This is a genomic window from Agathobaculum ammoniilyticum (assembly GCF_025567315.1).
Lineage (GTDB): Bacteria > Bacillota > Clostridia > Oscillospirales > Butyricicoccaceae > Agathobaculum > Agathobaculum ammoniilyticum.
Window position 1 is genome coordinate 1 of record NZ_JAOQJE010000009.1, and the last position, 50,691, is coordinate 50,691.

Here is a 50,691-nt window from a genome sequence, read left to right on the forward strand (position 1 = left end):
CGGCTGGAGGCGCGTGTGGAGGGCATCGTGGTGGACACGTTCGGGGACACGATCGATCGGGAGATGCTCTCAGAGGAGCTTTCCGCCGAGCTGGACGCGAAAGCGACCCAGGCCGCGCTGACCAGTGAAACCACCGCGCTGAAAAACCGTGTCAGCAGCCTGGAACAGGCGATGCCAAAAAGGGCGCAGGTCATTTACGGCACCTATACCGGCGACGGGACGGAAAACCGGTTGATTTCCCTTGGTTTTAAGCCGTATCTGGTCATACTTGCGCCAACGATAGGCAATTTTGAAATGCTGGAAACGATAACGGTATGTCACAGGCTCTGCGGTGGCTCCCCTCCGGAACTTTCCGAGTCCCACCTGACGGAAAACGGCTTCCGCGTCTCCGAATCGGACAGTATGAGCATCAACCGCAGCAACAACCCCAACGAATCCGGAAAAACCTACGGTTACATCGCCTTTGGGCTGTAAAAAGGGAAAACCCCTCTCATTCGAGAGGGGTTTTTTTATTGCCTTACAGGGCAGCGGTCAGAGTAGCAACTACAGTAGCGGTCGTACCATCCTGAGACGGAGTGACTACTACATTATAATCACTGATCGTTACAGATGCAGAGAAACCAGTGAAGCTGTAGCCTTCCTTCGCAGTCAGAGTAGCGGTAGCGCGATACCACTTGCCAGTTGCTGCGTTGCCATTGTCAGACGCCCAGCCGCTCTGGCCATCATCGCTCTTCTCCCAGGTAGTGGCACCGACATCATAGCCTGTGCCGCTATTGTTAGAGAACGATACACCAGACAGCGGGTTGCTGTCAGTCGGCTTGTTCAGGTTCAGCTTTACATCCGGAGTAGCAGTAACAACCTTGATCGCCTGCTCGGTCTTCTGATCGCCCAGGGTAACAACGATCTTGTAATCGCCAACCTTGGTGGTGGCCTTGGTCGCTACCGTAAAGGTCTTCGCCGCAGCGTTGTTGTCAGTGATCAGAGAGAGGTTGCTCTTGGTCACAGTGAAGTCAGCAGACTTGTCAGTGCCCTGACCGTCAACAACCTTTACGTCCGGGGTGAGCATCCAGGCGTTCTGGTAGCCAACCGTACCGGTGTAGGTCGTAACGCTGCCGAAAGTAGCGTCGGCCGTGGTGTCGTAGCTGGTCTTCAGGACAACGTTGCTCGCTTCCTTGTTGATGGTGAAGTTCCTGTCAACAGTCTTGCCGTCAACCGTTACCTTCAGCGTAGCGGTGCCTTCCTTCTTCGGGGTGCCCTTGATGGTCACAACGGACTCGCCGTCGCTGTCGATATCGGTAGCCGAAGCGGTCAGGCCGTCAGCGTTGCTCAGGGAAACGCGGACAGAGGTGCCCTTGTTGATGTTCTTGGTCGTAACGGTCACGTCCATATCAACGGACTCGCCAACTGCCACGTCATTGATGGAGCCGATCTTGACGTCAGAAGCGTTCGCATCCTCGCCGTCAACAACGCCACCGGTGGTGTCAACCGTGTAAACGTCGTTGTCCAGATACTCGCCCTGATCGATGATCAGCAGCTCGATCTCGTCGTCGTTGCCGATTACCAGAGCGTTCGCCAGGTAGTCGCCGTCAACCTTCTGCGCTTCCTTGATCTCGCCGTCCTCTACGCCGATCTCCAGATCCTTGTCAGCATCGGTGTCGATGTAGAATACGTCGCTACTGCTTACCTTGTCCAGCTCATGGTTGCCGTTTGCGCCGACCGGATCCTTCGCAAAGATCGCGGTATCCTTCTTGTCGTTTACGCTGGTTACAGCAGTGAACGTAATGTCAGAAGCGGTCAGATGATCCACGTCGTCAATTACCTTTACGCCGTCCTTCTCGGTGAGCGTATCGTAGCCGATAACGGTGCCCTTCGCGCGGTCGGAAGTGCTGTTCTTGTCCTCCTGAACCGTTACATTCTCAGAACCGTTCCAGAAGGTGTACTCGATCGTGCTGTTGTCTACCTTGTAGGGCTTGGTAACAATGTAGCCGTAGTTGCTCCAGGTCTTGACGATGCCGTCCAGGCTGTTGACTGCAACAGCCATAGCGCCGACGCGGTCAATGCCGCTCATGCTGCCGTAGAAGCCATAGATCTCAGAAGAGTTAATGATCTTGCCGTTAGCCAGAGCCTTGAACTGCTTGCCGGAGATCTTCTTGGAATCGTTGCCGGAAGCATCGTCGCCAATGTTGGTGGTGCGCTTCGGCAGGAACAGCAGGACTTCTGCGTCGTCGTCAATGGTGTACTTGCCCAGAGAGTTGAATGCGTTCGTGCCGGAGGTCTGCTGCGAGCCCATGTAGGTCATGTCGCCGTAGTACTCCTCGTACTTGCTGTCAGCAACGCCATCCTTCAGGGCCTCGAAGCTGTACTCGTCGCCGGATACGTCGTAGCCGTAAACGGTGCCGGTCTTCAGGTTATCCCACTTGATCGTGCTGTCGCTGTCGACCTCAACCGTCTTGGTGGTGCCGTCGAAGAACGCCAGCTTGACTTCGTTGTCGATGCCAGTGGTGCCCTTGTTGACGATCATCGCAACTTCGTCAACCTTACCGTCCGCCTTGCCGGAAACGCGCTTGACATAGAACATGATGTTGTTGACAACAACATACTCTACCTCGTTGCCAGCCTTAACGGTGTTCAGGTCGGATTCGCTTGCGGTGGACTGAACCTTCGCAGCGCCCTTGAACCAGTCGTCGCCCACGCGGTACTCGTTGTAGGTTACCTTGCTCGTGGAAACGTCGCCGCCGTCAAAGAAGATGTTAGCAGACTGGTTGTCGCGCAGGCCGTTCAGGGTGCCGGTGGACATGTCAGCCTTAACAATATCCTTGTTGTCGTTGTACAGGTTCTCGGTGATAACGACCCAGTCGTCCTTGGCGATACCGTCCGCGATGTTCTCATCCGCGGTCTTGTAGGTCTTGCCGCTGGCAATGATCTTGTCGGAAGAAGCGTAGGATACCTTGGCAACGTTGTAGGTGGTAACGTTCAGGGTATCAATCTTGCCGTTGCCGTCGGTATCGACGAACGTGTACATGTTCGGGTTCAGCTTGTTGTTGTCCAGCTCGTCGAGCGTGGTGCCTTCAGCAACCTGGCCGTCGATGTAGGTAGCGATCGCGTCGCCCTTGTTGGAGTCGTAGATGGTCTTGTTGTCCGCGTCGCCGTAGAACTCAACAGAGTAGGAGGAGCCGCCGAACTTGACCTTGTCGCCGTCCTTCTCGGTGCCGTTTGCAGCAACCGTGTAGGAGGTGTTGTCAGAGATCGCGTAGATGCCGAGGACGTTGTTGGTCTTGCCGTCCTTGAACATGACCTTGACCTTCTGGCCGAGCAGCTTGGAGTAATCCGAGCCTACCTTGGTGAAGGAAACGGTCTTGTAATCCTTGGACTGGTGGTAGTTGTCGGAATCATAGCTGCCGTCGATCTTGATGGTCAGGGAGTCCTTGCTCATCTCGGTCATGGTGCCTACGTCGTAGGACAGGCCCATGTAAGCGGAGCCGACAGTCTCCTTGATGCCGCCGTTGAGGACGTCGTCAAAGGACTGGGAATCGTCGGACCACTTCACGCGGTTGGCTTCCAGCGTGTTGTAGATCATCTGCGCGGCGTACTGACGCGGCAGGCCCTGCTCCAGGCCGGAGTTGACGTCGTCCAGCAGGCCGGCGGAGCCAGCATACTTCAGGGTGTTGGTGGACCAGTTGTGGCCTACCAGACCAGCCTTGTTTGCGTCATAACCGGTCAGAACGAGCAGCATCTTCGCAGCTTCCACGCCGGTTACGGTCGCGTCGGGCTTGAAGGTGTTGTCGCCGTAGCCGGCGATGATGCCCTGGGACTCGCAGAACTTGATGTAGCCCTTGGCCCAGTGGCTGTTGATGTCGGTCATCTTCGAAGAGTTGTTCGCGTAGGCCGAATCATCAATGGAGTTGTTGCGGACAACGAAGATCATCTTCGCCATTTCCGCACGGGTAACGGTTGCGTCCGGACGGAAGGAGCCATCGGGGTCGCCCTCGATAACGCCCAGCGCCGTCAGCATGTTCACGGCATCCTTGGCCTTTATATCGGCCTCATCCGTGAACGCCGCACCGGCAAACATGGTGAACGCGCATGCGAACGCCAGCACCAGTGCGAGAACCTTTTTCTGATGGCGCGATACTGCACATAATATAGAGGAAATTGCCGGAATGCGGTCAAAAATACCCTCTAAAATAAACATTTTATAAAAATGGAAAATTGAAGCATATTTTCCTTATATGCAGGAAAGGCAATGAATAACCATAGATGCCAAATAAATTTTTCCCTGATTTTTGTTTTGTTTGTAAAACCTTACTGCAATGAAACAATATACACAAAAATGCATATTTATATTTGTATATAAGTGCCGGAGTATCAGGTGCTTTTCACGAATTCGCACAAAAGCCCTTGCATTGACAGATAGATATTGTATAATTTATATAGTGGCTTTGGCCAAATTACAGGATGAGGTGATACCAATGGACTATATTGCAGAATACAAACGTTGGCTGGAGAATCCGGCGCTTACTGAGAACGAGCGCGCGGAGCTTCAGTCCGTTCAGGAAAATAAGGAAGAGATCGAAAGCCGCTTTTTTGCCCCGCTGTCCTTTGGAACAGCCGGCCTGCGCGGCGTGCTTGGCGTAGGCCTCAACCGCATGAACCGTTTTACCGTGGGACAGGCCGCTCAGGGCTTGGCCAACCTGATCGTATCCAACGGAAAAGCCGCCATGGACCGCGGTGTTGCGATCGCGTACGACAGCCGCCATTTTTCGCCTGAATTTGCCAAACAGTCGGCCTGCATCCTTGCGGCGAGCGGCATCAAGACCCTGCTGTTCGACGAGCTTCGTCCGACCCCAGAGCTTTCTTTTGCGATCCGCCATTACGGCTGCATCGCGGGCATCAATATCACCGCATCCCACAATCCTAAGGAATACAACGGTTATAAGGTGTATTGGGAGGATGGCGCGCAGCTGCCCCCCGCGGAGGCCGACGTGGTCGCCAAGGAAATGGCGGCGACCGATATTTTCAGCGGCGTGCGCACGGGCGACTACGGCGCATTTGTGGAAAGCGGCATGATCCGCATTCTGGGCAGGGAAACGGACGAGGCATATCTCAACGAGGTGCTCAAGGTCGCAGTCAATCCGGACTGTGTAAAGCAGGTCGCGGATGAGTTTAAGCTGGTCTACACCCCGTTCCACGGCGCGGGCTACCGCCTGGTGCCGGAGATCCTGCGCCGGCTGGGCTATAAGCATATCATCTGCGAGCCGGAGCAGATGAAGATCGACGGGGACTTCCCGACGGTTAAAAACCCCAATCCGGAATACAAGGAAGGCTTCAACCTGGCGATCGAGCTGGCGCGGCGGAACGATGTCGACCTCATTATCGGCACGGATCCGGACGCCGACCGTACCGGCATTGTGCTCAAGGACAAGACCGGCGATTATGTCACCCTTTCGGGCAACCAGGTGGGCGTGCTGCTGATCGATTACATCATCACCGCCCGCAAGCTGACGAACACCATGCCCGCGCATCCGGCGGTGCTCAAGTCGATCGTGACGACTGAGATGGCACGCGCAGCGGCGGAAAAGAACGGCGTGGCGTGCTTTGATACGTTCACGGGCTTCAAATTCCTGGCCGAAAAGATCAAGCAGTTTGAAAAGACCGGCTCGCACAAGTACCTCTTTGCGTTTGAGGAGTCCTACGGCTATCTCGCGGGCGACTACGCGCGCGACAAGGACGCCGTGACCGCCTCCATGCTGATCGCGGAGATGGCGGCCTATTACCGCACGCAGGGCAAGACCCTGTACGACGCGATGGAGGAAATGTACGAAAAATACGGCTATTACTGCGAAAAGACGGTTTCCATCACCATGCCCGGCGTTTCCGGCTTGACGCGCATGAAAGAACTGATGGCAGAGTTGCGCGAAAAGCCGCTCGGCAGGATCGGCACGCATCAGGTGGAGTACACCCGCGATTATATGTCCGGCATCCGCACCCGCATGGCGGACGGCAGCGCGGAGCAGATGGAGCTGAAAGGCCAGAACGTCATGTATTACGAACTGGAGGGCGGAACGACATTTATCATCCGTCCGTCCGGCACCGAACCTAAGGTCAAGGTCTATATCATGGCCAAGGGCGACAGCAAGGCGGCGGCCGCCGAAAAGGTGGAGGCACTCTCCGCCGCGGCAAAGGAGATCGTCCGCTGAACAGCGGGATCCGCTGAAAAACCCCCGAAGTAGGCTTCGGGGGTTTTTCGCGTTTGTACGGCGCCGCGTCAGCGGTTTCTGCGCCAGGTATCCGGCGCAAACAGCAGCAGCATGGGGAACAGCTCCAAGCGTCCCGCCAGCATGTTGAACATCAGCACGATCTTGCTGAGCGGGTCGAAAAAGCCGAAATTGGAAGACGGACCGACCAGCTCCAGGCCAGGGCCGACGTTGTTGAGCGTGGCCGCGACCGCGGTAAAATTTGTGACAAGGTCTTGGCTGGAAAGGCACAGCGCGAGAGTGGACAGGATAAAAATGATCAGATAGGCGATCAGGAATACATTGACCGAGCGCATAACCTCATGCTGCACGCGCCGGCCGTCCATCTTATTGACGCGCACCGAGCGCGGATGGATCAGGAACTGCATCTCCTTTTTGATGCTTTTGCACATCAGCAGGACACGCGAGCATTTGATGCCGCCGCCGGTGGAGCCGGCGCAGGCGCCGATGAACATGAGCAGCACCAGGATGCACTTGCTGAACGCGGGCCACTGGTTGAAGTCCACCGTGGCGAAGCCGGTGGTCGTGATGATGGAGGCGACCTGGAACAGCGCGTGGTGCAGGCTGTCAAAAAAGCCGCCGAACAGATGACGGACGTTGCACGCGATCAGCAGGGCGGAGGCGGCAATTACGCCAAGGTAAACGCGCAGCTCCTCGATCCGGAGCGCCTGCTTCCAGCGGCGCGTCAGGATCAGGAAATAGATGTTGAAATTTACGCCGAACAGGATCATAAACAGCGTGACCACGGCCTGCAGGTAATAGCCGCTGTAATGCGCCATGGAGTTGTTCCAGATGCCGAAGCCGCCCGTGCCGGCCGTTGCCAGAGCAGTATTGACGGCATCGAACAGCGGCATGCCGCCGAGCAGCAGCAGCACGATTTCCAGAACGGTCATACCCAGGTAGATCGCGTACAGGATGAACGCGGTGTCGCGCAGGTGGGGCGACAGCTTGTTTACCGACGGACCGGGGCTTTCCGCTCGCATCAGGTAGATCGTCTGCCCGCCTGCGAGCGGGAGCACGGCCAGCATGAACACCAGCACGCCCATGCCGCCGACCCAGTGGGTCAGGCTGCGCCAAAGAAGCGAGGCGTGCGACAGCGCCTCCACATCGCCAAGGATGGTCGCGCCGGTTGTGGTGAAGCCGGAGATGCTTTCAAAAAGCGCGTCCACATAGGAGGGGATCTCGCCGCTGAGCCAGAACGGGAGCGCGCCGGTCAGCGCGAGTACGATCCAGCACAGCGATACGGTGACAAAGCCCTCCCGCGCGTAAAAGCGGGTGTTCTTGGGCTTGCAGCGGGTAAACAGGCAGGAAAAGACCAGACAGAGCGCGGACACGGCCAAATAGGCGAACGCGATCGGTTCCTGGTAGATAACTGCTGTCAGCATGGGCAGCAGCAGGATGCCGCCCTCCACACTCAACATCCAGCCGACCAGGTAGCACACCATAGCGTGATTCATGGCCTCTGTTCCTCCGTTTCACGGGGCAGAAAGATATCCTGCAGGTCGTTCATGCCCTCGCGGGTGGAAACGACGATGACTGTGTCCCCCTCCTGCAGTATGTCCTGGCCGCGCGGGATGATCCGCTTGCCGCGGCGGTTGATGCAGCACAGCAGCACGTCCGGCCGGATGGGCATGTCCTGCAGCGGCACGCCGGTCAGGTCGTGCGCGGCCACGCGGAATTCGAGCGCCTCCGCGCCGCGCAGCTCGTGCAGCGTTTCCACATTGGAGCCCATGGAATTCTGCATCGCGCGGGTGTACTGGCTGATGAGGTCGGCGGTCGTCTGCTTAGGGCGGATGATGGCGCCGATGGGCAGGCTTTCGATGACCTCCTCGAAATTGACGCGGTTGATCTTAGTGAACAGCTTGGCCTTGGAATGGCGGCCCGCATGCAGCGCGAGCAGGATGTTTTCCTCGTCCATGCCGGTCAGGGCGATAAAGGCGCCGCAGGTGGCCAGCCCCTCCTCGTCGAGCAGGTCGCGGTCGGTGCCGTCGCCGTGGATGATGGTCGCGCCGGGCAGCAGCTCGGACAGCATCTCGCAGCGGTCGAGCCGGTTTTCGATGATCTTGACCGAAATGCCCGAGTTGAGCAGTATGCCGGCCAGGAAAAACGATATTTTTCCGCCACCCACCAGCATGGCCGAGCCGATATGGCTGTGCGGCACGCCGATCTTTTCAAAGAAATAGACCTGCTCGTTTGGGGGAATAATGATCGTGATATCGTCGCCCGCCTGCAGGATAAAGTCGCCCTTGGGGATAAAGGTGGTACCCGCCCGCCGAACCATGCACAGCAGCACATGGGTATGCAGCGAGACGTTGATCTCGCAGACCGGCATGCCCGCCAGACGGGAGCCGGACGGGAGGCGGATGTCCAGCAGCTCGATACGCCCCTTGGCAAACGTGCTCACGCCGATTGCGGAGGGGAAACGGATCAGGCGGGAAACGACCCGCGCCGTGGATAACTCCGGATTGATGACCATGGACAGGCCAAGTTCATCGCGGATAAAGCCGACCTCGGAAACATATTCCGGATCGCGCACGCGCGCGATGGTATGGCAGCCCGATGCCTTGCGCGCGATCAGGCAGGAGAGCAGGTTGATCTCGTCATGTGCGGTTACGGCGATCAGCAGGTCGCAGTCCTCGATGCCGGCGCTTTGCAGCACATGGTAGCTGGTGCCGCTGCCTTTGACTGAGGCCACGTCAAGCGAGGTGGTCAGGTCCTCCAGCCGTCGCTCGGACAGGTCGATGAGCGTCAGGTCATGCCCCTCGCTGGAAAGGTGCTCGGCCAAAGCTGAGCCGACCTTGCCACAGCCTACAATAATGATACGCATAATGCGCCTCCGATACGAATCTTAATATTTTCTTAATGCCCATAGCGATTATACCGTTTTACCGGCAAAAAGACAATATCTTTCCGAAGATATTGCGCGCCGCGGCGGCGTTGACCGCGGCTGCGGCGCATGGTATACTGAAAGCAAATAGCTGCGCCGGACGGGGCGCGGCGCAATCGGGCGGGAAGCGCCCTGATAAAGGGAGGGATGGGACATGGCACGGGTGCTGGAGGTATGCGTGGATTCGGTCGAATCTGCGGTCAGCGCGGCGCGCGGCGGCGCGATGCGGCTCGAGCTGTGCGCGAACCTGGTGATCGGCGGCACCTCGCCGGATGAGGACCTATTCCGCATGGTGCGCAGGCGGGTGGATATCCCGATCCGCGTGCTGCTGCGGCCGCGGTTCGGGGATTTCCTGTATTCGGAGGAGGAGTTCGAGCTGCTGCGGCGGCAGGTCAGGCGCTTTGCCGCGCTGGGGGCGGATGGGGTCGTGATCGGCGTGCTGCGGGCGGACGGAACGCTGGACGAGCCGCGTATGGCGGAGCTGATCGCGCTGGCGGGCGGCTGCGGGATCACGCTGCACCGCGCGTTCGACGTGTGCCGCGACCCGTTTGAGGCGCTCGCGGCAGCGCGGCGTCTGGGCGTGGACACCATCCTGACTTCCGGCCGGCAGGCAAGCTGCACCGAGGGCGCGGCGCTGCTGCGCGAGCTGGTCGGGAGGAGCGGCGGCCGGCCGCAGATCCTGGTCGGCGCGGGCGTGAACGCGGACGTGATCCGCGCGCTGCAGCCGATGACAGGGGCGGACGCGTTCCACCTGTCCGCCAAGCGGACGGAAAACAGCCGCATGACCTACCGGCGCGAGGGGGTGCCGATGGGGCTGCCCGGCATCAGCGAATTCGAGGTCTGGCGGTGCGATGAGGCGGCTGTCCGCGCCGCGCGATGCGCGTTGGACGCGCTTTGCGGCGCAGAATAGGGGGAAAGCCATGCGGATTGAAAAGGTACTGAACAATAACGTGGTTGTGGCGCTGGACGAAAACGGCGCGGAAACCGTGCTGATGGGGCGCGGGCTGGGCTTTGGCCGGCGCGCGGGGGACGAGGCGCCGGCCGCGCAGGTGGAAAAACGCTTCACGCTGCACTCGGACCAGCTTTCAGACCGGTTTCAGCAGCTCATCACCAGCATCCCGCTTCCGCACTTCCTGATGAGCGAGCGCATTATCAACCATGCCAAGATCGCGCTGGGGAAAGAGCTGTCGGACAGTATTTATGTCACCCTGCCCGACCATATCTCGGCCGCTATCCACCGGTATAAGGAGGGCATCCGCCTGCCCAATCCCCTGCTGTGGGATATCCGGCAGTTCTACAAGGATGAATACCAGGTGGGCAGCAAGGCCAATGAGATCGTCCGTGAGGAAACGGGCGTAGAATTCACCGAGGACGAGGCGGGCTTTATCGCCATGCACTTTGTCAACGCGCAGGTGGGCGGCGAGATCCGCGACGTGTACGATATGACCTATCTCATGCAGGAGGTGTTCCGCATCGTGCGGAGCGCTTACGGCTTTGAGCCGGATTGCGATTCGATCGACTATTACCGCTTTGTGACGCACCTGAAGTTTTTCGCGCGGCGCATCGTGAGCGGCCAGCAGTACGGGGATGAGGACGCGGACCTGCTCGGCGTCGTGCGGTATAAATACCCCCGCGCGTTCGCCTGCGCGCAAAAGGTGTGCGCCTACGTCAAGCGGGAAAAGGGCTTCGCCTCCGGACAGAACGAGCTGCTTTACCTCACCATACATATCGCGCGCGTGATGGATAAAAATGCTGGCTAAAGCAAGCGGGAGGCCAAAGAAAGGCCTCCTTTTTTGTTGGTGAAACCGATTTTATTGGTATGAACTCACAAAAAAAGGATGACATTTTCGGATAGTTTGCCGTGCAAATCGGGCTTGCAAAATTGTGAACAATTTGTTACAATACACTCAACAAGTAAACAATGTCCTCTGAATGATTGGATTGTTACCGCTCCGGCGGGCAAAACCAAATTTCTCGTAGTTTGTCTTTTAGGTAAGACTGTGTTACTGCGGCGAAATTTGGTTCTTTTTCGTTTTTGGATACTTTTTGCATCAGGAGGACATACTCGTCGAAAAAGGGTGTGATTGTATGTTTGGGAAACTCAAGGGATTGTTCGGCGGTTCCGCCGGCATCTCGATCGCCGCGCCGATGGCGGGAACGGTCGTCCCGCTGGAGGAGGTACCTGACCCGACGTTTGCGCAGGGCATCCTCGGGCAGGGCGCGGCCATCCTGCCGGCCGAAGGCCGCGTAACGGCGCCCGCGGACGGCACGATCGACGTGATGTTCGACACCGGCCATGCGGTGAGCATGACCACGGCGGACGGGGCCGAGGTGCTGATCCACGTCGGCATCGACACGGTCCAGCTCAACGGCCAGCACTACAAGGCGTGCTGCAAGGCGGGCGACAGGGTCAAAAAAGGCGATCTGCTGATCGAATTCGACCCCGAGGCGGTCAAGGCCGCGGGCTATGAAACGGTCACGCCTGTCATTATCTGCAACACGGACCGATTCGCCGCTGTAAAGACGGAAAAGACTGGACCGGTCGCGGCCGGAGACGTGCTGCTGACGCTGCAGGCAAAATAAACCAGTTTACCCTCAAAAATTCAAATATTATTCAGGAAAGGAAGTCATCCCTATGAAAACCATTGAATACACGATTACCGACGAGCTCGGCATCCACGCGCGTCCGGCCGGCATGCTGGTGAAAGAGGCTGCGAAGTTCCAGTCCAAAATCATGGTTGCCTCCCCGAAGAAAGAGGTTGACGCAAAGCGCATTATGGGTGTGATGAGCATGGGCGCCAAGAAGGGGGATCCGCTCAAGGTCACGATCGAGGGGCCGGACGAGGATGCGGCCGCGGAAGCGATCGAGGCGTTCCTCAAGGCAAACCTGTAAGAGGTTTTCATTTTGCCCCGAGGGGCAGTGGAATAATGCGCGCCTTGCCGTTCGGCTCGGTAAGGCGCGCGGCACTACATAGGGCCGGATAAAGAAAGGCCTGAAAGAAATGAGGAGGGGAAAATCCTATGTTAAAGTATTTGCAGAGACTGGGCAAAGCCCTGATGCTGCCGGTATCGTGCCTACCGATCTGCGGCATCCTGATGGGGATTGGCTACGCGCTCGCTCCCGCTGCCATGGCGGGCGAGGTCAATGGTTATGTCGCCAGCGGCGCGGCATACACGATCGGCTTCTTCCTGATTAAGGCGGGCGGCGCGCTCATTGACAACATGCACTGGCTGTTCGCCATCGGCGTTGCGGTCGGTATGGCCAAGGATAAGGACGGTACGGCGGGTCTTGCCGGTCTGGTATCCTGGCTGATGATCACCAAGCTGCTGAACACCGCGGTCGTTACGGTCATCATGCCGTCGATCGCGAACAACGAGGATGCGATGCTGGCGTTCGGCAAGATTGAGAACCCGTTCATCGGCATCATTGCCGGCCTGCTTGGCGCGGCCTGCTATAACCGGTTCAAGGATACCAAGCTGCCTGATTGGCTGTCGTTCTTCTCGGGCAAGCGCTGCGTCGCTATTGTAACCGCTGTCGTATCCATTGTGGTTGCGGCAATCCTGCTGTTCGTATGGCCGATCGTATTCGGCGCACTGGTTGCCTTGGGCGAGGCGATCGTCAGCCTGGATGCAGTTGGCGCTGGCCTGTACGCATTCTTTAACCGCCTTCTTATTCCCACCGGCCTGCACCACGCGCTCAACAACGTGTTCTGGTTCGATACCATCGGCCTGGGCGACCTGCAGAACTTCTGGGCCGGCAAGGTCACCGGCGATATGAGCCTGACCAATGCGCCGATCACCTGGAGCCTCGGCATGTATATGTCCGGCTTCTTCCCCTGCATGATGTTCGGTATCCCGGGCGCGGCCCTGGCAATGGTTCACTGCGCCAAGAGTAACAAGAAGAAGATCGCGATCGGTCTGGTCGGCTCCGCAGCGCTCTGTGCGTTCATCTGCGGCGTTACCGAGCCGTTTGAGTTCGCGTTCATGTTCCTGGCTCCCGCCCTGTACGTTGTTTATGCGCTGCTGTACGGTATTTTCGCGTTCGTCACCGTGGCGCTCGGCTTCCGCGCGGGCTTCTCGTTCTCCGCGGGCCTGACCGACCTGGTATTCTCCGCTTCTCTGCCGGCGGCGGCCAAGACCCTGCTGATTATCCCGCTGGGCATCGCGGCGTTCGTTGTGTTCTATATCGTGTTCCGCATCGCAATCAGCAAGTTCAACCTCAAGACCCCGGGCCGTGAGGATGACGACGACGATACCGCCGCGCAGGACGCGGGCGCGACCCTGGCGAACAATGACTTTACCGCCATCGCTGCCACCGTGCTGGAGGGACTCGGCGGCAAGGACAACATCACCTCGCTGGATAACTGCATCACCCGCCTGCGCGTTGAAATCAAGGACTACACGCTGGTGGATGAAAAGAAGATCAAATCCGCGGGGGTGGCGGGCGTCATGCGTCCGTCCAAGACCTCGGTACAGGTCATTGTGGGTACCAAGGTGCAATTCGTAGCCGACGAGATGCACAAGATGCTGTAAAAACAGAAAACCCATGGATTTGCGCTCCGCGCAACGGGGAGGCGGGCGGACAGCCCGCCTCCCTGCTTTCCAAGCGCAGGCAGGGCCATCCCGTGCAGGGATGGGCAGTGTGCATTCGTTCTGCGGGCGGGCAGTGCCTGTCCCTGTGCTGCGGCCGTGAAATCAGCCCAGCGACCGGCGGCGCACCGCTTAATGGGAACGCGCCGCTGTGATATAATAAAATAATCTATTATTTGTTGGAGAGGTGCTGGATATGAAAATCATTCGCGCAAAGGACTATAACGATATGAGCCGTAAGGCGGCCAACATTATTTCGGCGCAGGTCATCCTCAAGCCGGATTCGGTACTCGGCCTGGCGACCGGCTCTTCCCCGATTGGAATTTACGAGCAGTTGATCAAGTGGTATAATAAGGGCGACGTGGATTTCGGCGCCTGTACCACGTTCAATCTGGACGAATACCGCGGCCTGACCGCGGATCATGACCAGAGTTACCACTATTTTATGCACAAAAACTTTTTCGACGCCATCAATGTGCCGGCGGAGCGCATCAACCTGCCGGATGGCGCTCAGCTCGATGCGGAGCGCGAGTGCGCGCGTTACGACGCGGCGATCCGAGCGGCCGGCGGGATCGACCTGCAGCTGCTGGGCATGGGCCTGAACGGACATATCGGCTTTAACGAGCCGGATGAGTTCTTTTCCAAGGGTACGCACTGCGTCGACCTGACCGAGTCCACCATCGAGGCAAACAAGCGCTTTTTCGCCTCCGCGGACGATGTGCCGCGTCAGGCGTATACCATGGGCGTGCAGACCATCATGCTCGCGCGCCGTATAGTGATCGTCGTTTCCGGAGAGAATAAGGCGGATATCGTGCGCCAGGCGTTTTTTGGGCCGGTTACGCCGCGCGTGCCGGCGACTATCCTGCAGCTCCACACCGACGTATCCGTGGTTGCGGACGAAGCGGCGCTGTCCAAGTGCGGGGATCTGCTGTAAAGGAAAAGAAGGGAAAGTATGGAGTTTAAAAATCTGAAGGTATACCAGCCGGACGGCTCGTTCCGCACGGGCAGCCTGACCATTTCGGGCGACCGGATATCCGCCGCCGAGCCAACGGCGGAGGCGGTCGATATGGGCGGTCTGTACGCGGTGCCGGGTCTGGTGGACCTGCATTTCCACGGCTGCGTGGGCTATGACTTCTGCGACGGGACGCATGAGGCGATCTCCGCGATCGCCAGATACCAGGCGCAGAACGGCGTCGCAGCTATCTGTCCGGCGACCATGACCTATCCGGAGGATAAGCTTTCCGTGATCGCGGAGGCTGCCGCGAGCTACCGCACGGAGAGCAGGAACGCCGCTTTAGTGGGCATCAATATGGAGGGGCCGTTCATTTCGGAGGCCAAAAAGGGCGCCCAGAACGCGGCCTACCTGCACGCGCCGGACGCGGATATGTTCCGCCGCCTGCAGAAAAAGGCGAACGGGCTGTTCAAGCTGTGCGACCTCGCGCCCGAGCTGCCGGGCGCGATGGAAACCATCGAGGCGCTGGCGGGCGAGGTGCGCCTGTCCATCGCCCACACCGAGGCGGATTACGATACCGCGTGCGAGGCGTTTCGCCGCGGCGCGCGGCAGGTCACTCACCTGTATAACGCAATGCCGCCCCTGTCGCACCGCGCGCCCGGCGTTATCGGCGCCGCGGCCGATAACGACGAGGTCGCGGTCGAGCTGATCGCGGACGGGGTGCATATCCATCCGGCCGTGGTGCGCGCGACGTTCAAAATGTTCTGGAACCGCGTTATGCTGATTTCGGACAGCATGATGGCCACCGGCCTGGAGGACGGCGAGTACTCGCTCGGTGGGCAGGCGGTCACCGTGCGCGGCAACCGCGCGACGCTGCATGACGGTACGATCGCCGGCTCGGCCACCAACCTGCTCGACTGTGTGCGCAGCGCGGTCAAAATGGGCATACCACTGGGGCAGGCCATCCGTTCTGCCTCGACCAATCCGGCCCGCGCGATCGGCGTGCAGCACGATTATGGCTCGCTCGAGCCGGGCAAGCTCGCGAATGTTTTGCTGCTGGACGACGAGTTGAACGTCCACACACTGCTCCTGCGCGGCCAGCTGATCTGACAAAACAGACAATATCACCTCCCTGCCGAAGCGGGCCGGACCCTACAGGTCCGGCCTGCTTTTTTTGCCGCAGGGGGCGCGGCTGTGCTATAATGGGGGAAAAGGGGGCGGAAATATGTTCCATCCAATCGACCTGCAAGGCTGGGAGCAGCGGGATACCTTTACGCATTTCATGCAGGCGGGCTGCGTTTACAGCCTGACGCGGGAGCTTTGCGTCACCGCGTTCCGCCGGTACACAAAGGAAAGCGGCCTGCGCTTTTTTCCGGCGTTTACCTGGGCGGTGGCGGCGGCCGTGAACAGCCGGCCAGAGTTCCGGCTCGGCTATGACAGCGCGGGGCGGCTGGGACGCTTTGACACCGTGCATCCGGAATACACCGTGCTGTCCGAGGAGACGGGGCGGATGGACAGCCTGTGTACGGCATATACGCACCGATTCCCTGATTTTTATGCCGCGATGGTGCAGGATATCCGGCGTTTCCATATGCAAGGGCTGCGTACGGCGCCGCGGGAAAACACCGTGCTGCTTTCCTGCGTGCCGTGGTTTTCCTATACTGAGGTTTCTTTCCGGATGAAAGACGACCGCATCTTCCTGCGCCCGTTCATTGTATGGGGCAGGCTGACCGCGTCCGGCGGCGAAACCGTACTGCCGTTTACGCTGCAGATCCATCACGCGGCGGCGGACGGGTATCACTGTCATTTGTTCTTTTGTTACTTGGAAGAGCTGCTGCGCTGTCCGGCGGAGTGGCTGGGATAGCAAAAAACCAGGCTTCCTGCATTAGCAGGAAGCCTGGTTTTTTGCTTTACAGCTTCATGATGCCCGTCACATCGAGCAGCTGCCCAACCAGGATGCAGACCACCAGGATAGGGGCGACCCAGCGGACCATGATCTCAAACAGGCGCTTGCGGTGGAACGGGAAGTTCTTTTCCACCTCGTCGGACACGGTTTTGGTGCCGACCACCCAGCCGACCAGCAGGCAGGTGAAGAACGCCACGATCGGCATGAGTACCGAGTTGGAGATAAAGTCGAAAAAGTCGAGGAACGCCATGCCGAGGATCTGGACCGAAGCCAGCGGGCCGTACCCCAGGCAGGAGGGCAGGCCGAGCAGCAGTACGAACAGGGTCACGGCGACCGTGGCCGGCCGGCGCTTCCAGTGCAGCTTGTCGCACACGATGGAGACGACGGTCTCCATCAGGGAAATGGACGAGGTCAGCGCCGCGAACAGCACCAGCAGAAAGAACACGCCGCCAATCAGATGGCCCATCCACATGCGTTCAAATACCTGCGGCAGCGTTCCGAACATCAGGCCGGGGCCGGCGTTGATGCCGGATGGGTCGCCGCCGTTGAACGCCACCACCGCCGGTACGATCATCAGACCCGCGATAAAGGCGATCGCGGTGTCGAAGATCTCGATCTGGCCGACCGAGCGCTCTAAGTTGGACTCTTTCGGCATATAGGAGCCGTAGGTAATCATAATGCCCATGGCCAGCGACATGGAATAGAACATCTGCCCCATGGCCGCCAGCACGGTTTTGCCGGAAAAGTTGCTGAAATCCGGTACGATATAGAACTTGAGGCCTTCCAGTGCGCCCTCCATGGTCAGCGAGAACACAGCCACGATGATAGACAGGATGACCAGCACGGGCATCATGAACTTGGACACCTTCTCAATGCCCTTCTCCACGCCGAGCAGCACGACCACCGCGGTCAGCAGCACATAAAGGAGGAACCAGGGCAGCGGGGTGGCGAACAGCCCCTCGCCGGCAAAGCCGATAAAGCGGTCAAAGTAGGCGCTTTCAGCCAGCAGGCTGCCGCTTCCGGACAGATAATCGGCAAAATACTTGATGACCCAGCCGCCGATGACGCAGTAGTACGGCGTGATGATAACCGGCACGAGCGAGGCGAGCCAGCCGAGGCCGGAGAACCGCTTGTCCAGCGCCTTGTACGCGCCGATGCAGGACAGGCCGGTGCGGCGGCCGATCGCGATTTCGGTGATCATCAGCGCAAAGCCGAACGTGACCGCCAGGATTAGGTAGACCAGCAGAAAGATGCCGCCGCCATACTTTGCCGCAAGATAGGGGAAGCGCCAGATGTTGCCCAGCCCCACCGCCGAGCCGGCCGCGGCGAGCACAAAGCCGATGCGGCTGGAAAAACTGCTTCTCTTTTTCTTTTCCATGTGTTGTTTTAAACTCCCTTACTACATTTCTTTCTCTGTTGCCCCATGCCGGATGCCCGACCCTGGGACGGCTCATTCCATGAGGTTGAATTCGCTCAGGTAGTGGTAGGCCTGAAGCAGGCCGGACAGGTGGTAATTGCCCACCACATCCGCGTCGCTTTGCGGCGGCGCGGGCAGCGTATCCGGCACATGCAGGCCGAGCGCGGACAGCTTTTCCGCGTTTTCCGGAGACAGGCGACCCTTTTCATCCATGGCGCACAGCGCGGTCAGCTCCTGCAGCAGGGCGTTGGCGAGCTGCTCGCAGCCGCGCAGATAGACCGCCTGCGTGCGGTGGTCCGGCAAGCGGAACACGTTCTGCTTTTCAAAGATGGAAAGCTCCTCCGCGATGCGCCCCAGCTGGCGGCTGAGCGGGGAAAGGTCCGGATACCGCCCGCAGATGACACGCGCCTCCACATAAGCGGGTACGGACTGCAGGAAATGGGTGAACTGCTCCGTGATACGCGCGCGGTTGTTGTACGGCTTGAGCGCAATGTTGACCACAAGGGCGGTGGCCAAGCCGATCGAGGTGTCCAGCAGGCGGTTGGCGCCGTAAAAAAAGGCTTCGTCCGCCGGGGACAGGCAGATGGACACGAACACGATGCACGCCAGCGGCACCGCAAACTGCAGCTTGAGCTCCACACAGAGCAGGATCAGGGCGATCAACCCCAACCCGACGCCGATATAGCGGAACCCCTCGAACAGGTTGACAAACACCGCGCCGAAGCCCGCGCCCAACAGGATGCCGAAAAACTGTGTGCGGCAGGACTGGAACGCGTCGCCCACCGTGCGGTTCATGGCGACGATTGCGCCAATGGCTGCGAAGATCGCCGCGGGCGAGGAGCGCAGATCGGCAAAAAACAGGGCCAGCGCAACCGCCAGGCCGGTCTTGACCGTCCGTAGCCCGATATGCGGCAGCAAATGTCCCACGATGGCGTCGCCTCCGGAATAGAATAATAAAAGTATTGTACCATGAAACAGACCGTTTCACAAGGCGTTTGCACACAAAAGCGCGCTGTGCTATAATAAATCCTACAGGCAGCCATAAAATAAGGAGTGTGTTCGGATGAAAACCTACCGTTTCGGTGTGCTGGGCGCGGGCAACATGGGTACCGCAATCGTGGAGGGCGCGGTGCGCGCGGGGTTGTTCCCGCCCGCGCAGGCGCTTTTGTTCAACCGCAGCGCGGAAAAACGCGAGAAAAACAGGGAAAAGGGCTTTGCGGTCACGGGGGATTATACCGAAGTGTATACGGCGTGTGATACGGTCGTGCTGGGGGTCAAGCCGCAGAATTTTGATGAGATCCTGCCGGTCCTGTCAGGGTGCCGGTGTGAAAAGCCGCTGGTGGTTTCGATCGCGGCGGGCATAACGTTTGCGAAGATCGAGCGCGCGCTCGGCGCGGATACGCCGGTTGTCCGCGTGATGCCGAACACGCCGCTCATGCTGGGCGAGGGGGCGGCGCAGCTTGTGAAAAACGCGGCCGCGACACAGGAGCAGCTTGACGCCGTGCGCGCCCTGTTCGATACCATGGGCGCGACCGCGGTGTTCGATGAGGAAAGCATGCTCAACGAGGTCATTCCTTATGCAGGCTCGGCGCCCGCCTATATTTACGCCTTCGCGGACGCGATGGTGCGCAGCGCCGTACAGCACGGCGTGCCGGAGGCGGACGCGCTCCGGATGTTCTGCCAGACCATGATCGGCTCCGCCAAAATGCTGCTGCGGGGGGACCGGACGCCCGCCGAGCTGATTGGCGCGGTCTGCTCGCCCGGCGGCACCACGGTCGAGGCGATGAAGGTGCTCGAATCGCGCGGTCTGTACGATATTTTGGCGGAAGCGTGCGATAACTGCATTGCCCGCGCATACGAACTGGGCAAATAGCCACCCTTCGCCATTGACTTTAGGTAGACCATATGGTAAAGTAAAGACAAATATTCCGCATCACTTTGAGAGGAAGTGGATACCGTGAAAAAATCGACGAAAGTAAAAACCGGGCTGCTGCTGACCAGTCTGGCCTGTGCGGCCGGCGCGACGGCGGCGCTCGTTCTGCTTCAGAAAAAGCGCGAGGAAGAAGTTTATCATGAGGCGGAGCTCAAGGCAATGGACGAGCTGGAGGAAATGATGCGCGCTGAATCCGACTGCGCCTCCTGCGCCTGCGCGGAGGAGTGCGCGGCGGCGGACGCCTCCTATCAGGACACGTTCGACGAAGAGGTGCCGGAGGAAGCGGAAGCGCCTGCGGCTGCCGAGCCGGAGGAGCCAGCGGAGGAAGATCAGGCCGAAGAAGACGAGGAATAAGGCAAAGCGGGCGGAGCCACCCTCCGCCCGTTCCTTATTGCCGGGAGAAAGGAGCGAGGGACGTGATCGAATACGAGGGACGTGTGTTCCGCCCGCCGTCAGAGGCATATAGTCTGATCATACAGGCGACGGTCGGCTGCAGCCATAATCAATGCACGTTTTGCGATATGTATAAGGAAAAGCGCTTCCGCGTGCGGCGGCTGGAGGATGTGAAAGCGGATTTCGATGAGGCGCGGCGCATGTACCGCCGCGTGGACCGCATTTTCCTTGCGGATGGCGACGCGCTGATGTGCCGTGCGGAGCATATGGCCGAGCTCCTGCGGTATATCCGCCGCCTGTTTCCCGAGTGCGAGCGGGTGACAAGCTACGGCTCGCCCGCGTCCATCCTGGTCAAAACGCAGGAGGAGCTGGACCAGCTGCACGGGCTTGGCCTGGAAATGGTCTATATGGGGCTGGAATCCGGCTCGGACGAGGTGCTGCGCCGCGTCAATAAGGGAGAAACGGTGGACGATATCGTGCGCGCGGGCCTGATGGTGAAAAAGGCGGGCATGAAGTTGTCGGTCACCTGCATCGCGGGCCTTGGCTCGCTGGAGCTGAGCGAGGAGCACGCGATCGGGACCGCGCTGGCCCTGTCGCGCATGAAGCCGGAGTATATCGGCCTGCTGACCCTGCTGTTTGAGCTGGAAACGCCCCTGATGCGGGATTGGCGGGCAGGGCGGTTTTATCTGATGCAGCCGGTCGAGATCGCGCGGGAGACGCTCACGCTTCTGGAGCATATCGACGCCGAGGGCAGCGTGTTCCGCGCCAACCACGCCTCCAATTATGTCAACCTTGCCGGTACGCTCAACCGCGATCGGGAGGCGATGTGTCAACGCCTGCGGCAGGCATTGGCGGGCGAGGTGCAATTCCGCAACGAAGCATTTCGTGCGAGATAGCTAAAATAATTTTGCCTGTATTGTGAAAAACAGAGAAAAACGCGAAATTAAGATGTTGATTTCGTTACAATTTAGAAAAAAACGAGACAACGGCGCGGAGATGTGCTATACTATTGATGATTTGGGGAAATGAAAGGCTGTTGAGCGGCCGTGCTGTTAAGAACTTGTTAAGAAAAGCGTATTCCGGCTGGAGGATTGCTAATGGATTCCGTATCCCACATTCGTGTTGCACACCTGCTGCTCGATTATGTCGAGCAGACCTGCGGCGTTACCTTTGACCAGAGCGGCTTCGTTTATGGAAACCTGAAGCCGGATTTGACAGGGACCTACCTGACCAAGCGCCATAACCCGTCGATCATGATGGACGAGGTGATGGAAAAAATCCGCGCGTTTACCGAAAAATACACCATCGGTCCGGTGAATGGACATGAGCTTTCGATTGATCTGGGCGAGATATGCCACTTTATGACCGATTTTTTCACCTATCCGCATAACGACGATATCTACGACCGCAACCTGCTGGCGCATTATGTATACGAAAAGCGCGTTGCGCTCGTGATCCGCCGCCGGATGACCGAAGCGAAATTCGAGCAGTGGGCAAGCCCGATTATCCCGCCGGCCTCGGTGGACGCTTTGATCAACCGCATCGGCGCCATGCATGACGAATACCGCGCGGCCGGCCGCCATCATGGGATTGACGACGACCTGATACATATCTGCCGGGCAACCGCAATGGTTGTGCTTTCGATCATCAGCATCGTTTACGAGCAGGTGGATGTACCCGCAACGGTCATCGCCTGATACAGACACTTTTTACACGCTGTTGCGGCAAGCGCCGTCCGGAGAGCCGGACGGCGCTTGTTTTTGCGGCGTGCGTCGGTCGCACTTCTTTTTTCCGGCGGTCCGTGCTATAATAAAGAAAAAACAATGGGAGATACTATGAAAAACGTGACGATTTATACGGACGGGGCCTGCTCCGGCAATCCAGGGCCGGGCGGCTGGGGTGCCATTTTGCGGTACGGGGCGCATGAGAAGGAGCTGTCCGGCTCCGAGCCATCGACTACCAACAACCGCATGGAGCTGCTCGGCGTGATCACCGCGCTGGAAGCGCTTTCCGAGCCCTGCTCGGTCGACCTGTACTCGGACAGCAAATATGTGGTAGATGGCATCACAAAGGGCTGGGCGAAAAGCTGGCGCTCGAAAGGGTGGATCAAGGGAGATAAAAAACCGGCCAAAAATCCGGAGCTGTGGGGACGGCTGCTCGCTCTTCTCGAAAAGCATGAGGTCCGGTTCCATTGGGTGAAAGGACACGCGGATAACCCCTATAACAACCGCTGCGACGAGCTGGCGGTAAGTCAGTACCAGAAATACAAGTGATGGGAGGCCGGTCGGATGGACAGGCTGCGCGGTCTGCGGGGAGGCACCCTGCTGTTTTACTATATGTTCACGCTGTGCGCCGCGGTATACGGCCTGCGGCGGGACCTGACGGCATACAACGCCCTGCTTGCCGCTGCGGCGCTCGCCCTGCCCGCTGTGCCGTTTGCGCTTTATCGGGTCTGCCGGCTGCGGCCGGTGTACCTGCTTGAGATCGTGTTCGACTGGTTCGTGCTGGCGGCGGTGCCGTTTGCGAGCCTGTTCGGCGGGTATGAGTGGATTCCCTGCTGGGATAAGCTGTTGCACTTTTTGTCGGGCTTTCTGTTCGCCGTGTTGGGCATGGTGGTGTATTTTGCGAAAAAGCCAGGCCACGCGCTCGATCGGGCGGATGCGTTCAACGCCTCGCTGTATACCTGGATGTTCGCGGTGCTGAGCGCGGTCTTGTGGGAGATATGGGAATACGCGGTTTCCTTTTCCGGCGCGGACCCGCAGCAGGTCGCGTCCACCGGCGTGGGCGACACGATGCAGGATATGATCGTCTGCGCCGTCGGCGGGCTGCTGACCGCGCGGTCCTGCTGGCGCTACCTGCGGCACAGGGGTGAGGGGCGGCGCAAGGGCCTGATGATGAGCCTGTTTGAAGCCTATTATCGGGAAAATATCCGCAAAATATAGAAAAGACGTCCGAAGGCGAGCGCCTCCGGACGTCTTTTCGTTCTATGGCATGATCCCGATGGGGGCTTAGTCCTTCGGGGTGTTGGCTCTGTTCGAAACCTTGCCGCCATAGGTGCGCAGCAGGTTACGGACATAACCGTTGTTCTGCATAGATGCTTCGCTCATGTTGCTAAGTGCCTTTACAAACTTGTTCATATTGCGGCCTTCTTTCTTTTAAGATTTGCCTATATCATACCTTTTTTCTGGGGGAAAAACAAGAGGCTGATTGTATGAATTATACAAATTAGATAAGAAAGAATTGTGCAATTAATACAAAAATCAGCCCTCGGTGTGAATAACAGAGACCGGACAGCCGCCTGCGGCTTCCTGAGAGTCCGCTTCCTGCGCCGCGGTGTCGGGCTGGTGATAGACCTCTGCCAGACCATCTCCGGCGATGCGGAACACATCGGGACAGGTTGCTTCGCACAGGCCGCAGGAAATGCAGCCGCCGCGGTCGATCGTGACCTGCATAAACAAACACTCCTTTCTCGCACACAGTATGCGCAGAAAGGAGCGGCGTTATGAGTGGTATGTCTTGCGGGGAGAAAACGGGAAAGCTGGAAAAATCAAACAGACGCGCGTCACAGCTCGCGGCACTGGATGGCGGCCAGCGCGTCCTCGGTCGTCCGACTGCCGAGCGGGATGACGCCCATGGCCTCGGCCCGCCGGCCGACCTCGTATTTGTGCAGGTCCACGCCGCCCTCAGCGCACTGACTGATGAGATAGACGCGCGTGCCACTTCGGAGCAGCGACCGCACCGCGTCCTCCAGCCGGCGGGGGATGCCGCCCGCGCCGAACGCCTCGACCACCACCCGGGGATACCTGTGCAGGACGTTGAAAAACGAGGGCGGGAGATCGGGCGTCAGCTTGACGAGCAGAACGTCCGTGTCGATGTCCCGCACGAAGCGCGGCGTGCCGTCGCGCTTCGGCGGGTGCGCCAGCCGCACGCACCCAGCTCCGTCGATTACGCCCGCGAGCGGCGCGCCGACCGAAGTGAATGCGTCCGCTTCGAGCGAATGGCGCTTTGCGGCGTGTGGGCCGTGGATGATCTTTCCGTGCAGCACCGCCAGCACGCCGACGCAGTCCGCCGCCGCGACGCGGCATGCGTCGAGAAGGTTGCGGGGCGCGTCCGAACCCGGCGCGCCCATGGGCAGCATCGAGCCGGTCAGCACCACGGGGCGGTCGATGTTCCGCAGCACATGGTGCAGCAGCGCGGCGGTATAGGAAAGCGTGTCCGTGCCGTGGGCAATGACAAAGCCGTCGTACCGGCCTCGGTTTTCCCAGACCGCCCGCGCCATTTGCATACGGTCCGCGGCGGTCAGGTCGGTGGAGTCCAGCCGCATCAGCTCGCACACCGTGACCGCGCAGACCGTCTCCAGCGCGGGCAGCAGGCGGACAAGCGCCCCGCCGGTCAGGGTCGGGGACAGCCCGTTTGCCGTTTCACGGCACGCGATTGTGCCGCCGGTGGCGATCAAAAGCACCTTTTTCATTGATTGCCCTCCCCGCGTCCGCGGTTCACTGGTAGCTGTCCGCAAGAATGCCAATGATCTCCTCGCGGCTGAGCGGACGCGGGTCGGCGCGGAACAGACCGCCCATGGTGGCGGCCGCGTTGTCCGCGATCTTCCCGAAATCCTCCGGCCGGACGCCGTAGCCGGACAGGCGGAGCTGGTGGACGCCGCAGCGCTTCTGCAGGCCAGACAGCGCCGCCAGGAAATCCGCCGTGCCAGTAGCGCCCGTGCGCCCGAGCGCGCGCGCCAGCGCGGCCATCCGTTCGCCGGAAACCTCGGCGAACCGGCTCCAATAGGCGCGCGAAATCATAATCAGGCCCGCGCCGTGCGGCAGCGCGGGATGGAACGCGCTCAGGGCGTGTTCGATCGCATGCTCGCCCGTGCAGCTCGACAGCGTTTCGACAAAGCCGGCCAGCGTGTTGGCGAGCGCGACCTCGGCGCGGGCCTCACGGTCGCCGCCGTCATGCACGGCGGTCGCGAGCGACCGGCCGATCAGCTCGACCGCGCGGAGCGCGAACATGTCGCTCATCGGGCTGGCGGTGCGGGCGATATAGCCCTCGGCCGCGTGGAAGAACGCGTCAAAGCCCTGATAGGCGGTCAGGTGCGGCGGTACGGTCATCATAAAGTCTGGGTCCACGACCGAGATGGCGGGGAAGCACTTTTCGCCGCCCCCGCCGATCTTTTCCTCGCCGTTGGTGATGACCGTGAACGGGTCTGCCTCGGTGCCTGTGCCCGCAGTGGTCGGGATGGCGACCACCGGCAAACCGGCGTTGGCGATGCGCTTGCCGCCGCCCGTGCCGCCGTGGACATAGTCCCACCAGTCGCCGTCGTTGGTAGCCATGACAGCGGCCGCCTTGGCCGTGTCGATCGAGGAGCCGCCGCCCAGGCCGACGATGAATGAGATGTGCGCCGCGCGGCAAAGCGCCGCGCACTCGCGCACCCCTTCGATGGTCGGGTTGGGCTGTACCTTGTTGTAAACAGCCGTTTCGTGTCCGGCCTGCCGCAGCACGTCGGCCACACGGTCGACATAGCCGAGCCGTGTGGTCGACGTGCCGCCGGTGATAATCAGGCCGCAGCCCTCCGGCAGGCGCGCTTTGGCGAGCTTGCGCACGGCGCCGTTGCCGAAAAACAGGCGGGTGGGCATATAGAAGCTGAAAATATCCAACGAGAAAACCTCCCTCAAAAAAAGGGGGTCCAACGACCCCCATGCGAATGCTGCTTGCTGTACGTTTTCCGGCTGGGGCCGAAACGCACCCAACAATACAATTATAGCAAATCAGCGGAAGCGTGGGAAGAGGGAAAACGCTGAAAAGGACAAGAATGTTTTGTTTAATATAACCATGAAAAAACATAAAATAATGCTTGACGTTGTGCAAGGTTGATGATATTATAATGTCACAGAAAAGAAAAGGGCAAACACCAAGGGACGTAAAGCAGGGGCTTTACAAAGGGCGAGAACCCATTCTTATTCTGAAGGGTTGGCGTACAAAGCCAAATGATACCGGAGAAAGGGGTGAGTCCAATGGTATCAGAAGAAACATCCTACCAGTTCGCGGGACTCGCCGCGGCGCTGTGACCGAAACGATCAAGGTGATAGCTATTTATAAAAAGAGCGAGTTCCAAATTAAAAAAACGAACCGCCTGAAAAGCGCGATCGGCTTCTGATAGTAAGGAACGGCACCTGTGAGGAAGCTATCCTCGTGAAAATATATCCGTGAAAGCATACTGACGATGTAAGCGGATCGAGGCAGCAGGAAAGTAAGGTTCATGCATGAAAGAACCCTGAAGCAATGCGTTGGCGAATATGAAAATTGATCAGTACGATACCTGTAATCGCCCAAAATAGTGCGCATCCAAGAAAAAAGGCCGATGGGCATACTGATGAGTATGATGCGGTAAAAGCGGACCAGAGCACAGGACAGAGATCATATCAAAGCCTGCTGAAAATGGTTCGGGCATACAGGAATAGAATCGAACGATTGCCCGCCAGGAAGAGACGCATTTCAAAATCTGACTTGATATAGAGTTCCTGAATGTAGTTAAGGTAACAAACCGAAATGTGTTCATTACCCGAAGAACCGCAGCCGGGCGGTTCCCGTGAACGTAGGATGAAAAAGCGGACAGCAAAAAATAAAAAAGGACAGCGGGAAATATCCTGCTGAGAAAAGAGAATCTATGGAGATCTGGAAGTAAAAGGCCTCGTTCGATAGGGACGAGGCCTTTCTTGTTCGCTTTTTCCGAAACGCGGGCGTTACGGATGCGTTTCCCTTGCTTGGCCAATCATCTGGTAAAGCGCGTCGAGCGCGCCGGACAGGGTACCCACCTCGTCGATCAGGCCGAGCGTGACCGCCTGCTTGCCGGAGATGACCGTACCTACGTCCGCAGTGAGCTGTCCGGTCTCGCGCATGAGCTGTTGCAGCCGTTCGGCGGAAATGCGCGAGTGCGTGGTGATGAAATCCACGATGCGCTCCTGAATCTTGGCGAGGTATTCAAAGGCCTGCGGCACGGCGATAATGGTGCCGTTCATGCGCACCGGATGGATGGTCATGGCGGCGGAGGCAGCAATAAAGCTCTTTTTCGCAGCCACGGCGAGCGGTACGCCGATCGAATGGCCGCCGCCCAGCACAAGCGAGACCGTCGGCTTGGTCATGCCCGCGATCAGTTCGGCGATCGCCAGGCCGGCTTCCACATCGCCGCCCACGGTGTTGAGCAGGATCAGCATGCCGTCGATCTCCTCCGCCTGCTCTACCGCAGTGATCTGCGGGATCAGATGCTCGTATTTTGTGGTTTTGTTCTGCGCGGGCAGCTCCATATGCCCTTCGATCTGGCCTACGATCGTGATGCAGTGGACCGTGCCGCGCGAGGTTTTAGCCGTGATCGAGCCGGTCTCCATAATATTATTTTCTTCCGGCGCCTGGATGGATGGGTGTTCCTCCGCCATATCGCTCCTCCTTTTTGATATAAAAATCCCTACGGTAGAGTATGCTTCGCGGTGGTGGTTTTCATGCGCGGCCCGCGCGGAGCAGGGAAATATTACAGACTGTAAACAGCGGATCCGGTAGAACAGGCAGCTTTTACAAGTAAATACCGGAAGTTATCCACTTTGTACACAGAGTTATCCCCAATGCATGGTGGAAAGCTTTGTGTATAAAGTGGATTTCGTCCGCCGGAAAGGGCGTGCTGCGGCACAGAGTTTCATTATGGAAACATGTCTTGCTGTTTGCGTGGAAATTTGCTACAATATAAATGAATATCCGCAAATTCGCGGTAATAATGGAGTGAGTATGGTAATGAGCAATCCTATCGTTACGATTGAAATGGAACAGGGCGGTATCATCCGCGCGGAGCTATATCCCGAGGTCGCGCCGAATACGGTGCGCAATTTTATTTCGCTGATCCAGAAGGGCTTTTATGACGGAACGATCTTCCATCGCGTTATTCCGGGCTTTATGATCCAGGGCGGCGATCCGGAAGGCACCGGAATGGGCGGCCCGGGCTATGAAATCCGCGGCGAATTCACCGCCAACGGCTTCCAGAACGACTTGAACCACACGCGCGGCGTGCTGTCCATGGCGCGCACCGCGGTGCCGGATTCCGCGGGCAGCCAGTTCTTCATCATGACCGAGGATTCGCCGCATCTGGACGGCCAGTACGCCTCTTTCGGCATGGTGACCGAGGGCATGGATGTGGTCGACGGGATCGTGAACGCCCCGCGCGACTGGCACGACCGTCCGCGCCAGGAGCAGCGCATGCGCAAGGTGACCGTCGATACGCTGGGCGTGGCGTACGAGGCGCCTGAAACCCTGTAAACGGAAAGAAGGGGAATGGTATTGTATTATACCAACAAAGAGATTTTCGTCCTTTCCGCGGTCGGCTGTATGGATACCGAGCCGGATGGGCTGGAGTCCATCCTGGCAGGGAATGAGGAGGGCGCAAAAGGCTGCTGTCTGTCGGTTGATATGACCGCGGACGGTATCGCGGTGCTGTCGTCAGACGGGTACTGCGTGGCGAACGACGGAACGCGGTTGAGCATCACGGATTACAGCTACGCGGAGCTGCACCAGGCGGCACCGCAGCTTGTCCCCGCCGGACAGGCGATCGAGCTGGCGCGCACCTGCCGGGCAAAAATCGCGATCACGGTACATAACCAGACGCTTCTGCCGCAGCTCCGCATCACCCTGCGCCATTCCGAATGGCTGGACAATACGATCTTTGTCGGCCTGGGCCTGGTGGAGGCGGCGCGCATCGCAGTCGCTAACCCTGACCTGCACATCATGGGCGAGCTGCCCGCGCTGCCGGACAATATAGACGCGCTGGTGCGCGCGGCGCAGACGACCGGCCTGTTCGGCCTGCGCGCGGCGGCGGGCGACCTAACGCCGGCACTGCTCTCGGCCTGCCGGAGGGCGGGGCTGTTCACCATGAGCCTGCCGACAAATGACGAGCGCACGCTGGCAGGGCTGATCCGCAGCGGCGTCAACTTTATTGAAACGGCGCGGCCGGATATTACGTCCATGCTGCTGCCGGCGGGCGAGGCGGAGCCGCACCAGATCCCGCTAATGCGGTTTTGATCCCTGTTTGTTGATAAAACCCCCGGAAAAGCTGTTCCGGGGGTTTGTTGCGTTTTTATTATGTCTGATTTCCCACCGCCCGATGTAAGACGCATTTGGCAAGCAGGACGGCTGCCGCAAGGACTAGGGCGCTGATGGTGAGCCAAAGCGGTATCGGCGTTTGGAGCTGTGTCCTGCAATATACCGAGCACAGCAGGAACAGCAGGCCAATGGCTTCGAGCAGTCTGGACAGAAATCGGTCTGCCTGCTTGAGATGGCTGCGCTTGTCTGCCCGTGTGTGCTTTGCCATCCCGAGGATGTCAGTCAGCACCTCTGCGGCCTCGGTGTGGCGGACAGTCTCGGCGGGAATTCGCCGTCCCTGCATCAGCTCCAGCACGCTGACGTCCAGCGCCGCCGCAAGCGGTTCGATGAGGCTGATATCCGGCAGGCCCGCGCCCCGTTCCCACTTGCTGACCGCTTTATCAGTCACATGCAGCCTGGCCGCCAGCTCTGCCTGTGTCATGTTCTGCTCCCGACGTACCGCGGCGATAAAAACGCCTGTTTTTATTGCATCCATTGCTATATCCTCCTTTTTGGGAAAAAGTATACCGTATCAGACAGCCTGGTGCAACCGACGCAAAGTTGAGGCAGTATTAGCGGCGTTCTACGGTGCGTCGATGCGTTGTTGAGCGGTAAAATGCGGGGGAGAGGCTTTCCCTTATCTATCTTTTGTGTTATAATAAAACGGTATATATCCATTTATCCCGATATTTGAAAGGAGCCGCGGCTGTGGCTGACATTTCCGTACAAAATCTCACCAAATATTACGGCGACCGCCTCATCCTACAGGATATTTCCTTTGATATCCAGCCAGGGGAAAAGGTCGCCATTCTGGGCGCGAACGGCGCGGGCAAGACCACCCTGCTTAATATCCTCACCGGCCGCCTGCCCTATGACGGGGGGCATGTTTCGCTTGGCGCGGGCAAGAACGCGGGCGTGATCGACCAGATGCCGGATTTCCCGCCGGAATCCACGGTCGAGGATGTGCTGCGCCTGGCTTTCCGCGAATCCGACGAGGTCGCCGCCGCGATGGACGCGCTGACCGATGAGATGGCCCGCAAGCCGGAAGACGCCTCGCTGCTCAAACGCTACGCCCAGCTTGAAACCCGTCTGGAGCTCCTCGGCGGCTACAACCGTGATTTTGAGATCGACCGTGTGTGCAACGGCCTGGAAATCCCCGCAGCCATGCGCGCGCAGCCGTTCGCGTTGCTCTCGGGCGGCGAAAAGACGCGCATCAACCTGGCGCGCATCATCCTGGAGCAGACCGACATTCTGCTGCTGGACGAGCCGACCAACCATCTGGACATGGACGCGGTCGATTGGCTGGGCAGTTACCTCGAGTCCTATCGCGGCACGGTGATGATTATTTCGCACGACCGCTGGTTCATTGACCAGTGCTGCGACCGTGTGATCGAGATTCACGACTGCACCTGCGAGTTCTACAACGGCAACTACTCCTATTACGCGGTCGAGCGCGAACGCCGCCGCGAGGAACAGCTCAAGCATCACGAGCACGAGCTGGCCGAGAAAAAACGGCTGGAAGCGGTCGCCCGCATCATGCACGAGCACGGCACCGAGCATCTGGCCAAGCGCGCCGCCTCAATCGAAAAGCGCATCGCGCGCATGACCGTAACCGACCGCCCGAAAAAGGACAAAAAGCTGACCGTCACCTTCGGCGACCCGAACTACGAGACCGAAGAAGTGTTAAAGGTTCGGGATATTACAAAGAGTTATGAAGGGCGTGAAATATTACACGGTATCAGCTTCAACATCCGCAACCGCGAGAAGGTCGCCCTGCTGGGCGCAAACGGCGCGGGCAAGACCACCCTGCTCAGGATCCTGCTGGGGGAGGAAACGCCGGACGAGGGTACGATCCGCAAGGGCGTGGGCCTGAAGCCTGCCTATCTGCCGCAGCAGGTGCATTTCGCCAACCCGCACCGCAACCTGATCGACACGCTGATCTATGACAAGAACGTGTCCATGCAGGTCGCGCGCAACCGGCTGGGCTCGTTCCAGTTCACGGGCGAAACGCAGATGAAAACGGTCGATATGCTGTCCGGCGGCGAAAAAAGCCGCCTGCGCCTGTGCGAGCTGATGTACGACCCCCTGAATTTCCTCATTCTGGACGAGCCGACCAACCACCTCGACCTTGCCAGCCGCGAGTGGATCGAAGAGGCGGTGGAGGCGTTCGACGGCACGCTGCTGTTCGTCTCGCACGACCGGTACTTCGTCGAGCGGTTCGCCACCCGCGTGCTGTATCTGGAAAACGGGCGGCTGACCGACTTCATCGGCTCGTATTCCGACTTTTTGAAATTCCGTGAACGGGGCGAGCTGCCCGAGGCGCCTGCCTCCGCGCCGGCCCCCAGGCGGAAAAAGCCCGATGCGCCGACGCTGGACGACGTACCCCGTCCGCCGGAAAAACCCAAGCGTACCGGCGGCACCAAAAACCTGCAAAAGCAGCTCAGCGCGCTCGAACGTGAAATTTCCCAGCTCGAGCTGCAGTCGGCCGAGTTGGAGCAGCAGATGATCGACGCGTCCTCGGACTCGGCGCGGCTACTCGAACTGATGACCAAAAAGGAGCAATGCGACGAGTCGCTCGCCGCGAAAATGGACGAATGGGAGGCCGTGGCCGCCGAGCTGGAGGAGCTGCAGCAATGAGCGAACGGAAGATCTGGCTCGCGCTGGCGGCGGTGTTCGCTGCGGGCGGCGTGGTGCAGCTACCCTGGGCGCCCTCTCGGTTCGGCGGCGTGTTTTTCCTTACGCTGGCCGCCGGCTGCGCGGGCGAATGGCTGATGCTGCGCCTGCGGGAGCGACACAGGGTATGCCGCGTGCTGTCCGTTGTGGGACGTGTGCTGTTCGGCTTGTTCGTAGTATCGTTCGTCGCGGTGCAAGGCGTCATCCTGCACGGGATGCGCGCTGATCCGGAAGCCGGAGACGCGGATTACCTGCTGGTGCTGGGCGCGCGGGTGTATGAGGACGGCCGTCCGTCCGCGGCGCTGGCCGCACGGCTGGATACGGCGTATGATTTCCTGCAGACGCACCCCGAGGCTACCGCCATCCTGTGCGGCGGGCAGGGGAGCAACGAGCCGTGTCCGGAGGCGGAGGCGATGTATGATTACCTGACCGCCAGAGGCATGAACGCGGACCGTCTGCTGCTCGAGGACGAATCCAACAATACGATACAGAACATTGAAAACGCCCGTGCCCTGATCGGGGACGGACACAGGACCGCGGTGGTGACGAGCGATTACCACCTTGCACGCGCCCGCGTGCTGATGGTGCGCGGTGGGTTGGACGCGGCCGGCATCCCTGCGCCGACGCCTTATCCGGCGCAGCGCGTGGCGGTGCATTGTCGGGAGTATTGCTCCATCCTGGGGCTGATGCTCACCGGCAGGTGGCAGGGCGGCACGGGAAAGGATATACCGGCCGCGTAAGGCGGCGGAATCGGAAAGGAACCTGTTATGTTTGACAAACTGAACGCTCTTGCGCAGCGCATGGACGAGCTGGAGGCCCGTCTCGCCGAGCCGGGCCTGTATGACGACCCCAGCCGCGCGGCCAAGCTCCTCAAGGAGCGCAACGAGCTGGAACCGATCATCCAGGCGTTCCGCGCCTGCCAAAAGGCACGGCGGGCGCAGGAGGACGCGCTGGATATGCTGTCCGATCCGGATATGAAGGAACTGGCGCAGGAGGAGCTGCAGCAGGCCAAGGCTGATATCGCGCGGCTGGAGGACGAGCTGAAGCTCCTGCTCCTGCCCAAGGACCCGAATGACGACAAGAACATTTTTGTCGAGATCCGCGGCGGCGCGGGCGGCGAGGAAAGCGCTCTGTTCGCCGCCGACCTGTACCGCATGTACACCATGTACGCGGATAAGCGCGGCTGGCAGACCGAGGTGATGAGCGCGTCCGAAACCGAGCTGGGCGGCTATAAGGAGATCGTGTTCCGCGTGGCGGGCGATAAGGTGTATTCCCGCCTGAAATTTGAGAGCGGCGTACACCGCGTCCAGCGCGTGCCGGAAACCGAGTCGCAGGGCCGCGTACACACTTCGACCACCACGGTGGCCGTGCTGCCCGAGGCCGAGGAGGTGGATTTTTACATCGACCCCAAGGACCTGCGCATCGACACGTTCCGGTCATCCGGCGCAGGCGGCCAGCATATCAATAAAACATCCTCGGCCATCCGCGTGACCCATATCCCGACGAACACGGTGGTCGAATGTCAGGACGAGCGCAGCCAGCACAAGAACAAGGATAAGGCGCTGCGCGTGCTGCGCGCCCGTCTGTACGAAGCCGAGGAGGAAAAGCAGAAGGCCGCGATCGCCGCGGACCGCAGAAGCCAGGTCGGCACGGGCGACCGTTCGGAGCGCATCCGCACCTATAACTTTCCGGAAAACCGTGTGTCCGACCACCGCATCAAGCTGACGCTCTACAAGCTCGACCAATTCCTGAACGGGGATATGGACGAGATACTCGACGCCCTGATCGCCGCCGACACGGCTGAAAAGCTCAAGGCGCAGGGCGAAGCATGATCCCTGGAAAGGAGAATCCCAATGAACGAAATTTCTGCCCTTTGGCAGTCCGCGCCATGGCTGGTGGTGGGCGGCGCGCTGGTGCTGATCAACATTGTGCTGCTGCTCCTGAAGCTGACCCGCAAGCTGATCTTTCTGGCGGCCGGTGCGCTGCTGATCGCGGTCGGCATCTATACGGGCGTGATTGACGCGCCCGTCGGCCTGCTGGCGCTGCCGTTTTTCGCGATTTAACAGCGCGGTTACAAATCTCCGCTTTGCCGCTGCTATAATGAGGGCAGGAGAGATCGCTATGGGACTTGGCGCTGTATTCCGGCCTTGGGCTGACGCTGCTCGGCATCCTGGTGTTTCTGGCGGGGAGTATCCTGCTGTTCGCGGGCGTGCTGCTGCTGGGCGGGGGCGTTTGGCAGGCGAACGGCTTTTTCGGCCTTGGCCTCGGCGTGCCGCGCGATTTTACCGCGGAAAACTGGGCGAAGACCGCGCCGGACTATACCGACTCGCCGGAGCTGCTGGCCTACATCATTGACATGCCGTTTGACGAGTCCACCCTGGATATTTACCTGCAAAATGGTCGCGTCACAGGAACGGACCGCACACTGGAGCATTAAATTTCCCACTGATGGAAGTGTAATTGATGAAAACAAGCATACTTTCCCCACAATTTGATAAAGATGCCATAAGGATCGCCGCAGACCTGATTCGGCGGGGTGAAGTGGTGGGGATGCCCACGGAAACCGTGTACGGGCTGGCGGCAAACGCCCTGAATGGGGAAGCGGTGGCGAAAATCTTCCGCGCCAAGGGACGGCCGCAAGATAATCCGCTGATCGTCCACATCGCGGATTTTAATCAGATTTCCGATTTGTGTCCCGCGGTGCCGCCGCAGGCAGTGGCGCTGGCCGAAGCGTTCTGGCCCGGGCCGCTGACCATGATCGTACCCAAAGGGAGCTGCATTCCAAACGAGGTATCGTGCGGGCTGGACACGGTGGGTATCCGTCTTCCGTCGCACCCGCTGGCGCGCGCGCTCATCCGTGCGGCGGGCGTGCCGCTGGCCGCCCCCTCCGCAAACACCTCCGGCCGCCCCTCGACCACTACGGCGGCACACGTCCTGTGCGATTTGGACGGCAAGATCGCTGCGATTTTGGATGGCGGGCCGTGCGGCGTGGGCGTGGAATCCACGGTCGTCACCCTCGCGCTGGACAAGCCGCGCCTGCTGCGGCCGGGCGGCGTGACGCTCGAACAGCTCCGCGCCGTGCTGGGCGAGGTCGAGGTCGACCGCGCGCTGTATGAGAAGATAGGGGATGAGGTCAGGGTGTCCGCGCCCGGCATGAAATACCGCCACTATGCCCCGAAAGCGCCGGTAACGGTTGTGCGGGGCGACCCACAACACACGGCGCAGTATATTAAAGAGCATATCAGCGGCCCCACTGGTGTGCTGTGCTTTGATGAATACAGGGAGTGCTTCCCTACCTGCGTGGTGGAGTGCTTCGGCTCCCAAGCCGACCTCGCGGCGCAGGCGCGCGAGGTGTTCGACCGCTTGCGGGCGTTCGACGAAACCGACGTCCGGCAGATCTGGGCGCAGTGTCCGTCTGACGAGGGGCTGGGGTTGGCGGTAGCAAACCGCATTAAAAAGGCGGCGGGTTTCGCGGTGATCGAGCTTTGAGTGGGGTGCATATCCAGCCAGGGGGTGTGGGATAATGAAAATCATAGGCTTGACCGGCGGCAGCGGCACGGGCAAAGGCACGGTCGCCGCGCGGATGCGCGAACAGGGCGCGGGCTGGGTGGACGCGGACGCGGTCTACCGCCGCCTGTGTGCGGAAAACCGCGAGATGCTCGCGGCGCTGGACGCGGCGTTCGGCGGCGTGCTGGATGGAACCGGCGCGCTCGACCGCCCGAAGCTGGCGCGGCTCGTATTTTCCGATCCCGACCGGCTGCGCGAGCTGAACCGTATCACGAACCCCTATATCCGCGCCGCGTCGCGCGCGGCCATACAGGCGCAGGCCGCCTGCCCGATCGTGTTGTACGACGCGCCGACCCTGTTTGAGGCGGGCGCGGACGATCTGTGCGAAAAGACGGTCGGCGTGCTGGCGGATACCGAAACGCGTGTGCGGCGCGTGATGGCCCGCGACGGCATTTCCGAGCAGGCCGCGCGCGCGCGCATCCTTGCCCAGCCGGACGATGGCTTTTACCGCGCCCGCTGCGACCATATCTTGGAAAACAACGGCGACCTCGCCGCGCTCTGGCGGGAAACCGATGCTTTATATACCATTTTGAGCAAAGGAGAACGAAAATGACCTCTGAACAGCTTTTTTATGACAAGAAAACCGGCTTCGACCGGCTGACCGGCAGCGACAAAAAGAACATCCAGTCCTATGCCGGGGACTACAAGAAATTTCTGGACGAAGCCAAGACCGAGCGCGACGCGGTCAAGGAAATGGTTCGTCTGGCGGAGGCCAAGGGTTTCCGCGCATGGACGCGGGATGATACCGTCAAGCCTGGCGACAAGCTCTACCAGGTCAACCGTCACAAAGGGATCACGCTGGCCGTGATCGGCAAAAAGAGCCTCAAGGAGGGCGTGCGTCTGACCGCTGCCCATCTGGACGCGCCGCGTGTGGATATCCGCACTGTGCCGCTGTACGAGGACGGCGGCATGGCCTTTTTCAAGACCCACTATTACGGCGGCATCAAAAAGTACCAGTGGACCGCCATTCCGCTCGAGCTGCGCGGCGTGGTGTGCGTTTGCCACAACGGGCAAATGAAAACAGTCGAGGTGCGCATCGGCGACAAGCCGGAGGACCCCAGGTTCGTCATCACCGATCTGCTGCCCCATCTGGCCTCTGAGCAGATGACCAAAAAGGCGACCGAGGTTGTTAAAGGCGAGGGCCTGAACGTGCTGGTCGGCTCGGTGCCGAGCGAGACCGTGGACGAGAAATGCGGCGAGAAGATCAAACTTGCGGTCATGGAATACCTGAATAAGCAGTACGGCATGGTGGAAGCGGACTTCCTCTCCGCCGAGCTGTGCTGCGTGCCTGCTTTCCCCGCATGCGACATTGGCTTTGACCGTTCGTTTGTCGGCGCTTACGGCCACGACGACCGCGTGTGCTCCTACACCGCAGCGACCGCGCTGCTCGATCTCAAAACCACGCCCGCGCACACCTGCGTCTGCCTGCTGGTGGACAAGGAGGAAACCGGCTCGGACGGTGTAACCGGCATGCAGTCGCGCGCGTTCGATACTTTCATGGCCGACCTGTGCCGCGCGCAGGGCGCGCTGGTGGAGGAATGCTATGAAAACTCGGTGTGCCTGTCCGCAGACGTATGCAACGCCTTTGACCCCAACTTCCCTGAGGTGTCTGAAAAGCGCAACGATGCCCGCGCCAACTGCGGCTTTGCGCTGGTCAAATATACGGGCGCGCGCGGCAAGTCCGGCACGTCGGACGCGACCGCCGAGCTGATGGCGCGCATCCGCTGCATTTTTGACAAGGCGGGCGTGGTCTGGCAGACAGGCCAGCTCGGTAAGGTCGATCAGGGCGGCGGCGGCACAGTGGCGATGTACCTGGCCAACCGCAACATCGATACGGTGGACGCGGGCGTACCCGTGCTTTCCATGCACGCGCCGTTCGAGGTGATCGCCAAGCTCGACCTGTATATGGCCTACAAGGGCTTCGGGGCGTTCTATAAGGACTGAGACGGAAAACGCACAAGACGGCGGCCGGATACCGGCCGCCGTCTTTATTACACCTCTGTTACATTTTGCAGGCGGGCGCGGGACGCCGTGTTATAATAGGGAGCAGCTAAGGAAAATAACAGCTTCCAAAAGGAGGATTTATAAAAATGACATTCAAACAGGTGCTTTCGTTTTTTTTGACCGGCGCGACGGTGCTGTCCATGTCGGCCACCGCACTGGCGGCGGACACCGCGTCCGACGTGGCGGAGGATACGGGCGCCAATACGGTGGTGGATGGGCTGGAGACTGCCCTGCCGGCCGACGTGGCCGATACCGCGTGGTATGCGCCGGCGGTCCACTATGTGCTGGAGCAGGGACTGATGGATCTTGCCGCGCCGGTGGACGCGGGCTTCTGGCCGCTGCACGCGGTCAGCCGTCAGGCGGTTGCGGACGCGCTCTACCGTGATGCCAAAAACAGGGACGAAAAGCTGACAGCGGGCGCCGCGGGCATGGGCATCCGCGAGATGGCCGACTACGCGGATATCGGTCAGGACTACTATCTGGCGATGACTTTCTGCTTTGACGCAGGCATCCTCACCGGCGACGACGAGAAACGCCTGCGCCCTGGGAAAACGGTTTCCCGCGAGGAGTTCGCGGCGATGCTGACGCGCTACCTCGGCCTGCTGGAGGAGAACGGCCTGACCGAAACTGTGCCGGGCGACGGCATGGCCGTGCAGGAGTTCACCGACGCTTCGCAGATCTCGGATTGGGCGGCGGACAGCGTTGCGTTCTGCCTGAAGAATGGGCTGATGAACGGCAACACGGACGGTTCGTTCGCTCCGCAGGGCAATGTGCTTCGCGCGGAACTGGCGCAGGTTTTGAGAAACATCGCCTCGGATGCCGGCCGGTAAGACAACCCCAAAAGAAAAACCGCTGTATCCGGGTGGATACGGCGGTTTTTTGCCTGTGCCGAGGCAGTCAGTCAAAGATGGAAAACTCGATCTCTTCGAGCGAGTAGCCCTCCTCCAAAATCATCGGCGCGCGCAGGTTGTTATCCGCAAGCGCGGCCGGCAGGTGGGCGATGCTCATGTGCAGCTCGCTTCCGCCGCCCTCCCGCGGGGACAGGAGCAGGCTGCCGCCGTGGGCCTGCGCGATGCGCTGGATCAGGGGCAGACCGAGGCCGAGCGGCGCGCCGCAGCGCGCCAGGGAAAGGTAATCGTCCAGCGAAACCTGCCGCTCCCAGCCAGTCAGGAGCGCTTCAAACAGCTCCGCATCCAGGCCGGGGCCGCGATCCGCAACCGTGATGGTCGCAAAGCTGCTGTCGTCGGTCAGGGTAAGGACGATATCGCCGCCCGCGGGGGACGCGTGCAGCGCGTTGGACAGAAGGTTGTATAGAGCCTTTTGGATCAGCTGCGGCTCGATCAGCGCGTCGCAGAAATCGGGCGCGTGTACGGTGATGTTTTTGGTGCCGTGCGACGGGCCGTACAGCACCGCATTGGCCGCGGCCGTCTGGCAGAGAGCCACGAGGTCGGTGCGGTATAGGCGGAGCTGCTCGGTGAGAGGCGGGTCGTGCAGGAAATCGGAATGGGTTAGTATGCGGTGCATACGCAGGCATTGCTTGCGCAGCTCGGCCGCGAGAGCGGGATCCTGCACCTGTTCTGCGCAGGCGAAAAGCGTGCCGAGATACTGCGCGCTTTTTGCGTGCAGTACGCGCAGGCTCCCGTCGTAAGAGGAGCGGTTGTCGTGCAGGAACGCGAGCAGCGCGCCGCCGCGGTGCGGCAGCAGTTCCAGGCGGTATTCGGCGCCGTCCAGCTCCTCATAAACGGTGCGCGGTGCCTGCTGCACGATGCAGTCGCGCAGCGCGCCGGCGGAGGCGCCGCTCAAGAGCTGGTCGATGCGTTCGAGCGGGTGCAGGCCGGTCAGGCGCGCCGCGGCGTCGTTGCAGGCCTCAATATATAGCGTCGGTCCTACTGTGAGCAATGCTGCGTCGTGCAGCGCGGTACGGTTCAGCAGGGCGCGCAGAGCCGCGCTGTCAAGCTGAGAGAAAAATGTATCCGCCATCTCTATCCTCCGAATCGCTGATCTTTCTGTTTCTTTGTGGGTATAAGGCTGCTTACGGACTGCAATACTATATTTTGTATGATGCTTCTATTATACCACCAGACGGGACCGCTTTGCAAAGAAAAATGTACAAAAACCCAGAATATAATGACAAAAATTTCACAAATATTACACCTTGCGGCATATCGTCCAGATAGTGTATAATAAAGCCATCGACAAGAAGATAATTGTCAAAATTGAGGAGGAACACTGCAAATGGCTATTAAAGTAGGTATCAATGGCTTTGGCCGTATCGGCCGTATGGTTTTCCGCGCTGGTCTGAAGAACCCGAATATCGAATTCGTAGCGGTAAACGATCCGTTCATGACGCCGGACTACATGGCGTACATGCTCAAGTACGACACCATGCACGGCCGCTATGACGGTACCATTGAGTATGACGACAACTCCATCACCGTGGATGGCAAGAAGGTTCTTTTCCACGCTGAGATGGATCCCAAGAACATCCCGTGGGGTAAGGACGGCGTTGATTACGTTGTCGAGTCCACCGGCGTTTTCCTGACCAAGGAAAAGGCGCAGGCGCACATCGACGGCGGCGCGAAGAAGGTCATCATGTCCGCCCCGTCCAAGGACGACACCCCGATGTTCGTTATGGGCGTTAACCAGGACACCTACACCAAGGATATGACCTTTGTTTCCAACGCTTCCTGCACCACCAACTGCCTGGCGCCGATCGCCAAGGTTCTGGACGAGGCGTTCGGCATCACCGAGGGCCTGATGACCACCGTTCACTCCACCACCGGCACCCAGAAGACCGTTGACGGCCCCTCCAAGAAGGACTGGCGCGGCGGCCGTGCGGCTTCCGGCAACATCATCCCGTCCTCCACTGGCGCTGCCAAGGCGGTAGGCAAGGTTTACCCGAAGCTGAACGGCAAGCTGACCGGTATGTCCATGCGTGTTCCGACCTTGGACGTGTCCGTTGTTGACCTGACCTGCAATCTGGCTAAGCCGGCCACCTACGACGAGATCTGCGCGGCGATGAAGGCTGCTTCTGAGAAGCCGCTTTCCGAGGGCGGCCTGAAGGGCGTTCTGGGTTACACCGACGAGGACGTTGTTTCTTCCGACTTCCTGGGCGACGAGCGCACCTCCATCTTCGACAAGAAGGCTGGCATCGCGCTGACCGACACCTTCGTCAAGGTTGTTTCCTGGTACGACAACGAGTGGGGCTACTCCAACAAGCTGCTGATGCTCATCGAGCACATGGCTGAGGTTGACAACAAGTAAGTCAGTCCTGTAGCAACGTAAAACCAAAAGACCTCTTGTGATCTGCACAAGAGGTCTTTTTGTGAAAGGGGAAAACTGTGTGAAGCGGGATAAAATGCTGCGCGGCGTGCTGCTGACGCTGACGGGCGGTATCTTTTGGGGGCTTTCCGGCGCCTGCGGCCAGTTCCTGCTGCAGGCAAAGGGCGTACCGACCGGATGGCTGGTTTCGGTGCGCCTGTTGTCGGCCGGCGCGATCCTGCTGCTGCTATGCTTGCTGCGGGGCGAAAAGCAGGTGTTCCGCATCTGGAAGCAGGACACCGCCGGCATCCTGGTGTTTGGCGTGCTGGGCATGAGCATGTGCCAGTATACATATTTTTCCGCAATCACATACTCCAACGCGGGGACCGCCACCGTGCTGGAGTATCTTTCGCCGGTCCTGATCCTGGTGTACCTATCGGTCCGCAGCCGCCGCCCGCCACGGGGCATTGAGGTGCTGTCCATCCTGCTGGCCGTGGGCGGAACCTTCCTGCTGGCGACGCACGGGCATCCGGGGGAGATGGTCCTGTCCAGCCGTGCGCTGTTCTGGGGGCTGCTGAGCGCGGTAGCCATGTCGATCTATGCGGTGCAGCCGGTGCCGCTGCTGCATAAATACGGTGCGGCGCTTGTAACAGCATGGGGCATGCTGCTCGGCGGCACGGCGCTGTCCTTCCTGTTCCGCCCGTGGCGGATGCCTGTGACGCTGGACGCCGGGGCGGTCAGCGCGCTCGCGGTCGTTGTTCTGGTCGGCTCGGTCGCGGCGTTCACGCTGCATCTGGAGGGGATCCGATTGGTCGGACCCGAGAAGGGCAGCCTGTTTTCCTCGATCGAGCCGGTGTCCGCGACGGTGCTTGCCGTTCTCTGGATGAAAGCGGATTTCAGCCCGACCGACCTGATCGGCTTTGCACTGATTTTGTCCACCATTTTCCTGCTTGCACGGGATAAGCAGGAGGAATAGGGTGTATGGCAGTAAGCGTCCCCTGGTTTCCTTAGGGAAGCCAGGGGACGCTTTTGTTTAATAACAGCAGGTGAGCTGGTGCTCCTTGCAGTACTGCAGATACTCCTGTGATGGTGCAAGGTCGGTGACCAGAAAATCGAAATCGCTTAAGCGTGCATAGGTGGAAACCGCCACCAGTTCGAATTTGGTATGATCTGCCAACAAATACCGTGTCTGGCTGTTCTTGGTGATCGTGCTTTTGAGCGTACTCTCCCCAACAAAGGTATCGGTCACACCACTTCGCAAGCTGATGCCGGTTGTACCCATAAAAGCCTTTGTGATATTGAAGCGACTTAGCTCAGCGGGGTCGTCTACGGTTAAAGATGCGGTTTTTACGTTCAGACGGCCGCCGAAAGAGATTACATTAATCTGGGGATAGTTCATACATTCCATGATCACATATAAATTGTTGCTCAAAATCGTGACCGAACGTTCAGCAAGATAAGGGAGCATGGTCAGTGTGGTAGTACCAGAATCGATGTAAAGCGTATCCCCGTCGTTGACATGCTGTGCGGCCAGTTTACCGATATATTGCTTCTGATCGGTCAAACAGATGTTTCGCTCGGTAAATGACGCAACGGGACGTCCGATATCGCGGTGCCTGGGGCGCGCGCCCCCATACACCTTTTCTATCACTCCCTTTTCCTCCAGCATGGAGAGATCGCGGCGGATCGTAATTTTAGAACGCTGGAATGCTACACATAAATCGTCGAGAGGAACAAAATCGTGCTTACGGATATATTCCTCCATTTGGTCGAGACGAGAAGTGCGAACGGCCATTTAAGACATCTCCTTTCGTGATTTTTAGGGAAGATGACCTTGTTATTTACCTTTATGATACCTTATCTTTCCACTTTCGTCAATAAGAGAATAAATAATAATGAAACAAATATTATCATTAAAAAGATGAATATTATCATTTAAATATACAAAAAGGAAAGGTTAAGTTTGTATATTTTTAAATATGTCAAATATTGATCGAAATATTGACAAATATTATCGCATGTGTTAAGTTAATGTTAAACAAGAGAGAGATGATTTATTATCGATCAATTTATAAAAACATTTTTGATAAAATTTGATCCAATCTATAAAAAACGATATTATGAAGCGGGAAATGAGTGATGAAATGGATATTATCTGTATTGGCCTGTTAATGTGCGATATCATCGTCAAACCGGTGACCGAAAAGGCGCTGTCTTTGGACGCAACGCCGGTAGACACGATACAGATGCTGCCAGGTGGGGATGCCTGCAATGTAGCCTGTAACGCGGCGGCGCTCGGTATGGAAACCGCGCTTGTCTCTGTCGTAGGGGATGATCCAAATGGCGCGTTCCTTCGGCGCTGGCTGGACGAACGGCATATCGATATCCGTTCGCTGGCAGTACGGGGCGGGCAAACAACTGGCACCAGTATCGCTTTGGTTGAACCGAACGGGGAACGGCATTTTCTGACCAATACGGAGATATTCGATACGCTTTACGCGGAGCAGGTGCCGGAGGAGTGGCTGCGGCAGGCACGCCTGCTCAGCCTGAACGGCCATTACCGGCTGAAGAATCTGGACGACGGAGGGATCGTGCCGCTGTTTCAGAAAGCAAGACAGTATGGAGTGAGAACTGTAGTCGATACGGTTTGGAACCGGAAAGGGGAATGGCTCCCACGCATTGCGCCTACCCTGCGCCATACAGATATCTTTTTGCCGAGCTACCAGGAAGCGGTGCAGATCACAGGTGAGACCGATGTCCGAGCCATGCGGAACGTGCTCAAGCCGTTCGGATTATCAGTATTTGGCGTTAAGCTGGGAGAGAAGGGCTGCTATATGACGGATTTCAAGGAAGAGTTTTTCCTGCCAGCGTTTCCAGTGGAATCGATCGCTTCCACTACGGGGGCAGGAGATTCCTTCGTTGCGGGATTTGAAGCCGCACAGCTTCTGTCGCTCGATCTATATGAGAGCGCGTTGTTCGCATCGGCTGCCGCCTCCTATACCATACAGGCGCCCGGTGCGGTCGGCGGCGTACCGGACGTGGAAAGTGTCCGGCAATATATCCGGAAAAACCGGCACCTGGTAGAAAATATTGCACAGTAGAGAAAGGAGAGTACAGAGTTGAGAGCGCTTGTCAATACCAAAAACATGTTGCTGCATGCCTATGATCACCACTATGCGGTCGGCGCATTCAATGTCAACAATATGGAGGTGATCCAGGGGGTTGCAAAGGCGGCGAAAGAACAGCGGTCGCCAGTCATCCTACAGGCATCATCCTTTACGGGCCAATATGCGGATTTAGGCTATATCGTCGGCATCGCGGAAAACGCGGCGCGGCTGGCGGATGTGCCGGTCGCCCTGCATCTGGATCACGGCGAAGATCTGGAGACCTGCAAGGAGTTCATTCAAGCTGGCTTTACTTCAGTCATGATCGACGGTTCCCACCTTCCCTATGAGGAAAATGTGGCGCTGACGCGAAGCGTCTGCGAATATGCGCACCGGTATGACATCACGGTGGAAGGCGAGCTGGGAACGCTGGCCGGTGTCGAGGATGGCAGGAGCGCGGAACAGTCACTCTATACCGATCCGGAGCAGGCGCGCGACTTTGCCGAACGGACAGGGGTGGATTCCCTCGCAATCGCCATCGGTACCAGCCACGGGGCTTACAAATTTAAACCGGGACAAAAGCCGATGCTGCGGTTTGATATTCTGGAGCAGGTCAGCCGGCTGATGCCGCGTCTGCCGATCGTACTGCACGGGGCATCGTCAGTTAACCAGGAGGATATCGCGGAGATTAATGCAATGGGAGGTGACATCAGCGGAGCAATCGGTATTCCTGAGGAAATGCTGGCACAGGCGTCTCGGCTTGCGGTCTGCAAGATCAATGTGGACACCGATCTCAGGCTTGCTATGACAGGTGCGATCAGAAAATATCTGCATGAAGCGCCGGAACAAATTGATTACCGGAAATACATAGGTGCCGGCAGGGATCACTTGGCTGAACGCGTATCCCATAAAATGAAAAATGTATTTTTAAGCGCAGAGCGCTATTAAAGCATCCAACTATTAATTTTACAGCAGAAGAGAGGAGAAAAAGGAATGAAAAAACTGATCGCAGGAATGCTGGCAGCAATAATGGCTTTTTCCCTGGCCGCATGCGGAGGAGGAACGGACAGCAATGCAAACCCGGGCGGTGAAAACCCGGGCGGCGGACAGAGTGCTGCGGCGGAAGCCACCACGTTGAAATTCAACCTGGTCAAATCCAATACCGATCCCCAGTATGAGTGGTATGGCCGGTTTTTTGACGATCTGGAGGCTGCTTCAAATGGAGAGATCGTCGGCGAGATATATACCACGGAGAGCCTGGGTCCGACAGCGGACGTGATCGAACAGGCTGCGCTGGGTGAACGCGTGGTTGCGGACTGCGACCTGGCATGGCTGGCAAACTATGTACCGGATATGGCGGCGATTATGTCCCCGTATCTGATCCAGAAGCCGGAGGAGATTATGGCGATATGGAATTCTGAGGTATTCCAGGATATGTGTACCGAGTTGGAAGCTCAAGGGCTGCATTTGATCGCGCTGAATTATGAGGGGACTCGTAATCTGCTGACGAAAAAAGATATCACCTCCCGTGCGGATGTCAACGGGCTCAAGATCCGCTGCGCTTCCACGACGATGTGGAATGCTGTGGCAGAAATGCTGGGCGGCAATCCGACAAATATCGCCATGAGCGAAACTTACCAGGCGCTCAGCCAGGGCGTGGCGGATGCGGCTGAGGGTGTGTACTCTGTCATGTATTCGAATAAGTGGAATGAAGTACTGTCGCATGTCATCGAGACCGAGCATTTGGTGGGCTATACAGCGATCGTCATGTCCAGTGAAGTTTATAGCACGTTGTCAGACGCGGCAAAAGCGGCGATGGATGAAACCGCTCAGAAATATATGCAGGAATTCTTGGAGTTGTCTGGCGGCGTACAGGATGAATATAAGCAGAAATTGATCGATGCCGGTGTGCAGGTATCCTCAATTGACAAGACTGAGTTTATCGAGGCGGCAAAGAGCATTCCGGATAAGTTCCCAGATTGGACGCCGGGGGTATACGATGAACTGACAGCTGTACTGGAGGAAGCGCGCGGCAATAAATGACGGCAGTTACAGGGCAGCGCTGTCAAGCCGGCGCTGCCCTTGCCGTATCTGAAAGCGCAACAAAAAGAAACGGGAGGATAATGATTGTATGAAACGGAAAGGAGCAAAGCTGGAGAATACCGTTAACTGGGTCGCATCGGTCATTGGCGGTGTTTCATTGGTGGGCATGGTGGTTCTGATTTCTTTAAATGTTATCAGCCGTTTTCTGTTTGCCACCTCATTCAACTGGGCAGAAGAAGTGACCTACATGCTGTTCAACTGGGCGGTTTTCTTTGGTGTTGTAGTGGTCTACCGGTACCAGGGTTTGACGGCAATTGACGTATTGGTAAACGCTCTGCCGGAAAAAGCACGCCGTGTGGTGCTGATCTTGAACTATGCGCTGATCACGGCGATCTGTGTTGCGCTTGTTGTCTGGGGCTGGCAGTTTGCGATGTCTGCATGGACGCGGAAAAGCCCCTCGCTGCATATCCCTTATTTTTTCTTTGATATTCCGATCCCGTTGGCGGCGGTTTGTCTTGCGGGTTATTCGCTGAAATTCCTGGTTCAGACCATTCGGGGGCAGGAAACCGAAGTGGCGGCTCTGGAAGAACGGTCGTAGGAAAGGAGGAGCTGTTTTGGAACAACTGTGGACATGGCTGCCGATTGTAATTTTGTTTGTGCTGTTTTTTATGCGCGTACCGGTGGCATTTGCGATGTTGATTGCTACCGCCCTGTATTTTGTTTTCAGCCCAAATGCAATGAACGTTTTACTGATGTGCCAGAAAATGGTGGCAGCAAATTCGTCATTCGTGTTTCTCGCTATCCCGTTTTTCACCTGTGCGGGTGTTATCTTTAACTATTCCGGCATCACACACCGGCTGATGGTGCTTGCAGATATGCTGGTTGGCCATCTGGTTGGTGGGCTGGGGCATGTCAATATCGTGCTTTCCACTCTGATGGGAGGCCTATCTGGGTCGGCAATTGCAGATACGGCAATGGAAAGCAAGATGCTGGTGCCTGAAATGGAACGCATGGGTTATTCAAAGGCCTATTCCTGCGTCGTTACCGCGGCGTCTGCCTGTATTACGCCGATCATTCCTCCAGGCATTGTATTAATCCTGTATTCTACGGCGTCCAACGTGTCGGTTGCAAGCATGTTTTATGCGGGCTACCTGCCGGGTCTTTGCATCATGGCGACGCTGATGATACTAAACTATGCAATCTCCAAAAAGCGGAATTACCGCCCTTCGCGTACGGAGCGTGTCACACCCCGAGAATTTGGCCGCGCACTGCTGGATGCAGTTTGGGCGCTGATGGTACCGTTCGGCATCGTAATGGGCCTGCGTTTTGGCGCCTTTACGCCGACCGAGGCGGGCGCTATCTCCATCCTTTACGCAATCCTGGTTGGCGCGTTTATCTATAAAGAGCTAAAGTTTGCGCATATCAAAGCAATCATCATGGAGTCGCTGACAGCAACGGCCGGTGTCATGTTCATTCTGGCGGGCGCGCAGGCGCTGTCCGCTTACCTGACTTGGGAACGTATCCCTATGATGATCTCTGAGGCGATCATCAATGGTATCCATTCGCCATACCTGTTTTTACTGATTGTCAACATCCTGCTGCTGGCCATTGGATGCTTTTTCGATGGCGGCGCGGCGATGATTCTGCTTGCACCGCTGCTTGTACCGGTCGCACAGTCTATGGGTATCAATCTGATCCATTTCGGCATCGTTATGTGTATCAACCTGACAATTGCGGGCTTTTCTCCACCGTTCGGCAGTCAGATGTTTACAACTTGCGGCATCTGCAATTGTCGCATTGAGGATTACATTCGGGAGTCACTGCCTTATATGGGGGCGTTGGTAGGCGTACTGCTGGTACTTACCTTTATTCCGGGGATTGTCATGCTGGTGCCGAATCTGCTGGGCGCTTCATAGCGCGGCAAAGAGGGAATCAATATGAAAAATCAGATAGGACTGCACATGGGATATTGGTGGGGAACCGAAGCATCCGATGATTTAAACCGTATTCTGGAGTTAACCGCGCAGGCAGAACTGGAGATACTGGAAGTCAATCCGGCTTGTCTGCTGCGGATGACGCCGGAAGCATGTCAGAAGCTGTTGCGTCGTGCCAAGGACTGCGGCGTACGGTTTACGCTGAACGGCGGCCTGGATGCAACGAATGACATTGCTTCCGGCGACGAAGCGGCGCGCCGAAAGGGCATTGAATACTGTATCCGGGTGTTGGAACGCATGAGCGAGCTGGAAATGACTCTGTGGTCGGGGGTCAACTACTCCGCCTGGCTGCGGGCGCCGCAGCCAGAGGGGGATGCGCAGGAAGAGAAAGTGCGCGCCTGCGGATATGCGGTCCAAAGTCTGCAGCCGATCCTGCGTGCCGCTGAGCGGGAAGGGATTGATTACTGCTTTGAGGTGGTCAATCGGTTCGAGCAATTTCTGTTTAATACGGCACAGGAGGCAGTGGCATTCGCCGAGGCGGTGGGAAGCCCGCGCGCCAAGGTGCATTTGGATACTTACCACATGAATATCGAGGAGGATAATACCTGTGCCGCGATCTGTTTCGCGGGTGTCAGTGGCCGGCTGGGACACTTCCATGCGGGGGAATCCAACCGGCGAGTGCCGGGGGTCGGCGCGGCCAATCTGGACTGGAGAGCGATTGGGCGGGCGCTGCGTCAAGCCGGCTATGCTGGTGCGGTCGTGATGGAGCCGTTTGTGCTGACTACGGCTTTTAATGCCAAACGCACCCGCGTGTGGCGTGATTTGAGCCATGGCGCTACGCTGCAGCAGCTGGTGTGCGATGCACAGACTGGCGGTCGGTTCCTGCGTGGCATACTGGAAGAATAACGGAAAGGAGCGTTTCATGCAGCAGGAGGATAAGATCAGGGAGCTTCAGGTTTTTGCACAACAGATACGGGTAGAAACCATACGCGCACTCGCAACGCTGGGCTTTGGCCACACGGGAGGCACTATGTCGGTTACAGAGGCATTGGCTGTGCTGTACGGCGGCATCATGAAAATCGATCCCCAGAACCCGGGATGGGAGGAGCGCGACTGGTGCGTTATGTCCAAGGGGCATGCGGGGCCGGCAGTATACGCGGCTTTAGGATTGAAAGGTTTTTTTCCTCTGGAGAATATCTACACATTGAACCAGCCGCATACGGATTTCCCCTCTCACACAGACCGCCTCAAGACCCCAGGGGTAGACATGACGACCGGCTCTCTCGGGCAGGGTATCTCGGCGGCGGTCGGCATTGCTTACGCGAACCGGCTTGACGGACGGGACAATCATGTGTTTGTCATACTGGGAGATGGCGAGTGTGACGAGGGCCAGGTATGGGAGAGTGCGCAATTTGCGGCGCATTACGGACTGGACCGGCTGATATGTCTGGTGGATAACAATAAAAGACAATTGGATGGCCTGTGCAGCGAAGTAATGAGTCATGGGGAAGGCATCGGTGCAAAATTTCGTGCCTGCGGTTGGGATGTGGCCGAGGTACGGGATGGAAACGATGTAGAGCAGGTGTATGAAGCAGTAGACCGCGCGTACCATAACGTCGGAAAGCCAGCCTGCATTATATTGAATACAGTCAAGGGGAAAGGATTGCCCCTGGCGGAGCAGACTGGCGCGCATTTTTCCAGCTTTTCAGCGGAACAGTGGCATGAGACGCTTGCATTTGCACAGCGTGAACTGGAACGTCTGACAGCGCAGGCTTGAAAAGGAGGCAGTATGCAGTATCGAATCGCGGGAAAACATGAAATAGATGAGCGGATGGGCGGGGACGGATATGCACAGACGATGGTCGAGCTGATCGCGCAGGATTCCTCCGTTGTCCATATCGACTGTGATCTTGCTGGCTGCAGCAAAGCGTCGGAGATCGCAAAGGTTTATCCGGCGCAGGTGATTAACGCTGGAATTGCGGAAGCGAATGCAGTCGGCATCGCGGCGGGTCTGTCGGCGGCAGGGAAGATACCGTTTGTGCATTCTTTTGGACCCTTCATCTCACGGCGGGCGTTTGATCAGGCGTTCCTGTCCGCGGCCTATGCGAAGCTGAATGTCAAGCTGATCGGTTCGGACCCCGGTATCTGTGCGGCGTATAATGGCGGCACGCACATGCCGTTTGAGGATTGCGCTCTGTATCTGGCAGTGCCGGATGCAATAGTCCTCGATCCGTCTGATTATGTGATGTTTATTAACCTACTGAAAAAGCTGTATGCGTGGTATGGTGTCAGCTATCTGCGCATGGTGCGCAAAAATTCCGCGCGCATATACGAGGATGGCGCGGATTTTGAGATCGGCAAAGGCGTGCTTCTGCGCGAGGGAAACGATGTAACGATTGTTGCATCGGGACTCTTGGTGGACGAGGCCCTTAAAGCGCAGGAGATTCTGTCAGAACGGGGGATATCGGCGCGTGTGATCGATATGTTTACCTGGAAACCGCTCGACGTAGAGCTGCTGCTCCAGTCGGCTGCGAAAACCGGATGCATTGTAACAGCGGAAAATCATAACTGCACGGTTGGGCTGGGCGCGGCTGTGGCGCGCGTGCTTGCAGAGCATTGTCCGATACCAGTTGAAATGGTCGGCGTACAGGATCGT

The 50,691-nt window shown here is 58.5% G+C and carries 50 protein-coding genes and 1 pseudogene; 38 read left to right on the plus strand and 13 right to left on the minus strand.

Annotation, left to right across the window (positions count from 1 at the left end; genetic code table 11):
- Positions 1–474: pseudogene (locus OCV66_RS10295) on the plus strand (hypothetical protein); the annotation flags it as partial.
- 43 nt (positions 475–517) lie between these two features.
- Here the strand turns inward: OCV66_RS10295 and OCV66_RS10300 are convergent.
- The gene (locus OCV66_RS10300; RefSeq protein ID WP_262564422.1) at positions 518–4,099 is read right to left on the minus strand and encodes an S-layer homology domain-containing protein; all 3,582 of its coding nucleotides are present in this window, start codon (positions 4,097–4,099) and stop codon (positions 518–520) included.
- 370 nt (positions 4,100–4,469) lie between these two features.
- Here OCV66_RS10300 and OCV66_RS10305 point away from each other — a divergent pair, with 370 nt between their 5' ends.
- Positions 4,470–6,197: a phospho-sugar mutase gene (locus OCV66_RS10305; protein WP_107631305.1), complete on the plus strand. Its 1,728-nt coding sequence runs from the start codon at positions 4,470–4,472 to the stop codon at positions 6,195–6,197.
- Between the two features lie 68 nt (positions 6,198–6,265).
- Here the strand turns inward: OCV66_RS10305 and OCV66_RS10310 are convergent, their stop codons facing one another.
- Both OCV66_RS10310 and trkA read right to left on the minus strand, forming a co-directional pair.
- A complete protein-coding gene (locus tag OCV66_RS10310) occupies positions 6,266–7,711 on the minus strand; it encodes a TrkH family potassium uptake protein (RefSeq protein ID WP_054328036.1) in 1,446 nt (481 codons plus the stop codon).
- A complete protein-coding gene (trkA, locus tag OCV66_RS10315; RefSeq protein WP_054328035.1) occupies positions 7,708–9,081 on the minus strand; it encodes a Trk system potassium transporter TrkA in 1,374 nt (457 codons plus the stop codon). Before trkA ends, OCV66_RS10310 begins: the two co-directional genes overlap by 4 nt.
- A 214-nt stretch (positions 9,082–9,295) precedes the next feature.
- Between trkA and OCV66_RS10320 the strand changes: the two genes are divergently transcribed.
- From OCV66_RS10320 to OCV66_RS10355, 8 genes are all read left to right on the plus strand, one after another.
- The gene (locus OCV66_RS10320; RefSeq protein WP_054328034.1) at positions 9,296–10,051 is read left to right on the plus strand and encodes a copper homeostasis protein CutC; all 756 of its coding nucleotides are present in this window, start codon (positions 9,296–9,298) and stop codon (positions 10,049–10,051) included.
- Positions 10,052–10,061: 10 nt separating this feature from the next.
- Positions 10,062–10,901 carry a BglG family transcription antiterminator LicT gene (gene licT / locus OCV66_RS10325; RefSeq protein ID WP_054328033.1) on the plus strand — a complete coding sequence of 280 codons (840 nt, stop codon included), beginning with the start codon at positions 10,062–10,064 and terminating at the stop codon, positions 10,899–10,901.
- A gap of 328 nt (positions 10,902–11,229) precedes the next feature.
- Entirely contained in the window at positions 11,230–11,724 is a 495-nt protein-coding gene (locus OCV66_RS10330; protein ID WP_054328032.1) for a PTS sugar transporter subunit IIA, read from the plus strand.
- A 52-nt stretch (positions 11,725–11,776) separates the two neighbouring features.
- Positions 11,777–12,034, plus strand: a complete 258-nt coding sequence (locus OCV66_RS10335) for an HPr family phosphocarrier protein (RefSeq protein ID WP_054328031.1) — start codon at positions 11,777–11,779, stop codon at positions 12,032–12,034.
- A 128-nt stretch (positions 12,035–12,162) separates the two neighbouring features.
- On the plus strand, positions 12,163–13,674 hold the full coding sequence (gene nagE / locus OCV66_RS10340; protein WP_054328030.1) for an N-acetylglucosamine-specific PTS transporter subunit IIBC: 1,512 nt from the start codon (positions 12,163–12,165) through the stop codon (positions 13,672–13,674).
- A 253-nt stretch (positions 13,675–13,927) separates the two neighbouring features.
- Positions 13,928–14,665, plus strand: a complete 738-nt coding sequence (nagB, locus tag OCV66_RS10345; protein ID WP_107631303.1) for a glucosamine-6-phosphate deaminase — start codon at positions 13,928–13,930, stop codon at positions 14,663–14,665.
- Between the two features lie 18 nt (positions 14,666–14,683).
- Complete coding sequence (gene nagA, locus OCV66_RS10350; protein ID WP_054328029.1) at positions 14,684–15,793, plus strand: N-acetylglucosamine-6-phosphate deacetylase; 1,110 nt, start codon at positions 14,684–14,686, stop codon at positions 15,791–15,793.
- A 115-nt stretch (positions 15,794–15,908) separates the two neighbouring features.
- Complete coding sequence (locus OCV66_RS10355) at positions 15,909–16,547, plus strand: CatA-like O-acetyltransferase (protein ID WP_054328028.1); 639 nt, start codon at positions 15,909–15,911, stop codon at positions 16,545–16,547.
- A 46-nt stretch (positions 16,548–16,593) separates the two neighbouring features.
- On the opposite strand, the gene OCV66_RS10360 is transcribed toward OCV66_RS10355, so the two are convergent.
- Entirely contained in the window at positions 16,594–17,967 is a 1,374-nt protein-coding gene (locus tag OCV66_RS10360) for a sodium-dependent transporter (RefSeq protein ID WP_107631301.1), read from the minus strand.
- Between the two features lie 72 nt (positions 17,968–18,039).
- On the minus strand, positions 18,040–18,933 hold the full coding sequence (locus OCV66_RS10365; protein WP_159068127.1) for an FUSC family protein: 894 nt from the start codon (positions 18,931–18,933) through the stop codon (positions 18,040–18,042).
- 136 nt (positions 18,934–19,069) lie between these two features.
- Between OCV66_RS10365 and proC the strand changes: the two genes are divergently transcribed.
- The 6 genes from proC (at position 19,070) to OCV66_RS10395 (ending at position 23,274) form a co-directional block, all read left to right on the plus strand.
- On the plus strand, positions 19,070–19,879 hold the full coding sequence (gene proC, locus OCV66_RS10370) for a pyrroline-5-carboxylate reductase (RefSeq protein ID WP_107631299.1): 810 nt from the start codon (positions 19,070–19,072) through the stop codon (positions 19,877–19,879).
- Between the two features lie 84 nt (positions 19,880–19,963).
- On the plus strand, positions 19,964–20,293 hold the full coding sequence (locus tag OCV66_RS10375; RefSeq protein ID WP_054328024.1) for a hypothetical protein: 330 nt from the start codon (positions 19,964–19,966) through the stop codon (positions 20,291–20,293).
- 62 nt (positions 20,294–20,355) lie between these two features.
- Positions 20,356–21,228, plus strand: a complete 873-nt coding sequence (locus OCV66_RS10380; RefSeq protein ID WP_147574259.1) for a radical SAM protein — start codon at positions 20,356–20,358, stop codon at positions 21,226–21,228.
- 201 nt (positions 21,229–21,429) lie between these two features.
- The gene (locus OCV66_RS10385) at positions 21,430–22,029 is read left to right on the plus strand and encodes a zinc dependent phospholipase C family protein (RefSeq protein ID WP_054328022.1); all 600 of its coding nucleotides are present in this window, start codon (positions 21,430–21,432) and stop codon (positions 22,027–22,029) included.
- Between the two features lie 138 nt (positions 22,030–22,167).
- Positions 22,168–22,605: a ribonuclease HI gene (gene rnhA / locus OCV66_RS10390; protein WP_054328040.1), complete on the plus strand. Its 438-nt coding sequence runs from the start codon at positions 22,168–22,170 to the stop codon at positions 22,603–22,605.
- A gap of 15 nt (positions 22,606–22,620) precedes the next feature.
- On the plus strand, positions 22,621–23,274 hold the full coding sequence (locus OCV66_RS10395) for a hypothetical protein (protein ID WP_107631296.1): 654 nt from the start codon (positions 22,621–22,623) through the stop codon (positions 23,272–23,274).
- Between the two features lie 66 nt (positions 23,275–23,340).
- On the opposite strand, the gene OCV66_RS10400 is transcribed toward OCV66_RS10395, so the two are convergent.
- The 4 genes from OCV66_RS10400 to OCV66_RS10415 all read right to left on the minus strand — a co-directional run bounded on the left by OCV66_RS10400 (position 23,341) and on the right by OCV66_RS10415 (position 25,965).
- Entirely contained in the window at positions 23,341–23,469 is a 129-nt protein-coding gene (locus OCV66_RS10400) for a hypothetical protein (RefSeq protein ID WP_256435208.1), read from the minus strand.
- A gap of 123 nt (positions 23,470–23,592) precedes the next feature.
- Positions 23,593–23,784 (minus strand): ferredoxin, encoded by a 192-nt coding sequence (locus tag OCV66_RS10405; protein ID WP_054328020.1) that lies wholly within the window; start codon positions 23,782–23,784, stop codon positions 23,593–23,595.
- Between the two features lie 110 nt (positions 23,785–23,894).
- Complete coding sequence (locus tag OCV66_RS10410; protein ID WP_107631295.1) at positions 23,895–24,803, minus strand: asparaginase; 909 nt, start codon at positions 24,801–24,803, stop codon at positions 23,895–23,897.
- 25 nt (positions 24,804–24,828) lie between these two features.
- The gene (locus tag OCV66_RS10415; protein WP_147574279.1) at positions 24,829–25,965 is read right to left on the minus strand and encodes an iron-containing alcohol dehydrogenase; all 1,137 of its coding nucleotides are present in this window, start codon (positions 25,963–25,965) and stop codon (positions 24,829–24,831) included.
- A 248-nt stretch (positions 25,966–26,213) separates the two neighbouring features.
- On the opposite strand from OCV66_RS10415, the gene OCV66_RS10420 reads away from it, so the two are divergent.
- The gene (locus OCV66_RS10420) at positions 26,214–26,486 is read left to right on the plus strand and encodes a hypothetical protein (RefSeq protein WP_107631294.1); all 273 of its coding nucleotides are present in this window, start codon (positions 26,214–26,216) and stop codon (positions 26,484–26,486) included.
- A gap of 586 nt (positions 26,487–27,072) precedes the next feature.
- Here OCV66_RS10420 and OCV66_RS10425 read toward each other — a convergent pair.
- Complete coding sequence (locus OCV66_RS10425; RefSeq protein WP_054328017.1) at positions 27,073–27,762, minus strand: ClpP family protease; 690 nt, start codon at positions 27,760–27,762, stop codon at positions 27,073–27,075.
- A 349-nt stretch (positions 27,763–28,111) separates the two neighbouring features.
- Here OCV66_RS10425 and OCV66_RS10430 point away from each other — a divergent pair, with 349 nt between their 5' ends.
- Both OCV66_RS10430 and OCV66_RS10435 read left to right on the plus strand, forming a co-directional pair.
- A complete protein-coding gene (locus OCV66_RS10430; RefSeq protein ID WP_054328039.1) occupies positions 28,112–28,630 on the plus strand; it encodes a peptidylprolyl isomerase in 519 nt (172 codons plus the stop codon).
- Between the two features lie 15 nt (positions 28,631–28,645).
- Positions 28,646–29,389: a hypothetical protein gene (locus OCV66_RS10435; protein WP_107631292.1), complete on the plus strand. Its 744-nt coding sequence runs from the start codon at positions 28,646–28,648 to the stop codon at positions 29,387–29,389.
- A gap of 58 nt (positions 29,390–29,447) precedes the next feature.
- Here OCV66_RS10435 and OCV66_RS10440 read toward each other — a convergent pair whose 3' ends face one another.
- Positions 29,448–29,945 (minus strand): helix-turn-helix domain-containing protein, encoded by a 498-nt coding sequence (locus OCV66_RS10440; protein WP_082397325.1) that lies wholly within the window; start codon positions 29,943–29,945, stop codon positions 29,448–29,450.
- A gap of 212 nt (positions 29,946–30,157) precedes the next feature.
- Here OCV66_RS10440 and OCV66_RS10445 point away from each other — a divergent pair, with 212 nt between their 5' ends.
- The 9 genes from OCV66_RS10445 (at position 30,158) to OCV66_RS10485 (ending at position 38,523) form a co-directional block, all read left to right on the plus strand.
- Positions 30,158–32,086 carry an ABC-F family ATP-binding cassette domain-containing protein gene (locus tag OCV66_RS10445; protein ID WP_107631290.1) on the plus strand — a complete coding sequence of 643 codons (1,929 nt, stop codon included), beginning with the start codon at positions 30,158–30,160 and terminating at the stop codon, positions 32,084–32,086.
- On the plus strand, positions 32,083–32,862 hold the full coding sequence (locus OCV66_RS10450; protein WP_186950100.1) for a YdcF family protein: 780 nt from the start codon (positions 32,083–32,085) through the stop codon (positions 32,860–32,862). Before OCV66_RS10445 ends, OCV66_RS10450 begins: the two co-directional genes overlap by 4 nt.
- Positions 32,863–32,889: 27 nt before the next feature.
- Complete coding sequence (gene prfA / locus OCV66_RS10455) at positions 32,890–33,954, plus strand: peptide chain release factor 1 (protein WP_147574261.1); 1,065 nt, start codon at positions 32,890–32,892, stop codon at positions 33,952–33,954.
- A 21-nt stretch (positions 33,955–33,975) separates the two neighbouring features.
- Complete coding sequence (locus tag OCV66_RS10460) at positions 33,976–34,185, plus strand: hypothetical protein (RefSeq protein ID WP_054328011.1); 210 nt, start codon at positions 33,976–33,978, stop codon at positions 34,183–34,185.
- A 65-nt stretch (positions 34,186–34,250) separates the two neighbouring features.
- The gene (locus tag OCV66_RS10465; RefSeq protein ID WP_054328010.1) at positions 34,251–34,559 is read left to right on the plus strand and encodes a hypothetical protein; all 309 of its coding nucleotides are present in this window, start codon (positions 34,251–34,253) and stop codon (positions 34,557–34,559) included.
- A 26-nt stretch (positions 34,560–34,585) separates the two neighbouring features.
- Positions 34,586–35,611 carry an L-threonylcarbamoyladenylate synthase gene (locus OCV66_RS10470; RefSeq protein ID WP_054328009.1) on the plus strand — a complete coding sequence of 342 codons (1,026 nt, stop codon included), beginning with the start codon at positions 34,586–34,588 and terminating at the stop codon, positions 35,609–35,611.
- A gap of 34 nt (positions 35,612–35,645) precedes the next feature.
- Positions 35,646–36,242, plus strand: a complete 597-nt coding sequence (coaE, locus tag OCV66_RS10475) for a dephospho-CoA kinase (protein WP_054328008.1) — start codon at positions 35,646–35,648, stop codon at positions 36,240–36,242.
- Positions 36,239–37,633, plus strand: coding sequence for an aminopeptidase (locus OCV66_RS10480; RefSeq protein WP_147574262.1), 1,395 nt, complete (start codon positions 36,239–36,241; stop codon positions 37,631–37,633). The genes coaE and OCV66_RS10480 overlap by 4 nt, the downstream gene beginning before the upstream one ends.
- A gap of 146 nt (positions 37,634–37,779) precedes the next feature.
- The gene (locus tag OCV66_RS10485; RefSeq protein WP_147574263.1) at positions 37,780–38,523 is read left to right on the plus strand and encodes an S-layer homology domain-containing protein; all 744 of its coding nucleotides are present in this window, start codon (positions 37,780–37,782) and stop codon (positions 38,521–38,523) included.
- 67 nt (positions 38,524–38,590) lie between these two features.
- Here OCV66_RS10485 and OCV66_RS10490 read toward each other — a convergent pair whose 3' ends face one another.
- Entirely contained in the window at positions 38,591–39,673 is a 1,083-nt protein-coding gene (locus OCV66_RS10490; protein ID WP_054328006.1) for an ATP-binding protein, read from the minus strand.
- Positions 39,674–39,928: 255 nt separating this feature from the next.
- Between OCV66_RS10490 and gap the strand changes: the two genes are divergently transcribed.
- Together gap and OCV66_RS10500 are read left to right on the plus strand one after the other, a co-directional pair.
- Complete coding sequence (gene gap, locus OCV66_RS10495; protein ID WP_054328005.1) at positions 39,929–40,957, plus strand: type I glyceraldehyde-3-phosphate dehydrogenase; 1,029 nt, start codon at positions 39,929–39,931, stop codon at positions 40,955–40,957.
- A 61-nt stretch (positions 40,958–41,018) separates the two neighbouring features.
- Entirely contained in the window at positions 41,019–41,930 is a 912-nt protein-coding gene (locus OCV66_RS10500) for a DMT family transporter (protein WP_054328004.1), read from the plus strand.
- 57 nt (positions 41,931–41,987) lie between these two features.
- On the opposite strand, the gene OCV66_RS10505 is transcribed toward OCV66_RS10500, so the two are convergent.
- Positions 41,988–42,749, minus strand: coding sequence for a DeoR/GlpR family DNA-binding transcription regulator (locus OCV66_RS10505; protein WP_054328003.1), 762 nt, complete (start codon positions 42,747–42,749; stop codon positions 41,988–41,990).
- Positions 42,750–43,086: 337 nt separating this feature from the next.
- Here OCV66_RS10505 and OCV66_RS10510 point away from each other — a divergent pair, with 337 nt between their 5' ends.
- From OCV66_RS10510 to OCV66_RS10545, 8 genes are all read left to right on the plus strand, one after another.
- A complete protein-coding gene (locus tag OCV66_RS10510; protein WP_107631282.1) occupies positions 43,087–44,055 on the plus strand; it encodes a carbohydrate kinase family protein in 969 nt (322 codons plus the stop codon).
- A gap of 18 nt (positions 44,056–44,073) precedes the next feature.
- Entirely contained in the window at positions 44,074–45,006 is a 933-nt protein-coding gene (locus tag OCV66_RS10515; protein ID WP_256435209.1) for a ketose-bisphosphate aldolase, read from the plus strand.
- A 45-nt stretch (positions 45,007–45,051) separates the two neighbouring features.
- Positions 45,052–46,101, plus strand: coding sequence for a TRAP transporter substrate-binding protein DctP (dctP, locus tag OCV66_RS10520; protein WP_054328001.1), 1,050 nt, complete (start codon positions 45,052–45,054; stop codon positions 46,099–46,101).
- Positions 46,102–46,189: 88 nt separating this feature from the next.
- Positions 46,190–46,699, plus strand: a complete 510-nt coding sequence (locus OCV66_RS10525) for a TRAP transporter small permease (protein WP_107631281.1) — start codon at positions 46,190–46,192, stop codon at positions 46,697–46,699.
- A 16-nt stretch (positions 46,700–46,715) separates the two neighbouring features.
- Positions 46,716–48,017 (plus strand): TRAP transporter large permease, encoded by a 1,302-nt coding sequence (locus tag OCV66_RS10530; protein WP_054327999.1) that lies wholly within the window; start codon positions 46,716–46,718, stop codon positions 48,015–48,017.
- A 21-nt stretch (positions 48,018–48,038) separates the two neighbouring features.
- Positions 48,039–48,941 (plus strand): sugar phosphate isomerase/epimerase family protein, encoded by a 903-nt coding sequence (locus OCV66_RS10535; RefSeq protein ID WP_107631280.1) that lies wholly within the window; start codon positions 48,039–48,041, stop codon positions 48,939–48,941.
- Positions 48,895–49,812: a transketolase gene (locus OCV66_RS10540; protein ID WP_242977873.1), complete on the plus strand. Its 918-nt coding sequence runs from the start codon at positions 48,895–48,897 to the stop codon at positions 49,810–49,812. The genes OCV66_RS10535 and OCV66_RS10540 overlap by 47 nt, the downstream gene beginning before the upstream one ends.
- A 12-nt stretch (positions 49,813–49,824) precedes the next feature.
- On the plus strand, positions 49,825–50,691 hold an 867-nt coding region (locus OCV66_RS10545), incomplete at its 3' end, for a transketolase family protein (RefSeq protein ID WP_147574280.1).

Coding starts and splice junctions, on each gene's coding strand:
- OCV66_RS10305 (WP_107631305.1), top strand. CDS start 4,470: ATGGACTATATTGCAGAATACAAACGTTGGCTGGAGAATCCGGCGCTT.
- OCV66_RS10310 (WP_054328036.1), bottom strand. CDS start 7,711: ATGAATCACGCTATGGTGTGCTACCTGGTCGGCTGGATGTTGAGTGTG.
- trkA (WP_054328035.1), bottom strand. CDS start 9,081: ATGCGTATCATTATTGTAGGCTGTGGCAAGGTCGGCTCAGCTTTGGCC.
- OCV66_RS10320 (WP_054328034.1), top strand. CDS start 9,296: ATGGCACGGGTGCTGGAGGTATGCGTGGATTCGGTCGAATCTGCGGTC.
- licT (WP_054328033.1), top strand. CDS start 10,062: ATGCGGATTGAAAAGGTACTGAACAATAACGTGGTTGTGGCGCTGGAC.
- OCV66_RS10330 (WP_054328032.1), top strand. CDS start 11,230: ATGTTTGGGAAACTCAAGGGATTGTTCGGCGGTTCCGCCGGCATCTCG.
- OCV66_RS10335 (WP_054328031.1), top strand. CDS start 11,777: ATGAAAACCATTGAATACACGATTACCGACGAGCTCGGCATCCACGCG.
- nagE (WP_054328030.1), top strand. CDS start 12,163: ATGTTAAAGTATTTGCAGAGACTGGGCAAAGCCCTGATGCTGCCGGTA.
- nagB (WP_107631303.1), top strand. CDS start 13,928: ATGAAAATCATTCGCGCAAAGGACTATAACGATATGAGCCGTAAGGCG.
- nagA (WP_054328029.1), top strand. CDS start 14,684: ATGGAGTTTAAAAATCTGAAGGTATACCAGCCGGACGGCTCGTTCCGC.
- OCV66_RS10355 (WP_054328028.1), top strand. CDS start 15,909: ATGTTCCATCCAATCGACCTGCAAGGCTGGGAGCAGCGGGATACCTTT.
- OCV66_RS10360 (WP_107631301.1), bottom strand. CDS start 17,967: ATGGAAAAGAAAAAGAGAAGCAGTTTTTCCAGCCGCATCGGCTTTGTG.
- proC (WP_107631299.1), top strand. CDS start 19,070: ATGAAAACCTACCGTTTCGGTGTGCTGGGCGCGGGCAACATGGGTACC.
- OCV66_RS10385 (WP_054328022.1), top strand. CDS start 21,430: ATGGATTCCGTATCCCACATTCGTGTTGCACACCTGCTGCTCGATTAT.
- rnhA (WP_054328040.1), top strand. CDS start 22,168: ATGAAAAACGTGACGATTTATACGGACGGGGCCTGCTCCGGCAATCCA.
- OCV66_RS10395 (WP_107631296.1), top strand. CDS start 22,621: ATGGACAGGCTGCGCGGTCTGCGGGGAGGCACCCTGCTGTTTTACTAT.
- OCV66_RS10400 (WP_256435208.1), bottom strand. CDS start 23,469: ATGAACAAGTTTGTAAAGGCACTTAGCAACATGAGCGAAGCATCTATG.
- OCV66_RS10405 (WP_054328020.1), bottom strand. CDS start 23,784: ATGCAGGTCACGATCGACCGCGGCGGCTGCATTTCCTGCGGCCTGTGC.
- OCV66_RS10410 (WP_107631295.1), bottom strand. CDS start 24,803: ATGAAAAAGGTGCTTTTGATCGCCACCGGCGGCACAATCGCGTGCCGT.
- OCV66_RS10415 (WP_147574279.1), bottom strand. CDS start 25,965: ATGCCCACCCGCCTGTTTTTCGGCAACGGCGCCGTGCGCAAGCTCGCC.
- OCV66_RS10420 (WP_107631294.1), top strand. CDS start 26,214: ATGTCACAGAAAAGAAAAGGGCAAACACCAAGGGACGTAAAGCAGGGG.
- OCV66_RS10425 (WP_054328017.1), bottom strand. CDS start 27,762: ATGGCGGAGGAACACCCATCCATCCAGGCGCCGGAAGAAAATAATATT.
- OCV66_RS10430 (WP_054328039.1), top strand. CDS start 28,112: ATGAGCAATCCTATCGTTACGATTGAAATGGAACAGGGCGGTATCATC.
- OCV66_RS10435 (WP_107631292.1), top strand. CDS start 28,646: ATGGTATTGTATTATACCAACAAAGAGATTTTCGTCCTTTCCGCGGTC.
- OCV66_RS10440 (WP_082397325.1), bottom strand. CDS start 29,945: ATGGATGCAATAAAAACAGGCGTTTTTATCGCCGCGGTACGTCGGGAG.
- OCV66_RS10450 (WP_186950100.1), top strand. CDS start 32,083: ATGAGCGAACGGAAGATCTGGCTCGCGCTGGCGGCGGTGTTCGCTGCG.
- prfA (WP_147574261.1), top strand. CDS start 32,890: ATGTTTGACAAACTGAACGCTCTTGCGCAGCGCATGGACGAGCTGGAG.
- OCV66_RS10460 (WP_054328011.1), top strand. CDS start 33,976: ATGAACGAAATTTCTGCCCTTTGGCAGTCCGCGCCATGGCTGGTGGTG.
- OCV66_RS10470 (WP_054328009.1), top strand. CDS start 34,586: ATGAAAACAAGCATACTTTCCCCACAATTTGATAAAGATGCCATAAGG.
- coaE (WP_054328008.1), top strand. CDS start 35,646: ATGAAAATCATAGGCTTGACCGGCGGCAGCGGCACGGGCAAAGGCACG.
- OCV66_RS10480 (WP_147574262.1), top strand. CDS start 36,239: ATGACCTCTGAACAGCTTTTTTATGACAAGAAAACCGGCTTCGACCGG.
- OCV66_RS10485 (WP_147574263.1), top strand. CDS start 37,780: ATGACATTCAAACAGGTGCTTTCGTTTTTTTTGACCGGCGCGACGGTG.
- OCV66_RS10490 (WP_054328006.1), bottom strand. CDS start 39,673: ATGGCGGATACATTTTTCTCTCAGCTTGACAGCGCGGCTCTGCGCGCC.
- gap (WP_054328005.1), top strand. CDS start 39,929: ATGGCTATTAAAGTAGGTATCAATGGCTTTGGCCGTATCGGCCGTATG.
- OCV66_RS10505 (WP_054328003.1), bottom strand. CDS start 42,749: ATGGCCGTTCGCACTTCTCGTCTCGACCAAATGGAGGAATATATCCGT.
- OCV66_RS10510 (WP_107631282.1), top strand. CDS start 43,087: ATGAGTGATGAAATGGATATTATCTGTATTGGCCTGTTAATGTGCGAT.
- dctP (WP_054328001.1), top strand. CDS start 45,052: ATGAAAAAACTGATCGCAGGAATGCTGGCAGCAATAATGGCTTTTTCC.
- OCV66_RS10525 (WP_107631281.1), top strand. CDS start 46,190: ATGAAACGGAAAGGAGCAAAGCTGGAGAATACCGTTAACTGGGTCGCA.
- OCV66_RS10535 (WP_107631280.1), top strand. CDS start 48,039: ATGAAAAATCAGATAGGACTGCACATGGGATATTGGTGGGGAACCGAA.
- OCV66_RS10540 (WP_242977873.1), top strand. CDS start 48,895: ATGCACAGACTGGCGGTCGGTTCCTGCGTGGCATACTGGAAGAATAAC.